The organism is Georgenia sunbinii (assembly GCF_036421875.1).
GTDB classification, from domain to species: Bacteria; Actinomycetota; Actinomycetes; order Actinomycetales; family Actinomycetaceae; genus Georgenia_B; species Georgenia_B sunbinii.
On sequence record NZ_JAZGOL010000003.1, the window covers coordinates 627,633 to 685,303 of the forward strand.

Here is a 57,671-nt window from a genome sequence, read left to right on the forward strand (position 1 = left end):
CCCTCCCCCGCGCCCGGTCCGCCGCCGGACCCGGAGGCGGTCCGGGCGGTCACCCGGCCGGTGATGTGGTTCTCCGGGCTGCTGCTCGCGGGCCTGTGGTTCTCGGCGACCGCGCCGCCGTGGCCGCTGCCGCTGCTCACCGGCGTGCTGGCGCTGGCCGCCATCGTGCTCGGCATCCGTGGGCTGGTCCGGATGCGGCGGGCCCGGATCGGCGGCGCCATGCTCGTGCTCGTCATCCTCGGGCTCCTGCTCGCCGCCGCGATGGTCCTCATCAGCGCGATGCAGGCGGTGATGTGGCCGGTCTACGCCGAGCTGCACGCCTGCCTCGACCGCGCCATCACGGTCCGCGCGGAACGGGCCTGCACCGCCGAGCTCGAGGGCAACGTGCAGGACTGGGTCTGGGGCCTGCTCGGGTCCTGACGCGCGAGCCGCGTCCCTCCGTCGTAGCGTGGCAGGCCCCGACACGATGGAGGAGACCCATGGCACACCTCAACGGCAAGACAGTCGCGTTCCTCGCCACCGACGGCTTCGAGGACTCCGAGTTCACCGAGCCGTGGCGGGCGGTCACCGACGCCGGCGCGACCGCGACGGTGATCGCACCGGACGAGGGCACCATCACCGGGAAGAACGGCCACGAGGCCGGGGTGGATCTCACCACCGCCGCGGCCAGCGCCGCCGACTATGACGCGCTCGTGCTGCCCGGCGGCGTCGTCAACGGTGACCACCTGCGGATGGACGACCACGCGGTGCGGTTCGTCCGCGACATCTTCGCCCAGCACAAGCCGGTGGGCGTCATCTGCCACGGCGGCTGGATCCTCACCGACGCCGACGTGCTGCACGGCCGCAAGCTCACCTCCTACCCGAGCCTCAAGACCGACCTGTCCAACGCCGGGGCCACCTGGGTGGACGAGGAAGTCGTCGTCGACGCCGGCCTGGTGAGCAGCCGCAACCCGGGCGACCTGCCGGCCTTCACCGCGAAGCTGGTCGAGGAGATCGGCGAGGGCAAGCACCGCGGCCAGACGGCCTGAGGACCGCCGTCGTCCCGTCGAGGAAGGCGTCGGTCCCGTTGCGCGCTCTGCCTTCCCGCAGCCTTGAGGGACGCCTCGCCATCAGGATTGGGCGGCAGGGGGAGCACCACGGCCAGGGAGGGACAGGTCTGGAGAGACCCTTAGCAGATCCGCTGCTCGATGGGGACTCCGCCCCGTAAACGATCCCTCACGGGACATCGCCCAAACACTTGGCTTAGCCGGCGGCGCGTCGCCGCGGTCGGTTCGGCTTACGACAGTCCAGGCACGGCCGTGGTCAGGCGCCGGGAGATGTGCTCGCAATGGTCATGCCTGTGGCCGGCCCGCCAGATTCCCCAGGCGTTCGCGGCCGTGCGAATGATTGACGGGCTCGTCGGGAGCGACGCCCGCGTTTCGATGCGTTCAGCCAGTCGACGGCATCAAGGATGCATGCCCCGGCCTGGATGTCAGTGGTATCGACGACGATGGCTCGATGACAAAAATTGCCTTCATGCGCAGGGAGACACGGGCCGACAACGCCCGCGGGATGGTGCCCAACAGCTGAGGGTCCAAACTACTGCGATCTGCAGGTCGTGGGCTTCATCAGCCCGAAGAGACGCGGGCGGCGCTCGTCAGCCTTGAAGAGCTGACCACGCTGGAGCGCGAGGCGCAGCCGCTCCGCCTCCCCCTGCTCGCTTTGCATCCGCAGCCACAGCACCTTCCCCTCCTGAGCAGACTCGTCGATGACGACAGGTTGTCGCGGCTCTTCGTGATGGTCTGGTCACATCCCGAACTGTGCCAAGCATGGCTCGAGGCCGATCAAGCGTTCGATCTTCTCACTGGCGAAGGCGCTCGCACTCCGCCGGGTGAACATTCCGCCGGCCCGCGAAGGTGCCGTGGCTGATCTGCGGTCATTGCGCTGATCGCGTGGTCGGCTGCTCGAGTGCCGCATCCCTACTCCTCCGCCTAGGCTGCGTTGTTCAACTGACGGGGCGCCGTCCAACGAACCCGATGCGGCGGCACGGAGCGGTTAGGGAAGTGCACGCGATGCCCCTTCCGCGCGAGGATCCCGTGCGAGACACTGTCGGGCGCTCCCTGAGTCGCACATCCGGGCGCCGCCGCTCGCTCAGGGCCTAAACGGCGCCGCGCGATCCGGGGCTGCCCCCGCGCCCCGGATGCGAAGCCGCCACGCCAACGCACCTCCCGCACTACACCGCCATCTGCGAAGAGCCAGCAAAGCGGTGCCATCTCATATTTTGGGACTGGCACTTCGAATCAGCGGACGAGGGAAACCGTTGACTATGCTGACGCGCGGCGGGGACCCGCCTAGACCTGACGAGGGGGAGCAATAGTGCGCAATATTCAGGTTCAGCCAGTTCAAGATGGAAAATGGAGTATACCGGTGGAGTCAGAGAGTGCCTGGCGACGTCTCCGGGCTGCCGCACTGGTCCTACTGGCTACTATGCTCGTCGGGTTCCTCCCGGCGTCGGCGTCGGCGTCGGGAGCTAATGCGGCGAATGACACCAGCGCCGCACTGGCTCTCGATCAGGTCCTCGTCAACGCGAGCTGCAGCAGCTCTAGGGGGTTGTCTGCAAACGCGTCATACATAGGAACTCCGAATCGGACTTACTCCGTTCGGTACAGAATCAACGGCGGCGCCTGGCAGTCGGCGGGTAACGTTTCGACCGGGCAACACGGTATTGGATCCACGAACACGATTCATTCCCCTAACCTACGGTCAGGGAGCCACAGCATCGAATTCAGCATCAATGGAGCAAGTGGGAGAAAGTCTGTCTCCTGCGGCGGGTGTGCCTGCCGGATAGTCGGCCCAGCAGTTGCACTGTATCGCCACGATGCGTTGCATCGACATGAGTTCTAAGCCTCGCATAATCGCCTCGCCTCCGGTGGGGTCTAGGCCTCGACGCTGGTCCGAACTTCCACCGGATATTGTCGCGATCGAATTGCCCCTCCTCATCGAGGCTGCCGACTGCGCCAGCGCTGTGGTCGCCTTAATTAGCGGCAATCATCTGTCTACTGAACAACTCGCGGCGCTGGGGCGTCTCAACTTTCAGGCCTATCTCAAGAGTTTCGACCCTCCCGTAGCCTTGCTCACCGACCAGACTATAGTGAGCCCTGAATTCGCGACGGCCTACTCGATCGTCGAGGGTATAATATAGGACGATCATAGCGTATCTAGCCGCCCCCTCGGGAAGCTGCGTTTCGGACAGTTGCGCGTGCCGCAACGGGGTGCTGCGGCCCCCGTCCAGCCTGAGGATGATCGACCGGCCCCATGGTGTCGTCCGTCCACCGCGGCACGAGATGTACGTGGAGTGCCCCACCGTCTGCGTCGCGGCCTCGCCGTTGGACTGGATGATGTTGAGTCCACCTGGCCGGAGCGCCTCACGAATCGCGTCGGCCATGAGAATCGCAGCACGAGAGAGTTGTGCCGCCTCGTCGAGATTGATTCCCCAGATGTCAGGGATATTTCGCTGGTGAGGTTGACCCCGTTTGGTGGACATCTGAGCCGGCCAGGTTTGCCTGGCGGGAGAGGATGTCGTTATGGGTGCGAAGAGTGCTCTTCGCGGTTCGTGGTGAACGACCTGTTGTGATCGGCGTTCACGCCACTGCTCTCGCGACGCTGGTCAGGAGTATACGTGCCCTGTAGTTGGCGGAGTTCGTGAAGCCGCGTCCGGTGCGTTTGATGTTCTTGATGGCGGCGTGCGTGCTCTCGACCTTCGCGGTGGTGCCACCGGTGACGATGAGCACCTCGATGGCTTCCCACCAGGTCACAACGGTGTCGTAGAGGCGGTCGGTCTCGGGCATACGGGCGACCTGGACGTAGTGGCCCAGCCGCATCCGCTCCTCCCCGGCCTGGGCCAGTGTCTCGGCGTTCAGCAGCCGGCGCAGCTGCTCCTTGACACCCCAGGCGGCGCCGAGCTCGTCGGTCGGATCATCCTCGCGGAACACCCACTGCAGGCGCGCCGAGGCCCGAGGGGAGAGCGTGTCGGCCCCGCGCAGCAGCAGGGTGCGGTGAGCCCAGGACGCGTCGCTCTTGCGGCCACGGCGCCCGTGCTGCTCACGAGCCAGGCGCTGGCGAACCGAGGTCACCATGTCGTTAGCCAGCTTGACCAGGTGAAACTTGTCCACCGACACAGCCGCACGCGGCAGGTGGTTACGCACTGCCTTGCGGAACGCGGCCGAGGGGTCGATCGCCACCACCTCCACCCCCTCGCGCCACTGCTGGCAGCGGTCGGCCAGCCACCGGCCCACCACCGCGGGGCCCCGGCCGTCCACGATGCCCAGGACCTGGCCGGTGGTGATGTCCACGAGCGTGGTCATCCACGGCTCGAACCGCCGCCACCCGCCGGCCTCGTCACGAAACCAGCGCACCGAGCGGTAGCGGTGCTCATCGATGCCCAGCCGGCGCACCACCAGCTGGTCCACGTCGGGCACGGACACCGCCGCGGCCGCTGTCAGTGCCGACTGCACCAGCCACCACGAGACCCGGTGAGCGCGGGCCACCTCTGCCGCCGCCCGGCCCGAGTCGATCACCGCCGCCACGAGGTGGTCCTTCAGCCGCCTTGTCGAGCGGGCGAACCGGGGGACCTGGTCGGTGGCCTCGGCGAACGTGCCCCGCGCGCAGAGGCCCTCCTGGCAGAACCAGCGCCGCTTGGCCCACACCACCTCCACCGCACCGGCCACGGGCACGTCCCGCACCCGCTGGAGCCGACGCGAGTGGACCCGCTGGGCCACCACCCCGCAGTCCGGGCAGCCCGGCGGAAAGGTCGACTCGATCACCACCCGGCGCCCGCCCTCGGGCACGTCCAGGGCCTCGATGACGCGGTAGTCGGGCAGGTTGAAGATCGGGCTCGCAGCATCACGCCGCGAGCCCGTAGGCTCGTTCACAGGCTCGCGGTCCTCTGTCTGGTGGATGTCTCGACAACACCCATCACAGCAGGGCCACGAGCCCTCACACATCTACGACGCGCTGGACACCTTCACCACGAACCACGGAGAGCCCGCAAACTCGTCTTCGGGCATGCTGACAACCTGCACGGACCCCGCACCACGCTGGAGCATCTTGTATCCACCGTTAGTTCCATTGCCAGTGGCGCACACATGCCATAGCCTGGCATGACACCCTCAACTTGATGAGGGCCCTCAATGACGAGCGCAGGGGCAGTACTATGCGAAACCGAAGTAGAGCCGCGTCCGCACCCCTGGCGGGAATGTTCGCGGTCGGATTGGTGACCGCAACGGCAGCACCGGCAGCAGCTGGACTCGATTCCCATTACTGCAGCGGTGGCGGCGAGGTGTGGGGAGCATCCAACACGAGCGCTGCTCAGACCAGCTCGTACCAGAACTGCGGCCAGATTGGAGTACGCAACTACTACTCACACATGGGCGGAGCCTCATGGACAAGCTGGACGACCGACACTGGCGCAAACTCCTTCGCTCTCCGACAAGCAAACAACACGACGAGAGCGCAACATTACGGAAATGGCACCGGGACCTTCACCACCTATGCCTGAGGTTCCCATTGCAACTCGGCCGCTGGCTGCGCTCGCTGCGGCGGCACTAACACTCGCTGGCTGCGCGTCGGGGGGTGACGCGGACGAAAGTGCCGATATCAAGGATATCGAACGACAGTTCACCTTCAACGTAGACCACGATCTCAACCGAACTGGCCCGGAGCAGCGTGAGGCGCTCATCGACGGTGAGGTGACCCAAGAGGAGTACAACGCCGGCTTCGAAAGGTACCGCGCCTGCTTGAGTGCTGAAGGCTACGAAATCCATAGCATCGAGCTCGTGGGGGTTGTTTGGCATTTCGGGGTACCGGCCGAGGCAGTCGACGCCGGCGTCGAGGAAGAGTGCAACTTTCGCGAGTACTGGTTCGTCGACTCTGAGTGGCAGATCATGAACCGTGATGACATGCATCGGATCTACACGGTTAACTACTGCCTGAGTGAGCGTGGCCTGGCCACCGCCACCACCGTTGCCGAGGCCGAGCAGTTGCTCTCGGAAGCCGGACTGGACTTCGCCGCGTGTGAAGCAGAGCTCGGACGCCAGTTTTGACCTCGCAGCCACGCGGCTGGGCACGGCTGTTACCGATCGTCCTTTTGTGGGCCGTACCAGTCGTTGCCGTCGTCATCGCATTCCCGCTCGCGGGCGCGAACGAGGAGCGCAGCGTCGCGCCGCCACAGCCAACGGTGGTCGAGGTCGGCAGCCGTGTCGCCGACGCCCGTACCGCTGTCGAGGTCGTCGTCGTCTACGCCGAGGCAGCCACCGTCCAGTCCCCCGTGAGTGGCATCGTCTCCTCGCTCCCCGCCCCCGGGCCGGTCGAGCTCGGCGAGGAGCTCTACGCCGTCGACGGTGTTCCAGTGCTCGTCTACCGCGGACCGCCCCTGTGGCGCGACCTCGAGGTCGGGGACCGCGGCGAGGACGTCGACGCGCTCGGCCGCTACCTCGCCGCACTGGACCTCATGGACGAGGGGCAGGTCGACGACCGCTACGGAACGGCAACCCGCAAGGCAGTCCGGAGCCTGCAGGATCGCCTCGGCGTGCCGGAGGACGGACGGTTCCGCCTCTCGTACGTTGCACGGGTCGAGGACGGCATGCGGGAGGTGACCGAGTACCTCGTCGGTCTGGGTGGGCGGGTGGAGCTGGACATGCCGGTGGCACGTGGCGAGCAGCCCGCCGAGACGCTGACCATGGACTCGATCAGCGCCAACGGCAGTCTCCAGGCGTTGGCCCAGCAGCCCGTCGCCCTACACCTGGGTAGTTCCGCGGTACCGCTGTCGAGCACGGCGCCGAGCGATCATGAGCTGCCCACCCTCGCCGCCGCCCTCGAGGACGGGGCCGCCGCGGGATCGCTCGAGCGCGTTGCGGATGAGGGGGCCGGCGTCACTCGTTACCGCGGTGCGATCCTTGCCCTCCAGGAGCCGCTGCCACGCGGCATCGTGCCGTCAACGGCCGTACAGGTCGACGACGACGGCACGACGTGTGTGCTCCTCAGCGACGGCGCCAACGATGACGTCGAACCACGGCGCCTCGACGTCGTCCAGCCGAGCAACGAGGTCGCTACCGTGTTCGTCGACGCGGACCTCGTCGGGCAGGAGGTCTTGCGCGACGTCGCGCAGGCGCCGTCGGGCACTCGGTGCGGGTGATCGACCGTGCGAGTGAGAGTGGTCGACGCAGCCATCGCCTTCGGTGGCATCACCGTGTTCTCCGGGCTCTCGGCCACCTTCGAGCCTGCCCAGGTCACCGCACTCGTCGGTCCCTCGGGGAGCGGCAAGTCATCGCTGCTCGCCGCGATCGCGGGCCATCAACCGCTGGCCGCCGGCCGCGTCGAGCACCACCCAGCCGGAGCGACCACACCGCAGCCGCCCTCCGCGCAGTTCGTCGCCTGGGTGCCACAGGGCTCCAACGCCCTGGGCCGGCGCACGGTGCTCGACAACGTCCGGCTCGCCTCACTGGCTGCCGGACACTCGATGCCGGCGGCGACCGCCCGCGCACGCGCAGCCCTGGCGCAGGTGAGGCTCTCCGACCGTGTCGACCACCAGGCGCGGCGGCTGTCCGGCGGCGAGCTGCAGCGTCTCGCCCTGGCCCGGGCGCTCACCTCCGGCAAGGCGCTGATCCTCGCCGACGAGCCGTCGGCCAACCTCGACGGGGCCAACACCGAGCTCGTGGCGCAGATCCTCGCTGGGCTGGTCTCCGAGGCCACGATCATCGTCGCAACGCATGATCCCGTCCTGGTGGACGCCGCCGACGCCATCGTCCCGCTACGCGGCGAGGTAGCCCGCCATGCGTGACGGCTGGCGGCTGAGCGACCTCGCGCGCGAAGCCTTCCACAACGTACTCGGGCGCTCGGCGCGGCTGCTGCCCGTCGTCCTGCTCGCCGTCGTGCTCGGTTCCGGCTACGTCGCTTTCCTCGCTGTCGAGACCAGCTCGATGCGGGCCGAGCTCGATGACCTCGCCCAACAAGGGCGAGGCGTGGTGAGCTACCTGTCCGGCGGCGACGCCCCCGCGCTGATCACGCGTGCCTCCTGCGAACGCCTCGCCGATCAGCCCGGCGTGCTGGCAGCAGGGGCGATCATCCCCACCGCGAACCAGTCAGGGATCCCGATCGGCGCGGACGTCATCACCCAGCGTGCCTCGAGCACGCTCTTTCCCCAGCTCAGCGAGACCGACGTGCTGGTCGGTTCCGGACTGCTCGATCGACCGCCATCGGCACACTCTCGAGTGATCATCGGCGGCGAGGTGCTCGACGCGCTCCCGGCCGCGCCCCAGCGCGAGGGCATGAGCAGCGCGCACGCGCTGACCGTGCCACTGCGCCCCGACGACGCACAGGTCGAACGCTGCACCGTCGTGCTCGACCCGTTAGTCACCCTCGAGGACGTCGCCAGGACGCACGTCGGCACCCTGCACATCACCGGCGGCCAGGTCACCGGAGGCGAAATGCTCCGCGCGACGCATGACCCGGTGCAGACCTTCCTGGACCGACCCAGCAGATTTCTCCCCGTCCTGCTCGGCGTCCTCGGAGCGGTGGCCACGTCGATCACCTACCGACTACGGGCGAGTGAGCTGGCCGTCTACCGCCTGTCCGGCACGTCCTCACGCTCGCTGCTCGCACTCATCGCCCTTGAGAGCCTGCTGGTCACCGGCATCGCCGCGACCTCGGCGACCCTCGCGGGGATCGCCCTGCACGAACACGTCCTCGCGCCCGCTACCCCCGCCCTGTGGGGCGCCGTGCTGGCGGGGACGTGGGCCACCGTCACCCTGATCGCTACCGCTGACCTTGCTTTGCGCCGTCCGACGGAGCTCGCCAAGGATCGCTAGTCCGGGCACCTTCATGGTCGGTGCGTCAGTCAGCCGAGGGGGCGACGCGACGCTCGGCGTCGTGGTCGTCCTCGTCGGCCGAGGCGTCCCCGCGGCGTAGCCCCGTGGCCTGGCGGCGCAGCGCCCGGTAGCCGGCCGCGACACCGGCATGCACCTGCGGGTGGGCAGCGAGCAGCACGACGACGGCACCCAGTGCCAGCTGCCAGGCCACCGCACCAGCGACCGCCGGCGGGGACGCGCCGACCACCGCCATCCGGCCCGGGCCGATCGACCCGGCGGCGGCCTGCGTGAGCAGCGCGACGACGACGGCGGCCACCGCGGCGGCCACCACCCCGCTGAGCGCGGCGCGCCACCAGACCGCCTCGAACCGCTGCCGGTGCAACCAGCCGCCCAGGCCCGCGCCGACGGCGATCCCGACGAGGATCCACCAGCCGAGGTCCGGGGAGCCGGGCGCGGGCAGCGCACCGAGCATCGGCACCGCCGGCAGCGGGCCGGCGACGACCTCGGTCGGGCTGAACACCGTGCCGGCCCCCACGGCGAAGCCGGGGCCGACCAGCCAGGCGAGCACCCACACGATGGCGGTCGGCAGGTACGCCAGCTGCCCGAGCACGAGCGCGACCGTCCCGAGACGCCCGACCTCCAGTGCCTCGTGCAGTTCGAGGACCGTCACCACCCCCTGGACGAGGGCGGTGACCGTCAGCACGGTCGCGACGATCAGCAGCGCCACCACGGCGCCGATGCCCGCCCGCACCCCGGACGCGACGAGGTCCGGCAGCCGGCTGCGCAGCCGCACCCACCAGGACGGTGGCAGGGCGCGCGAGCGCCACAGCGCCAGCTGCAGCGCCACGGCCGCCATCACCACTGCGGTGGCGGCGATCCCGACCCGGCCGGCGGGGCCGGGGACGATCGCGGAGATGCCGAGGACGCACACGAGGTAGCCGCCCAGGGTGAATGCGGCGGTGGCGTGGCTGCGCAGCCGTGCGCGGCGGGCGGCGCCGTAGATCAGGCCCACGCTCACCAGCGACAGGCCCAGCGGGGCCAGCGACACCACCCCGCTGCCGACCATGACGACGGTGGCGCCGTGGCCGAGCAACCAGATGCCGGTGCCGACGACGGCGGCGTCGACCCAGCTCGCCTCCCCGAGCACCGGGGCGGCCGCGGTCGCGACGTAGGCGGCGACGGTGGGGACGACGACGAGCAGCCAGCCGATGAGGGCGGCCTCGACTCCCGCCAGGGTGGCCCGCAGCCAGGCCTCGGGCACGCGGGGTGCGCGCCGGGTGGGGCCGATCACCCGGGCGGTGGCTGACGTGGACATCGCTCCCATCGTCCGTGCCCGGCAGTGCGATCCCCCGCTACCCACCCGGCGTGTCGCCCGCCCCGCGCCGCCCCTTCCCCGCCGACAGCGGGATTGTCGCCGACAGCAGACTTGTCACCCACAGCAGACTTGTCACCGACAGCGGGATTGTCGACACCGTCGTCGGGAAATGACACGGCCGCCGTCCTTGCCCGGTGGGCGAGGACGGCGGCCGGTCGTGCGAGGGCGTCAGCCCTGGAGGATCTCCCGGGCCAGACGCGCGGTCTCGCTCGGAGTCTTGCCAACCTTGACGCCGGCCGCCTCGAGGGCGACATGCTTGGCCTCGGCGGTGCCCGAGGACCCGGAGACGATGGCGCCGGCGTGGCCCATGGTCTTGCCCTCGGGTGCGGTGAAGCCGGCGACGTATCCGACGACCGGCTTGGTCACGTTGGTCTTGATGAACTCCGCGGCCCGCTCCTCGGCGTCGCCACCGATCTCACCGATCATCACGATGATCTCGGTGTCGGGGTCGGCCTCGAAGGCTTCGAGCGCGTCGATGTGCGTGGTCCCGATGACCGGGTCCCCGCCGATACCGATGGCGGTGGTGAAGCCGATGTCACGCAGCTCGTACATCATCTGGTAGGTGAGCGTGCCCGACTTGGACACCAGCCCGATCTTGCCCGGCCCGGTGATGTCGGCCGGCGTGATGCCGACGTTCGACTTGCCGGGGCTGATGATGCCGGGGCAGTTCGGACCGATGAGGCGCACGCCCTTGCTCTGCGCGTAGGCGAAGAACTCGGCGGTGTCGGCGACCGGGACACCCTCGGTGATGATGACGACGAGCGGGATCCCGGCGTCGACGGCCTCGACGACCGCGGCCTTGGTGAAGGCCGGCGGCACGAAGATGACCGAGACGTCGGCGCCGGTGGCCTCCTTGGCCTCGGCGACGGTCCCGTAGACAGCGACGCTGACCGTGCCGGCCTCGCGCGACTCCGCGCCGGGCCCGATGGGCTCGACGTCGAAGTCGACGGTGGTGCCGGCCTTGCGGGGGTTGACGCCCCCGACGATCTGGGTACCCGAGCCGAGCATCCGGCGGGTGTGCTTCTGGCCCTCGGCCCCCGTCATGCCCTGGACGATGACGCGCGAGTCGGCATTGAGAAAGATCGACATTATGGTCCGGTCCCCTTACTTCGCGAGCTCGGCGGCCTTGGCCGCGGCGTCGTCCATCGTGTCCACCATGGTCACCAACGGGTGCGCGGCCTCGGTGAGGATGCGCCGCCCCTCGACGACGTTGTTGCCGTCCAGCCGCACGACGAGCGGCTTGGTGGCCGCGTCGCCGAGGATCCCCAGTGCCTGCACGATGCCGTTGGCGACCTCGTCGCAGGCGGTGATACCGCCGAAGACGTTGACGAACACGCTCTTGACCTGCGCGTCGCCGAGGATGACGTCGAGGCCGTTGGCCATCACCTCGGCGTTGGCGCCACCACCGATGTCGAGGAAGTTCGCCGGGCCGACGCCGTGCTTCTCGCCGGCGTAGGCGACGACGTCGAGCGTGCTCATCACGAGGCCCGCGCCGTTGCCGATGATGCCGACCTGGCCGTCGAGCTTGACGTAGTTGAGGTCGAGCGCCTTAGCCTTGGCCTCCAGCGGGTCCGCGGCGTCCTTGTCCTCGAGCGCGGCGTGGTCGGGCTGGCGGAACGAGGCGTTCTCGTCGAGCGAGACCTTGCCGTCGAGTGCGACGATCGCGCCGTCCTCGGTGCGCACGAGGGGGTTGACCTCGACGAGGGTGGCGTCCTCCTCGGCGTAGACCGTCCACAGCTTCTGGATGGTGCTCGCGACCTCGTCGGCGATGTCGGCGGCAAAGCCGGCCGCGGCGACGATCTCCTGCGCCTTGGCGGCGTCGATGCCCACGATCGGGTCGACGGCGATCCGGGCGAGAGCTTCCGGCCGCTCGACCGCGAGCTCTTCGATCTCCATGCCACCCTCGACGCTCGCCATCGCCAGGTAGCGGCGCTCGGCGCGGTCGAGGAGCACCGAGAAGTAGAACTCCTCAGCGATCTTCGCACCCTCGGCGATCATCACGCGGTGCACGGTGTGGCCCTTGATGTCCATGCCGAGGATCGCCGTGGCGTGGGCCTCGGCCTCCTCGGGGCTGTGGGCGAGCTTGACGCCGCCCGCCTTCCCCCGGCCCCCGGTCTTCACCTGGGCCTTGACGACGACCGTGCCGCCGCCGAGCTGCTCCGCGGCTACCCGTGCCTCGGCCGGCGTCGTCGCAACGATGCCGCCAAGGACAGGGACGCCGTGCTTCTCGAACACGTCACGTGCCTGATACTCGAAAAGGTCCACCCGGTGAGTCCTCTCGTTTACGTCCGGCGAATGCCTCGACTTCGAGACATCTTCGAACACCATACCGCCCGACCCGGCCGTTCGCGGACCGGGCGCCGAGCGTGGGGTTGGGCCCACAACCGGCACAACCGCGCGGCTCGGCGCCCGGCCCGCAGCCGGTCGACTACACGAAGGTGACCGATGCCTCGTCGAGGGCGGCAACCTCCTCGGGAGCCAGCGTCAGCGCGGCGGCGGCGAACAGCTGGTCGAGCTGCTCGGTGCTCGTCGCGGCGGCCAGCGGCGCGGTGATCTTGCCGTCGGCCGACGCCCAGGCGAGCGCCACCGAGGCGGCGTCAGTGCCGTGCTCCGCCGCGACCTTGTCCAGCGCGCTGACGACGCCGAGCCCCTCGGGGGTGAGGTAGCCCTCGACCGCGCCGGCGCGGGCACGGCCCTCGAGGTCGGCCTCGGTGCGGTACTTGCCGGTAAGGAAGCCGCCGGCGAGCACCTGGTACGGGAAGACCGACATCTCGTGGCGCTTGGCGCTCGCCAGCAGCTCCGTCTCGTAGCCGCGGGCGACGAGCGAGTAGCGGGGCTGGAGCGCCACGGGCAGAGCGAAGCCGTTCTCGCGAGAGACCCGGAACCACTCGTCGATGGCCTGCGGGCTGAAGTTCGACAGCGCGACGGCACGGACCTTGCCCGCCGTGACGAGCGCGTCGAAAGCTGCGGCGCTCTCGACGATCGGCGTCTCGTCGTCCTGGTAGTGCGCGTAGTAAAGGTCGATGTAGTCGGTCTGCAGGCGCCGCAGCGAGTCCTCGGCGCCGCGGGTGACGGTCGCGGGGGCGAGCCCGAGCATGTCCGGCTTGCCCGACACCTTGGTCGCGATGACGACGTCGTCCCGGTTCCGGCGGCTGGCGACCCACTGGCCGATGACGCTCTCCGACTCGCCGCCGGTGTTGCCCGGCACCCAGTAGGAGTACATGTCCGCGGTGTCGATGAAGTTCCCGCCCCGCTCGACGAAGCCGTCGAGCACGGTGTGGAACTCGCCGGGCGCGTCGGGGCGGTTGAAGGTGTTGGTCCCCAGGCCCAGCGGGTAGACGCTGAGCTCGGAGGTTCCGACGGGCACTGCGGAAACGGTCGTCTGGGGCACAGATGTTCCTTCCAGGGGTTGCGGGTGGGGACGCGCGTCCCCTGTGAGCGACAAGTCGGCGGGGCCAGGTGCTATTCCACCGTGCGGCTCGTCCGGATCAGCCGTCGGTGGCGTCGACCGGCTGCTCGGTGACGTCCTCCACCGGCAGCAGCTCCCCGCCGAGCCGCTCTGTCAGTTCCTCGAACGCCCCCGCGACGACGTCGGTGTACAGGTGCCCGCCGTCGATGTCGGGGTGGATGCCGTCGGACTGCAGCTGGCCCGGGTCGGCGTCGATCGCGCTGTACCAGTCGGCGATGATCGCGTTCGGGTAGTCCGCGACGATCTCCTCGAGCGCCGCGTTGGCCTCCGGGATCCAGTGGCTGCCGCCGTAGAGGTTGACGACGACCACCATCCGGCCGGGCCCGAGGGCGTCGAGGGTGGCGCGGACGACGTCCGGCTCGCCCACCCCCGCGTTGGTCCCGAAGTCGAGGACGACGGCGCGGCGCACGGTGTCGGCCGCCACCGCCTGCCGGACGGCAGCGAGCGCGTCGGGCCACTGCCGGTTGGACTGGGCGTCCAGCGCGATCTCCGGCCACCGGAAGGTGAGCCCGTGGGCGCTGGTGACCATGATCGAGTCTCCGAAGCCGGTGATCTCGCTGCCGGTCGGCTCGTCCCAGCTGACGTCGGCGGGCGTGGCGTCGGGCACGTCGGCCGCTGAGTCGGCGGCCGCGACGAGCTGCTCGTTCGCCTCGAGCTGCTGCTGGGTGCTGGAGGTCGACGGCGCGGTGCTGACCGCGACCGCGGTGGTCGCGACCAGCACGAGCACCGCGCCGGCCACGGCGAGCGGCAGCCACGGCCGCACGCTGCGCATCGAGGCGCCCCAGTGCCGCCACGCACCGACGAACCCACGTTCGCGCACCGGCTGCTCGAGCCAGCGGTAGGACACCGCCGCCACCACCAGGGTGAGAACGAGCGCGGCGCCGCGGGTCACCCAGCGCAGTGCCGAGTCGTAGGTGGTCGCCGGCAGCGCCTCGGTGACGATGAGGATGACCGGCCAGTGCCACAGGTAGATGCCGTAGGACCGCTGCCCAAGCCACTCGAGCGGCCGCAGCTGCATCGCGCGCACCAGCACCGAGCCCGGCCCCAGCAGCGAGGCGAGCACCACTGCGGTGAGCACGCTCGCCGCCAGGATCCCGCCGCGGAACGTCACCGCCGACTCCGCGGTCAGCACCGTCATCAGCCAGCCTAGCCCGGCCAGCGCCACCACCCCTGCGGGCAGCCGCCACCGCAGCCAGCCGGGGGCGTGCAGCCAGCTGCGCGGCGCCGCCCAGGTGAACGCCAGCGCCACCCCGACGAGCAGCCCGAACAGGTGGGTGTCGGTGCCGTAGTACACCCGCGTGGCGTCCTCGCCGGGGCTGAACAGCACCGCCATGAGGATCGCCGAGGCTGCCGCGACGATGACCGCGAACCGGATCCGCTGACGCGCCGTCGTCGTCATCGCCAGCACGACGACGAGCACGATCGGCCAGAGCAGGTAGAACTGCTCCTCGATGGCCAGCGACCAGAAGTTGACGAACAGCAGCGGCGAGGTGCGGGCGAAGTAGCTGGAGTCGGCGCCGATCTCCAGCCAGTTGTTGGAGAAGGTCAGCGCCCCGAGCGCCTGGCGCCCGATGTCGACGAGGAGGTCGCCGCCGACCAGCCAGGCGACGCTGATGCTGAGCACGACGACGCTGACCAGCGCGGGCAGCAGCCGGCGGGCACGGCGCAGCCAGAACCGCGGCAGGTCGATCCGGCCCTTGCGGCCGATCTCCCGCAGCAGCAGCGTGGTGATGAGGAAGCCGGAGAGCACGAAGAAGACGTCGACGCCGAGGAACCCGCCGGGCAGCGCCGTCGGGCGCAGGTGGTAGACGAGGACGGCGACGATGGCGATCGCCCGCAGCCCGTCCAGGCCGTGGATGTGCCCTGACCGGGGGTCGCTGCCGGCTGCTGCGCCGGTCCGGCCCGTCGGCCGGCTGCCGGTGCGAGCGGGCCGCGGCGGGGCGACGGTGGCCATGCGCCCTCCTCGACAGTCGCGTTGCCGCGAAATCTAGGACGGCAGCACCGGCGGTGGTGGGAGGCGCGCCGCGTCGTCGGCCGTGGTGGCCGGCCAGACGCGGGGACGGCGTCAGCCCATGTGGTCCGGCGCCCGGTCCTTCTTGCCGTCGTCCCGGGCCGACTGCACCCCGGCTTTCACCAGGGCGAACGGCAGCAGGAGGGTCGCGACCGCGGTCACCAGCCACACGATGAGCGCCGCGAGCACCCACGTCCCCGGGCCGCCAGTGATGGTGAGCGCACTGCCCAGCAGGCTCGCGACGAGCAGCGCCACGAAGGTCGACACGATGCCGATCCCGCCGAGGAATGCCCGGGCGTTGGCGAAGGTGAGCTTGTACAGGAACGGCGAGAGCACGCTCTGCGCCACCGCGTAGATCACCGCGGTGACGATGAAGCCGGACGCCGTGACGTTCACGCCGTCGAGGATGAGGGAGGCGGCGAGCAGGCCGAGCGCCGCCGACCCGAAGAACACCAACGCGCGCACAAGTATCCGGACCATGTCGAGACCTTCACCTTCGCAGGGGACGCTTGGCGAGATCCTACGTCCTCAGAGCTTGGTCACCGGGGAGTACCGCAGCAGCAGCCGCTTGAGCTGTCCGCCGCCGAAGTCGATCTTGGCGACCGCGCTCGCGCCGGCACCCTCCATCGCGACGACGGTGCCGACGCCGTAGGAGTCGTGCGTGACCTTGTCGCCCACGTCGAGCCCGGCGGTGTCGCCGGCCGGGCGCGCCTTGCCCTTGCCAAAGCTCGGCGCCGTCTCGGCCGGCTCCGCGCGACGCGTCGTTCGCACCACCGGCCCGTTGCGGGAGCCGGAGCGGTCCTCGCCGCCGCTGCGCGCGCCGCCGCCGCCCCAGCCGCCGAAGCCGCCGGTCCGCAGCGAGTCCATCGACGCCTCGGCGCGACGCCAGTCGAGCAGCTCCTCGGGGATGTCACCGAGGAAACGGCTGGGCGGCAGCTGCTGGGGCATCCCCCACGCCGTGCGCACCGCGGCGCGCGAGAGGTAGAGCCGCTCGCGGGCGCGGGTGAGCGCGACGTACGCCAGCCGGCGCTCCTCCGCCAGCTCGGCCTCCGCCGACAGCGACCGCTGGTGCGGGAAGGTGCCGTCCTCCAGGCCGGTGACGAACACGACCGGGAACTCCAGGCCCTTGGCGGTGTGCACGGTCATGAGGGTGACCTGGCCCTGGTCGGCGGCGTCGTCGTCGGGGATCTGGTCGGAGTCCGCGACGAGCGCGACCCGCTCGAGGAAGTCACCGAGGTCGCCGTCCGGGTCGAGCTCGCTGAACTCGGCCGCGACGGCGTGCAGCTCGGCGAGGTTCTCCACCCGGGAGGCGTCCTGCGGGTCCTCACTCGCGCGCAGCTCGGCGAGGTAGCCGGAACGGTCGAGCGCGGCGTCGAGCACCTCGGCCGGGGACGCACCGGACGCGAGCATGTCCCGCAGCCCGGTCATCAGCTCGTGGAAGACGCGCACCTGGCCCCGGCCGCGGGAGGCGAGGCCGAGCACCTCAGGTGCCTCACCGTCGGCCGCCGAGGCGTGCTCGATGGCGCCCCCGAAGGAGATCCGCTCCCGCTCGGCGTGCGCGGCGAGCATCGCCTCGGCCCGCTCCCCCAGCCCACGCTTGGGCACGTTGAGGATCCGGCGGAGGTTGACGGCGTCGTCGGGGTTGGCCACCGCCCGCATGTAGGCCAGCGCGTCCTTGATCTCGCGGCGCTCGTAGAAGCGCGTGCCGCCGACCACCTTGTAGGGGATGCCGACCCGGACGAGCACCTCCTCCAGGGCGCGGGACTGGGCGTTAGCGCGGTAGAAGACGGCGACGTCGCCCGGCCGGACGCCGTCGGTGTCGCCGAGCCGGTCGACCTCCTCGGCGATGAACCGCGCCTCCTGGTGCTCGGAGTCCGCGACGTACCCCACGACCTGCGGCCCGTCGCCGCTGTCGGTCCACAGGTTCTTCGCCCGCCGGTCCGGGTTGCGGGAGATGACCGCGTTGGCCGCGGTGAGGATGGTCTGGGTGGAGCGGTAGTTCTGCTCGAGCAGGATGGTGGTCGCCCGCGGGTAGTCCGCCTCGAACTCGAGGATGTTGCGGATGGTGGCGCCGCGGAAGGCGTAGATCGACTGGTCGGCGTCACCGACGACGGTCAGCTCGGCCGGCTCGATCGCCGAGGCCGTGCCCGGCGCGGCGTCGGCGGGGTCCACCGGCACGCCGGCGAGCTCACGGATGAGCACGTACTGGGCGTGGTTGGTGTCCTGGTACTCGTCGACGAGCACGTGACGGAACCGGCGCCGGTAGTGCTCGGCGACGTGCGGGAACGCCTGCAGCAGGTTGACCGTCTGCATGATGATGTCGTCGAAGTCGAGCGCGTGAGCCTGCCGCAGCCGGGCGTCGTACTCCCGGTAGGCCTGCGCCAGCGCGGAGTCGAACGGGTTCGCGTCATTGACCGTGGCGGCGTAGGCATCGGGATCGACCAGCTCGTTCTTCAGGTCCGACACCTTGCGCGAGAACGCCTTGGGCGGGAACCGCTTGGGGTCCAGGTCGAGCTGGCGCATGACGAGGGTCATCAGCCGCTGGGAGTCGGCGGCGTCGTAGATCGAGAAGCTCGACCGCAGCCCAAGGGCGGCGTGCTCGCGCCGCAGGATGCGCACGCACGCCGAGTGGAAGGTGGAGACCCACATCCGGCTCGCGCCGGGGCCGACGAGGTCCACGACCCGCTCCCGCATCTCGGCGGCGGCCTTGTTGGTGAAGGTGATCGCGAGGATCTCCCCGGTACGTGCGCGGCCGGTGGCCAGCAGGTAGGCGATCCGGTTGGTCAGCACCCGGGTCTTGCCCGACCCGGCGCCGGCGACGATGAGCAACGGGCCGCCCTCGTGCGCCACCGCGGCGCGCTGCTGGGGGTTGAGGCCCTCGAGCAGGTCCTCGGGTCGTGGCCCGGGTGCCTGGGCGCGCTGCTCCTGCGGCGGCTCCTGCAACGCCCAGGAGGAGTCGTCGTCACGGGGCGGCACCGCCGCGGGCAGCGGCGCCAGCCGGTCGAGCCCGGGCAGCGGGAGATTGTCGAACAGTGAGGTCATATCACCGTCCAGCCTAAGCGCTGCCTCCGACACCGGGGCACCGGGTCCACAGCCACCGGCCGCCGTGGGCGCGGCGCCGGCCAACTAGGCTGGTGACCATGACAATCCTCTACAACGTCCTGCTCGTGCTGCACCTCGTGGGATGGGCGATCGTGCTCGGTGGCACCGTCACCAACATCCGCAAGCCGCGCATCGCCCCCGGTGTCCTCCACGGCGCGCTCACCGCACTCGTCACCGGCATCCTCATGGTCGGGGTCGCCGAGGCGGCGCTGGACACCGACATCAACCACATGAAGATCGGCATCAAGCTCGTCATCGCCGCCATCGTCACGGTGCTGGTCATCCTGGCCGGCCGCCGCAAGGACGGCCCCACGAGCGGTGCGGTCGGCGCCATCGCCGGCCTCACCGTGGTGAACATCGCCATCGCGGTGCTCTGGTCCTGAGGGGCCACCACGACGATGGGCGCCCTGGGCGAGGTACTGGTTGTCGCCGTCGTCATCATCGGGATCATCGGGACGGTGGTCCAGGTGGTGCCCGGCGGCGGGCTGCTCGTGCTCGCCGCCGTCCTGGTCTGGTCCTTCGTCACCGGTGGTGACGTCGGACTGACGGTCGGCATCGTCGCCGCGGTCGCGGTCATCGGCGCGGAGGTCGGCAAGTACCTCCTCGCCGGGCGCTACCTCGGCCGCGGCGGCGTCCCGGCCCGCACCCTGGTCATCGGCGCGGTGGTCGGGGTCGTCGGCTTCTTCGTCATCCCGGTCATCGGCCTGCCGATCGGCTTCGTCGCCGGTGTCTACGCCGCGGAGAGCGTCCGGCTGCGCGACCAGCGCAAGGCCCGGGCCGCGACCTGGCTCGCCATGAAGGCCACCGGGCTGGCGATCCTCGTCGAGCTCAGCGGCGCCCTCATCGCCACGGGCGCTCTCCTCATCGGCATGTGGCAGACCTGACCGGCGTCCACTGATTTCCGGCTAGCCTGACCCCGTAACCACGGGGGAAGACGGGCCGCCGCCCGGGACGCTGCACCGCGCCGTCGTCGTCGGTGGCCCACTGGAGGCGCGACACGTCCTGGCCGGCCACCCCATCGATGACGCCGACATCCTCGACGAGCTCGCTCGGCTGGCGGCGACCGACGGCGAGGGGTCCGCGCTCGCCGTCGAGCTGCTCGTCGAGCGGCTCGACGCCTCCGGGGTGGTGCGCCGCTTCGCGCGGGCCGCGCTCCTCGACGAGGCGGCCGTGGACGACGTCGCGCAGGACGCGCTCATCTCCGTCGCCGCATCCATCGGCTCGTTCCGCGGCTCCTCGAAGATCACGACCTGGGTCCACCGCATCGTGCGCCACCGCGTGGTCGACCACCTGCGCCGGCAGCGCGCCACGTCCCCGCTGCCGCCGGACGACCTCGGCCCGGCCGAACGGATGAGCTCGATGATCGCCACCCGCGCCACGGTGCGCGCCGCCCTGGCGTCGCTGCCGGAGCTCTACCGCGACCCGGTGACGATGCGCGACCTCGGCGGCCTGACCTACGACGAGATCGCCCAGCGGCTCGACCGCAGCATCGGCACCGTGAAGTCGCAGGTCTCCCGCGGCCGTGCCCTCGTCGCCGCGACGCTGCGCGGCTCCGGGTCCGGGCTCGGCCTCGACAGCACTCTCGAGCGCGCCGATGACTGAGCGGATGGGGCGGTACCGGCTCGACGGCGTCATCGGGGTCGGCTCCTTCGCCACCGTCCACCGCGCGGTCGACGAGCGGCTCGACGACGTCGTCGTCGTCAAGGTGCTCGCCGAGAACCACAGTCTCAACCCCGAGGTGCGCGAGCGATTCATCGCCGAGGGCCGCAGCATCCGGCGGGTGACCAGCCCGCACGTCGTCACGGTGCACGACATCGGCGAGTCGGACCGGCAGCAGCCGTACCTCGTCCTCGAGCACGCCGACCGCGGGACGCTGGCCGGCAGGGTCGCCGCGCTGCGCGCCCGGGGGTGGACCCCGAGCCGTGCCGACGTGCTCGTCACCGCGCGATCGCTGGCCGCCGCTCTCGAGGCGGTGCACCGCGCCGGGCTCGTCCACCGGGACCTCAGCCCCGGCAACGTGCTGCTCACTTCGGTACCGGCGACGCCGGCTGACACCGTCCTCGACGCCGGGCCCCGGGCCGACGTCGTCGCACCCGGCGAGCGGCTGGTCGTCGCGGACCTCGGCATGTGCAAGGACCTCGCACTGAACTCCGGCCTGACCGTCGCCGGCGGCACCTCGGGCTTCCGCCCGCCCGAGCAGGACGGCCCCGGCGTGGTCGACACCCGCGCCGACCTGTGGGCGATGTCCACCCTGCTGCGGTGGATGTGCGGCGAGCCGTCGCGGACCGGGCTGCCGGGGGAGCTCTTCACCGCCCTCGACCGCAGCACCGCGCAACAGCCGGCCGACCGGCACCCCGACGTCGCGGCCTGGCTCGCCGACGTCGAGGGCGCGCTTGCCTCGCCCGAGCCGGTCCCGGCGGGCGTTGCCGAGCCGGACCCGACGGTCGACCACTCGCCGTCGACGTCGCCCCCTGCTGACGCTGCGGCCGCCGACCGCAGCGCCGCCCGGCCACGACGACGGCGGACCGTGGTCGGCGCGCTGGCCACCCTGCTGCTCGGCGTCATCGTCGGCGTCGTCGTCGGTCTCCAGCTCGCCGCCGGCCCGCCGGCCTCCGCCGGAGCAGCCGCGGTGGCGGTCGACGGACCCGCCGAGGTCACGGTCGCCACCCCGGCTACCTTCACCGCGGTCACCAGCGGGGTCGAGAGCTGGGTGTGGACGCTGCCGACCGGCGAGCACGTCCTCGACGAGCCCACGGTCACGGTGACCGCGCGCTCCCCCGGCGACGCCGTCGTCGTCCTGCGGGCCCGCGCCCCGGACGGCACCGAGCTCGAGACCGCCCACCACCTCACCGTCCAGGAGTGACGCAGGTCACACCGCCTGGGTGCAACTCCGTGCCCGCCACGGCCGACTCATGTACGACCCGATACCCCACGCTGGAGAGCGAGAACCATGAAGACCCCCACCCGCCGCTCGATCACCGCGATCGTGCTGTCGGCCCTGGCCGTCGGCTCCCTAACCGCCTGCGGCGACGACGCGACCGCTGAGTTCGAGCCGGCCGCATCGTCGTCGCCGTCCTCGTCGCCGGTGACGGCGCCGTCTGCCCCGGAACCGGCAGGCCCCGAGGAGAAGCCGACCGAGGACGCAGGTGACGACGACAGCGAGCAGCCAGCGGCCCAGGGGCCGGTCGGCCCCGCGGACGCCATCGACACCATCACGTACGCCCTCCCGGGCGCCGACGAGCGGGCGGAGGCGACCGCGACCGTCGGCCTGCACTCGCTGCGGGTGGACGGCGAGACGATGCTGCTCGAGCTGTCCTTCACCCCGGAGTTCAACGGTGACGACACGTACGGGATCTACGAGATGAACGGGGGAAGCAAGCTCATGCCGGTGCTCAATGACCGCCAGAACCTCAAGCAGTACACCGTGCTGAGCGTCAACGGGAGCACCGAGTGGGCCACCGGCACCGTCAACGCCGACCCGAAGGTCAGCAGCGGCCAGACCCTGCACTACTGGGGATACTTCGCCGCTCCGGAGGACGACATCGACACCATCAGCGTCGGCGTCGGGACGGTCGAGTTCGACGACGTCACCATCGAGCGGTGAGCCCGATGACCAGCCCTGCGCACCGTCACCCATGCGCCCGCCGCGACCGGCGCACGCGCGCCGCCGGGGCGATCGCCACCGGCGCGCTCGCCGTCGCGGCGGTCATCGGCGCCGCCCCGGCGACGGCCGCTGCCGTCGGCGACCAGGGACCGCCGCCGGAGATCCAGGGCGGGGTGACCGAGCAGATGCTCCACGACTCGGTCCGTGCCTTCGCCGTCGACGGCCACATCCTGCGCTTCGCCCCAGACGACCACGTCGTCTCGCTCGGGGACGACACGTCCAGCGAGGACGGCGAGACCACCATCTCGCTGTCCACCGACCTGCTGTTCCGGGAGAACACCTGGGAGCTGCCGTCGAACGCCGCCGGCCGGATCGCGAGCCTGGTGGCGGACGTGCCCGACGGCGCGAGCGTCCAGGTGGTCGGCCACACCGACACCCAGCAGCCGGTCGGCCACGACTTCGACAACCAGGAGCTCTCGGAGAACCGTGCCGAGGCGGTGGCGCAGGCTCTGCGCGCCGAGCGTCCCGACCTCGGGCTGGACGTCTCGGGGCGCGGTGACACCGCGCCCGCCGAGACCGGCGAGCCTGACGAGCCGGCGGTCCACGCCGCCAACCGCCGCGTGGAGATCGTCTACGCCGGCTGACTCCAGCCCCCTCCTTCCCCAACCCCCCCCAACCGCGAGAGCGGGATTGTCCACACGAATCCGTGTGGACAATCCCGCTCTCGCGGACAATCCCGCTCTCGCGGACAAGTCTGCTCTCGGGGACAAGTCTGCTCTCGAGGACAAGTCGGCTGTCGGGGACAAGTCTGCTGTCGCGGACAATCCCGCTCTCGCGGAGAAGGGGGCTGGCTGGGTCAGATGAGGCGGCGGACGGCGGCCCATCGGGTGAGCTCGTAGCGGGAGCTCAGCTGGAGCTTGCGGAGCACCGCGGACACGTGGGTCTCCACCGTCTTGATCGAGATGAACAGCTCGGCGGCGACCTCCTTGTAGGAGTAGCCGCGCGCGATGAGCCGCATGACCTCTTGCTCCCGGGCCGAGAGCCGGTCGAGCTCGTCGTCGCCGGTGGCGACGTCACCCGCCGCAGTGCCGAAGGAGTCGAGCACGAAACCGGCGAGCCGCGGGGAGAACACCGCATCACCGTCGGCCACCCGGCGGACCGCGTCGGCCAGGTCCCGCGGGCTGATCGCCTTGGTGACGTAGCCGCGGGCGCCGGCCCGGATCACCCCGACGACGTCCTCGCTCGCGTCGGACACCGACAGCGCGAGGAACCGCGTCTCCACCCCCTGGCAGCCGGCGATGACGTCGATCCCGCCGCCGCCGCGCCCACCGGGCAGGTGGACGTCGAGGAGCACGACGTCGGGCACGTGCTGCCGCACCGCGGCGATCCCGCTCTCGACGTCGACCGCCTCGGCGACGACGACGACGTCCGGCGCCACCGCGGCGAGCTCGGTGCGGACGCCGGTGCGGACCATCGAGTGGTCGTCGACGAGCACCACGCGGTATGTCCGGTCGGGCTGAGCTGCTGCGGTCATGGTCGCTCCTCGGTGGTGGTGGTCGGCATCGCGAGGACGACCTCGGTGCCCTCGATGCCGGCGGCCGGGCCGGACCGGATGGTGGCCCGCCCGCCGTGACGGCGGAGCCGGCCGATGATCGACTCGCGGACCCCGTGGCGGTGCTCGGGGACCTCCTCCGGGTCGAAGCCGGCACCGCGGTCACGGACGAACACGGTGACCTCACCGCCACCGACCTCCACGTAGAGGGACACCGGTGGCCGGCCGTGGACGACGGCGTTGCGCAGCGCCTCCCGGGTCGCTGAGCTCAGCGCCTCGGTCGACGCGTCGGGCGGGTGGTCGCCGGCGGTGACGACGTCGACCGCGATGCCGTGCTGGTCCTCGACCTCGGCGGCCACCTGCCGGATCGCCGCCGCCGTCGAGGTCCCGGCGGCGGGCCGGTCCTCGTACAGCCACTCGCGCAGCTCGCGCTCCTGGGCGCGGGCGAGCCTGGCGACCGCCTCGGCGTCGTCGGCGCGGCTGCGGATGAGGGAAAGGGTCTGCAGCACGGAGTCGTGCAGGTGCGCGGCGATGTCGGCGCGTTCGGCCTCCCGGGCGCGCGCGGCGCGCTCCTGGCCGAGGTCCCGCACTAGCCGCAGCCACAGCGGGGCGAGCACGACCGCGGCGCCGATGAGGATCGCGGCAGCGGCGACGAGGCTGGAGACCAGCTGGCCGGCGCCGTCGCCGCGGCCGAGCAGCAGCACCATCCCGAGCGTGGCGAGCAGCAGACCGCCGGCCACCCGGGACAGCGCCACCCACCGCATGGTCGATGACCGCCCGCCCAGGTTGGCGTCGAGCTGGCTCCACACCAGCGCGGCGCCGGCGAGGACCACGAGCACCGGCATGAGCCACGGGCTGGGCACCGTCACCCCTGCCCGCCACAGCACGAGGGTGATCGCCGCCATCAGCAGCAGGAGGGCGACGACGAGGTCGGTCAGCGAGACCTCGCTGGTCACCTTGCGCAGCCGCGGGGCGAGCCGGGCAGCGGCGACCGGCCGGTCGTCCGCCGCCGCCAGGGCGGGGTCACCGGCGGGCACGAGGAGCCAGAGCCACAGGTAGAGCAGCACGCCCGCACCCAGGGCCGGGACGGTGAGCACGAAGCCCCACCGCAGCCAGGTGAGCGGCAGGTCGAGGTGCGCGGCGAGCCCGGTGCACACGCCGCCCACCCGCCGTCCGGCGCTGGGCCGTCGCAGCGGCAACCGTGCCGGCGGCGCCGGCACGGTTGCTCCTGGTTCGGTGGCCGCGCTCACTGCTAGATCGTCACACGGCGCGGGCGCCATGAGTAGCCCGACGGCCACCTTCCGGGGCTACCCCCGAGCGCCCCAGGCTGCGGTCCAGGGTCGGATCAGGGTGGTCCCCGATACCGCCGGGACGTCCCGACCGGTTGGCTGGAGCCATGAACGAGACACCTGGCCCCCCACCGCCGGCTCCGGCACCGCCGACCGGCTTCTTCGCCTCGGTCCGGCGCATCGGGATCTGGCGCACCGACGACCGCTGGATCGGCGGCGTCGCGGCCGGTATCGCCCACCGGATGCGGATCGACCCGGTCATCGTGCGCGGTCTGTTCGTCGTCACCGGCTTCTTCGGTGGCCTCGGACTGCTGCTGTACGGCCTGGCCTGGGCGCTGCTGCCGGAGTCGTCCGACGGCCGCATCCACCTGGAGTCCGCGGTCCGTGGGCATTTCGACGTCGCCCTCGCCGGCGCCGGCGCCTTCTTCATCGTCGGCGTCAGCAACCCGGTCTTCTGGTGGGACGCCTCGTTCGGCTGGGGGCTGTCGTGGCTCCTCGTCGTCGGGGTCGTCGCCGGCATCGTCTTCCTCGTCCACAGCCAGCGCCAGTCAGCACCCGCGCCGCCCTACGTCCCACCCAGCACCCCAGCTACGGAGACCACCATGCCCTTCACCGGTGAGACCGGACCGTCCGCCACCGCTGTCCACCCCGCACGCCGCGACGACGCCGAGGTCACCACCCGGCTCGACGACGCTGCACCAGCGGGCACCACCACGGTCAGCCACGACGGCCCGGGGCTCGACGAGACCACCCGTCTCGACGACGCCGACCGGGCCGCGGCCCAGACATCCGGCGGGTACGACGCCGGCGGCCCCGACCCGGCGACCGGCGCCACCGGCCCCAGCGACCACGGCAGCTACGGCGGCTACGGTGCCGGCGACCACGGCGGCTCCGGCGGCTACGGCGCCGGTGGCCCCGGCGGCTGGAGCGGCGCGGGCGGTCCACCGTCCCCTGGCACCCCTGCCCCGGCCGACCCGCCCACGCCGGTCCGGGTGGTGCCGGGCCCGGGTTCGCGGATCACCAGCGCTGTGCTCGCGGTCAGCCTGCTCACCGCGGCCGGCCTCGCGCTGGCGGACCACGTCGACGTGCTCGACGGCAACGTGTGGCTGCTCGTCGGCGGCGCCGTGCTGACCGTCCTCGGTCTCGGCGTCGTCCTCAGCGGCGCGCTCGGCCGCCGGCAGGGTGGCCTCGGCGGGCTGGCCGTCGTCGTCGCGGTCGTCGTCGTGCCGGCCGCGCTGATCGTCGCGACCGTCCCCGGCCTCACCCGGATCGGCCCGGACGGCTGGCGCAACTTGGGCAACCAGGGCTTCACGCCCACCACGATCGAGGCGGCGGACGCCGGCAGGTCGCTCGGGGCGGGGAAGCTCGTCGTCGACCTCACCGAGCTCGACATCGACGAGGACGTCACCATCCCCATCGAGGTGGGCTTCGGCAACGCCTCGATCATCGTCCCGGACGGCGTCGGCGTCACGGTCGACGCCGAGATCGGCGCCGGCGAGGTCGTCGGTCCGCTCGACGACGACTGGACGGTCCGGTTCGCCGACGGCGGGCTCGCCACCGACCGTGGCGGCCGCGACACCATCTCCGGCGGCGTGGGGATCGACGTCGAGGTCTCCCGGCCCGGCACCCCCCACATCACCGTCACCACCGACGTCGGCTTCGGCCAGATCACCATCGAGGAGCAGCGATGAGCACCAGCGGACCCGACAAGTACACCGTCATCACCGAAACGTCCGGTCCCCGTACCGGGACCATCGTCTGGGGAGCGGTGCTCGCCATGCTCGGCCTCGGCTGCCTCGCCGTCGGGCTGGGCCTCAGCCTCGACCTGCAACTGTCACTGATCGTGCTGCTCGTCGTCGCGGGCGTCGGGCTGCTCGTCAAGGCGCTGCTGCCGCGGAACGACACACCCTCGCCCTGAGCCGGACCGGTCACGGACCACGGACGGCGGCGCCCCGGACCACCCGGGGCGCCNCCGCCGTCCGTCGTCGTCGATCAGTCGATCAGTCGATCAGTCGATCGCGGGGACCGGCTCACGCACCGGCCCGGCGACGGCCGGCGCCGGCTTGGCGAGCTGGTTCATGCCCAGGCCGATGACGATGAGCAGCGCACCCAGGCCGATGACGAGGGCGGCGACGCCGTAGGAGACCACCGAGGTGAACAGCGAGGCCCGCAGGAACGAGGCGTTCATCACCGAGTTCCGCTGCGCCTGCAGCTCCTCGTGCTCCGGGCTACCGGGCTCCACCTCGCTCATCGCCGCGCCGAGCTCGGCGTAGGTCCGCCCCTCGGTGCCGGCGAGCGCGTGGGTGTTGATGATGTCGGCCTGCGCGAAGGCGGAGAACGGGCCCTTGACCTCGGCGCCGGCGAGGAACGCGGCGTCGGCCGGCACGGTGATCTCCTCGGCCTTGAGCTGGCTGGTGACCATCCCCCAGGTGACGCCCCCGGCGAGGACGAAGATGATCCCGGCGACGAGGGCGAGGATCCCGGCGAGCTTCGCGATTCCCGTGCTGCGCGTTGCGGTGGTCATGGTGTTCCTTTCGGCGTCGGCAGCTGGCCTGCCGTGTCAGTGAGCCCCGCTGGGCTCCTGTGGACAATTCTGGCAAACCGGTGGCCCGCGACCTGGGCCGATGGTCCCGAGCAGCGCCGGGAGTGCCGTTCGGCGGGTGTTACCTGTGACACACCGCCACGCAGCGGTTCGCCACCCTGCGGAAACCTGGAACTATCAGTAGATGCGCGTGCTCCACGTCTCCGACTCCTACCGACCGTCGCTCGGTGGGATCCAGACCCAGGTCCACCGGCTGGCCTGGCACCAGCGCAACGCCGGCGACGAGTCCTTCGTCCTCACCTCCACCGCCGCGCACCCGGGGCAGCACGGTCGCAGCCTCGACGTCGACGACGGCGTACCGGTCTTCCGCCTCACCGCACGCGTCCCGGGCAACCTCCCGATCCACGGCTGGCCGCTGCCGCACGCCCGCGAGCTGCTGGACCGGCTACGACCCGACGTCGTCCATTTCCATGTCGGTGGCGTGACGCCGACGACGCAGGCGATCATCCCGCTCGCCGTCGCACGCGGCATCGCCGGGATCGTCACGGTGCACAGCGTGTGGCGGCCGCGCACCGCGATCCCGCTGTACGCCGCGCTCGACCGCGCCGTCGGCTGGTCCCGGTGGCCGATCGTGCTCACCGCGGTCTCCGAGCTCGCCGCCCGGCCGGTGCGGCGCGCCTCGGGCGGGCGGGCCGAGGTCGGGGTGCTGCGCAACGGCGTCGACATCCCGCTGTGGCGCACCCGGCAGGCCCTCGGCCCCGAGTCGGTCGACCGGCCGCTGCACGCCGTCTCCGCCGGCCGGTTCGCGCCGCGCAAGCGGATGCTCGAGCTGGTCCGCGCGCTGCTGCGCGCACACCGGGCCGACGGCGTCGCCGGGCGGCTGCAGGTGACGCTGGCGGGCGTCGGCCCCCAGCTCGAGGCCGCCCGCACCCTGGTCCGGGCCGCCGGCGCCGAGTCGTGGCTACGGCTGCCCGGCCGCTTCGAGCTGCCCGCCCTCATCGAGCTCTACCGGACCGCCGACGTGTACCTCGCCCCCGGGGTGGACGACGCGTTCTCGGTTGCCGTCCAGGAGGCGCGTGCGGCCGGCCTGGCGATCGTGTCGCGGTCGCAGTCCGGCGCTGCCGAGCTCCTCGTCGACGAGGTCGACGGGCTGCTGGCCCACGACGACGACGCGCTCAGCGCGGCGGTCGTCCAGCTCGTGCGCGACCGCGCCCTGCTCCACCGGATCCTCGCGCACAACTACGCCGTGCCGCCGCCCACCCAGTGGCCGGCGGTGCTCGCCGAGGCGACCGGGCTCTACCGCAGTGCCCGGTCGCTCATCGGCTGAGCGGCGACTACTCCCACTCGATGGTGCCCGGCGGCTTGCTGGTGACGTCGAGGACCACCCGGTTGACGTCGGGGACCTCGTTGGTGATGCGCGCCGAGATCTGGGCCAGCACCTCGTAGGGCACCCGGGACCAGTCGGCGGTCATCGCGTCCTCGGAGGACACCGGTCGCAGCACGATCGGGTGGCCGTAGGTGCGGGCGTCGCCCTGCACCCCGACCGAGCGGACGTCGGCGAGCAGCACCACCGGGCACTGCCAGATGTCACGGTCCAGGCCGGCGGCGCTGAGCTCGGCACGGGCGATGGCGTCGGCGTCGCGCAGGATCGCCAGCCGCTCGGCGGTCACCTCGCCGACGATCCGGATGCCGAGGCCCGGGCCCGGGAAGGGCTGGCGCCACACGATGTCCTCGGGGACGTCGAGCTCGAGGCCGACGGCGCGGACCTCGTCCTTGAACAGCGCGCGCAGCGGCTCGACGAGCTCGAACTGCAGATCGTCCGGCAGCCCGCCGACGTTGTGGTGGGACTTGATGTTGGCCGCGCCCTCACCACCGCCGGACTCGACGACGTCGGGGTAGAGGGTGCCCTGGACGAGGAACTTGACGTCCTCGTGGGCCGAGTCGGCGGCGGCCTCGGCGACGACCTCGCGGGCCGCCTGCTCGAAGGTCCGGATGAACTCGCGGCCGATGATCTTGCGCTTGGTCTCCGGGTCGGTGACGCCGGCGAGCGCGTCGAGGAACTGCGCGGAGGCGTCGACCACCTTGAGGTTGACGCCGGTGGCGGCGACGAAGTCCTTCTCGACCTGCTCGGCCTCACCGGCCCGCAGCAGACCGTGGTCGACGAAGACGCAGGTGAGCTGGTCGCCGACGGCGCGCTGCACGAGCGCGGCCGCCACCGAGGAGTCCACCCCGCCGGAGAGGCCGCAGATGACCTTGGCGTCCCCGACCTGCTCGCGGATGAGCGCGACCTGCTCGGCCACGACACTGCCAGCGGTCCACGTGGGGGCCAGGCCCGCGCCGTCGTACAGGAACCGCTCGAGCGAGGACTGGCCGAAGTCGGAGTGCCGGACCTCGGGGTGCCACTGCATCCCGTAGAGGCGGCGGGCGTTGTCCTCGAAGGCAGCGACCGGCGAGCCGGCGGAGGTGGCGAGCACCTCGAAGCCGTCGGGCGCCCGGTGGACGGCGTCGCCGTGGCTCATCCACACCTGCTGGTGGCGCGGGCTGCCGGCGAGCAGCGTGCCGTTGTCGGCGACGTCGACGGCGGTCGCGCCGTACTCCCGGGTGCCGGTCTGGGCGACCGTGCCGCCGAGTGCGTCTGCCATCAGCTGGAACCCGTAGCAGATGCCGAGCACCGGGACACCGGCGTCGAACAGCGCGGGGTCGACCGCCGGGGCGCCCTCGGCGTAGACCGAGGACGGTCCGCCGGAGAGGATGATCGCGGCGGGGTCCTTGGCGAGGATGCTGGCGACCGAAGCGGTGTGGGGCACCACCTCGGAGTACACCCGCGCCTCACGCACCCGCCGGGCGATGAGCTGGGCGTACTGGGCGCCGTAGTCGATGACGAGCACCGGGCGGTGCCCGGCGGAGGGAACGGTCGGCTGCTCCGCGTCGGGCGCGGTGGGGTGCTGGGTCACGGCGCCAGCGTAGTCCGCTCGCGGTCGAGCACGTGCGGCAGGTCCGCCTCGAACCACCCGTGGGCCCGGTGCTCCATGACGAACGACAGCACCGGGACGACGCCGGCGACGACGAGCAAGGCCATCCGGCCCAGCGACCAGCGCATCCGCGACCAGAGGTTGAAGACGCTCACCAGGTAGACGACGTAGATCCAGCCGTGCGCGAACGGGATCCACGCGATCCACCGCTCGACGTCCGGGCCCACCTGCACCAGGTAGACGAGCACCATCTCCACCACCAGGAGCAGGAGCATGACGCCGGTGACCATCGCCATCGCCCGGTAGAAGCGCCAGCCGCCGCGGGCCTTGCGCTCCAGCTCGGCGCGGGCCTGGCCGCCTGTCGTCTCGTTGCCGCTCACCGTGGGTCCTCCACCTCGGCCCGGACGTCCGGGCCCGTCGATTGATCGAGCGGCCATTCTCGCAGGCGCGCGGACGTGACGAGGAGCACGCCGCGAGCCACCGAGAATCAAGGTGACCAGGGGCGACGGCGCACCTAGTGTCAGATCTCGTGCTCGACGTGCCCACCGGCCATCCCGGCCATCCCCCGCTCAGCTCCCCGCTGGCGCTGCTGCGCTGGACCATCCGGGGCGGCCGACGAGTGCTCGCCGGCGCCATCGTGCTGGGCATCATCTCCTCGCTCTGCGGTGCGCTGGTGCCGCTGGTGCTGGGGCAGGCGCTCGACGCCGGACTCACCGACGGGCTGTCCACCCGGCTGCTGTGGCTGGCGCTGGCACTGCTGGGCATCGGCCTGGTCGACGCCGCCGCGATCAGCCTCGGCCACGCCGGGGAGGTCGGCGGCTGGCTGCACGGCTCGTTCTCCAGCTCGCGGCTCATCGGTCACCACGTCACCCGCACCGGAGCGGCGATCGGGGACGAGCTGCCCACCGGCGAGGTCGTCAACACCGTCGCCAGCGACTCCTTCCACATCGGCAACATGCTCGAGCTGCTGCCCGCGCTCATCGGCGGGCTCGTCGCGTACGTCGTCGTTGCGGTCTACATGCTGCAGCAGTCGGTCACGCTTGGTCTCGTCGTCGCGCTCGGGCTGCCGCTCGTCACGGTGGTCGTGTCCTTCCTCATCAAGCCGCTGCACGCCCGGCAGAAGGCGCAGCGCGACGCCGCCGGCCGGCTCGCCACGCTCGCCACCGACACCGTCTCGGGCCTGCGGATCCTGCGCGGCATCGGCGGCGAGGACGTGTTCGCCGAGCGGTACCGCGTACAGTCCCAGCAGGTCCGCGCCCAGGGGGTGCGGGTCGCCGCACTGTCCTCGGTGCTCGAAGGGCTGCAGATCCTGCTGCCGGGGCTGTTCGTCGCTTGCGTGGTGTGGCTCGGCGCCAACCTCGCGATGGCCGGCGAGATCACTCCCGGCCAGCTGGTGACCTTCTACGGTTTCACCGCCTTCCTCAGCCAGCCGCTGCGGTGGATCACCCACTTCATCAACTTCGCGACCCGGGCCCGCGTGGCGGCCCGCAAGCTCATCGCGGTCCTCGAGGTGACCCCCGACGCCGGCACGGTCGCCGAGTCGGAAGCCGCCGACGCCCGACCCGCGGTGGTCCCCGCCGCCACCGCCGCCACGCTCGTCGACGAGGCCTCCGGGCTGACCGTCGCACCCGGCCTGCTCACCGCCGTCGTCACCACCGGCGGAGACGGCGAGGCGCTGGCCGGCCGGCTGGGCCGCTTCGACGACCGCTCCCCCGACGTCGTGCTGCTCGACAGCGTGCCGCTGCGCGACCTGCCGCTGGCCGAGGTCCGCGAGCGGGTCGTGGGGGGGGGGGGCACACCGCAACAATTTCCCCACACCCCCCGCACCGCGCTCACCACCNGTGGTGGCGGCCGCCACCCCGCAGCTGTTCACCGGCACGCTGCGCACCGAGCTCGACGTCCGCGGCGACTCCGCGGGGTCCAGGCACGAGCGGGACGCTGTCGACGGCGACGCCCGCCTGCTCGCCGCGCTGGAGGTCGCCGACGCCCACGACGTCCTTGAGTCGATCCCGGGCCGGCTCGACGGCGAGATCACCGAGAAGGGCCGGTCACTGTCCGGCGGGCAGCGCCAGCGGGTCGCGCTGGCTCGGGCGCTGCTCACCGAGCCGCAGGTGCTCGTGCTCGTCGAGCCGACCAGCGCCGTCGACGCCCACACCGAGGCGCGGATCGCCGAACGGCTGGCGCACTACCGCCGAGGCCGGACGACCGTGGTCGTCACCGGGTCACCGCTGGTCCTCGAGCATGCCGACGACGTCGTCTTCCTCGACGGCGGGCGGGTCCGGGCGCGCGGCCGTCACCACGACCTCCTCGACCGCGCCGCGCAGCACGATCCCGACGCCGTCGCCTATCACCACGCCATCACCCGAGCCACCACCCCGGACAACCCCGCTGTCGCGGATCAGTCTGGTGTCACGCGCGGAGGGAGTCGCTGATGCAGCTGCCAGTCGCCGAGGCACGCGTGGTGCGGTCGTTCGCGGCCCGCCTGCTGTCCTCCTACCGCGGACCGCTGGTGAGGGTCGTCGCGCTCCAGGGCCTCGCCGCGGTCTCCGCGCTCGCCGTGCCGTGGCTGCTCGGTGGTCTCGTCGACGACGTCACCGCGGGCACCACGTCCGCCGAGATCAACCGGGTGGCGCTGTGGCTCGTCGGCCTCGTCCTCGCCCAGGCGGTCCTCACCCGGTACGCCCAGCGCGGCGCCATGGTGCTCGGCGAGGAGATCTTCGCCGAGCTGCGCGAACGGTTCGTCGGAGCGGTCACCCGGCTGCCGCTGTCGACCGTCGAGCGCGCCGGCACCGGTGACCTGCTCGGCCGCACCACCAACGACATCGACCGGGTGCAGTGGGCGGTGCGCTTCGGCGTGCCGCGGGTCCTCGTCACCTCGACGACGATCGCACTGACCTTCGGTGCCGCACTGCTCGCCGCCCCCGCGGTCGCCGTCGCGATGGTCGTCGGGCTACCGATACTCGCCCTCGCCACCCGCCGCTACCTCCGTCTCTCCGCGCCGGCCTACCGGGAGAACGCGGCGGCCTATGCCGACCTCAACGGCGTACTCAGCGAGTCCGTCGAGCACGCCGCGACGGTCGACGCACTCGCGCTGGGGCGCCGTCGTCGCCGCCGGACCGACGCCGTCGTCGCCCACGCCTGGCACACCGAGCGGGTGACGCTGGCGCTGCGGGTGCGGCTGTTCTTCTGGCTCAGCGTGTCCTTCGCGCTGCCGATCTCCGCGGTGCTCGTGTGGGGCGGGTACCTCGCCGGCACCGGCGCGGTGACCATCGGCGCAGTAGCGACCGTGTCGCTGTACGCCATGCAGATCCGCGGCCCGCTGTTCGAGCTGCTCATGTGGGTCGACGAGATCCAGGTCGCCACCGCCAGCCTCGCCCGGATCGTCGGGGTCGAGCTCGTCGAGCCGGACCGGCAGCCCCGCGCCGACCGGCCCGCCGGTGAGGCGATCTCGGCCCGCGCGGTGCGCTACGCCTACCGCGAGGGTCAGGACGTGCTCCACGGCATGGACCTCGACCTCGTCCCCGGTGAACGGCTGGCGATCGTCGGACCGTCCGGGGCCGGCAAGTCCACCCTCGGCCGGATGCTCGCGGGCATCCACCCGCCCACCGGCGGGTCGGTCACCGTCGACGGCGTGCCGCTCGTCGAGCTGCCCGAGGACGAGCTGCGCCGCCACGTCGCGCTCGTCACCCAGGAGCACCACGTGTTCGTCGGCTCGATCGCCGACAACCTGCGGCTCGCGAAGTCCGACGCCGACGCCGAGGAGCTCGCCCGCGCGCTCGACGCGGTCGACGCCGCCGGCTGGGTGAGGACGCTGCCGGACGGGATCGACACCGCGGTGGGCTCCGGTGGCCGCACACTCACCCCGGCGCAGGCCCAGCAGCTCGCGCTGGCACGGCTCGTGCTCCTCGACCCGCACACCCTCGTGCTCGACGAGGCGACCTCGCTGCTCGACCCGCGCGCCGCCCGCCAGCTCGAGACGTCGCTGTCCGCGGTGCTCACCGGCCGCACCGTGGTCGCGATCGCCCACCGGCTGCACACCGCCCACGACGCCGACCGGGTCGCCGTCATCGACGACGGCCGGATCGTCGAGCTCGGCCCCCACGACGAGCTCGTCGCCGCCGGCGGCGAGTACGCGGCGCTGTGGGAGTCCTGGCAGCAGGAGTGACGCAGGCCGGCGGGGCCGTGACAGCCGGCCACCGCCGGACGTAGCGTGGTCGGGTGCGCAGGATCCCGCGGCACCTCGCCCGCGCCCCGATCTGGCTCTACCGCGCCGGACTCGGTGGTCTGCTCGGCCGGCGGATGGTCATGCTCGACCACCGTGGGCGACGGTCGGGACAGGTCCGTCACGTGGTCCTGGAGACAGTCGCCGAACGGGGCGACGGCGTCGTCGTGGTGTCCGGCTACGGCTGGGACTCGCAGTGGCTGCGCAACGTCCAGGCCGACCCGCGGGTCCGGCTCTGGCGCGGCTGGCAACGGCCACGCCCGGCGACAGCGCACATCCTCGACCCGGCCCAGACAGTGGACGTCCTCGAGGACTATCGACGCAGGCACCCGGCGGCAGCATGCCTGCTGGTTGCCACCCTCGGCCTGCCGGCACTGGCCGATGACGCACCGGTCCCACCGGACGTCGCGGACTCACTGCCCGCCGTGCTCGTGCGGGCGCGCCGTCTGCAAGGATCTTCCCCGAAGTCCCACCAATGCCCGTAGCAACGCTGTCTCGCACATCCAGGCACGGGGCTACGTGGCAGGTGACGCGCCACCAGCTGGACCCCTGCCAGGGCAGGAGTCCAGCTGGCGGCGCTAGTGGAAAGGGGTCAGCTCGCCTTGGCGGCGCTTCCCGCCTCTTTGGTAACGGTGCGCCCGGCACCGGGGCCGGCTGTGGCAGCAGCCAGGCCGACCGGGCGGCGGATGCCCAGGGTGTCGGTGCCGTCTGCGTTCCAGTCACCCACGTGCACCTCATCACCGGCGCGACCGAAGGTCACCACCGTGTCCGCCTCTCCACCACGCAGAGAGTTGTTCACGTGGTAAATCCGGCCCCGCTGGATCGCGAAGGTATCGGTCCCGTTGCCGTCCCAGTCGCCCGCCAAGGTGACGTCCCCGGCGCGGCCGTAGGTGAAGGTCACATCAGCATCCCCACCTCGCAGCGAGTTCTTCACGTGGTAGGTCGCCGTACGACGCACCGCCAAGGTGTCGGTGTCGTCACCGTCCCAGTCACCGACCAGCACCTGGTCGTCGTCCCGGCCGTAACGGAACACCACGTCCGCCTCCCCACCACGCAGGGAGTTCTTCACGTGGTAGGTCGCCCCGCGCCGGACGGCGAAGGTGTCCTTACCATCCCCGTCCCAGTCCCCCACCAGGATCACGTCCCCGGGCCGACCATAGGTCAGCACGACGTCCGCGTCCCCACCGCGCTGGGCGTTGGACACGTGGAAGTCGTTACCGCGACGGACCGCGATGGTGTCGGTGCCGTTACCGTCCCAGTCACCGATGAACACCTCATCGGCCCACCGGCCGTACATGAACGACAGGTCCGTGGAACCCCGCCAGGTGTTGGACAGGTGGAACTGCGCCGTACGGTCGTCCGGACCGGGCTCGCCAGGCTCCCCACCCTCGGTGGAGAAGGCGTGGACCCACTCGGTCTGAGCACCCTCGGCCAGCACGAACCCGTCCAGCGCCCGCGCCGTGACGGTCACCGTGCCGGCACCCGGGTAGGTCCCGGTCGCCACGACCTCACCGTCGACGACGTACTCCACGCCGGCGACTGCCGGGACCGTGAACGTGTCGTCCTCGGTGCCGTCCTCGTCGGTGAAGGTCACCGCCGCGGGCGTCACCTCCACCGGTGCGGCCGCGATCGTGAAGCTCACGCTCGCCGCCTCGGACACGTTGCCCGCGACGTCGGTCGCGCGGTAGGACACGTTGTGCTCCCCGGGCTCGCTGACCTCGACCGGCCCGTCGTAGGCGGTCCACTCTCCGCCGTCGACCGACACCTCGACCAGCTCGACGCCGGACTGCTCGTCCTGCGCCGTCACCGTCACGGTCACCGGTCCGACGTAAAGCTCGCCGTCCCGCTCACCGACCGCCTCGGCCGAGGCGGTCGGGGGCGTGGTGTCGGCGGGGCAGTCGACCGCGAGCGCGAAGCTCTCGAAGGCCGCCTCAGTGCTGTGCTGGGCACCGCCGCCGCTCACCGCGATCATCCCGAGCCCTGCGTTCTCCAGGAACGTCAGGTCCGCCGGCCGCCCGAAGGGCCGGAAGGTCTCGCCGTCGGCGGAGTACGCCGCGGTCACGGTCTCGCCGTCGCTCGTCAGCCGCACCGAGTAGGTGTCCGGAAAGTCGGACGGCACGGTGAACCAGTCGTCGTTGCTGTAGCGCGCGGAGCCGTTCTCCTCGCGGACGAACTGGAAGCGGCGCTCGGAGTCGCTCCGAGCGTTGAGGTTGACGGCGATGTAGTCCCCCCGGCCCTGGTAGATCACCAGGCCGGCCTGCTGGAACCCGGCGTTGAGGTCCGCCGTGATCTGGGTCGTGGCCTGCCACATTCCCTCGGGCATGTCCTGCAGCACGATGTTGTCCGCCGCGCCCCCGGCGTAGAGATCCCCGGCGCGGGTGTCGATGCGCAGCGCGCCGTCCTCGACCCGCAGGTCCTCGCCGACCTCGTTGACGACCTCCCACCGGTCTCCGTCGAGCTGGTCGCCGGTGAAGTCGTCGGAGGCCTCCTCCGAGAGGCACATCGAGTCGCTCGCGGGCTCGACCCACACGGAGACCGGACCCGAGTACCCGACGTTGCCCTCGTCGTCGAACGCGGCGGCGACCACGGTGTGGCGGCCGACGGACGGTGCCGTCCAGCTCGCCGTGAAGGGCTCGGTGCCCGTCGTGGCGACGGCCTCGCCGTCAACCAGGAAGTCGACCCTGAGCACCTCGCCGTCCACGTCGTCAGCCTCGGCCGACAGCGTGATCTCACCGTCGGTAGGGAACACCCCGTTGGCAGTCGGGGCGGTGAGGATCACCTGGGGCGCAAGCTCGAGGTTCGCGAGCTCAGCCGCCTCCTCGGGCGTCGCGGGCCGCAGGCTCACGGCCAACCCGCCGTTCTCGCCGAGGCCGAGGGGAAGGACGGTCCCGGCGGTCACCAGACCGCTGGTGGCCACGATCGCCGCCGCGCCGTCGTTCTCGTCCAGGCCGTCGCGGTAGACGTCGGCCACGTAGGGGCCTTCCCCGAGCATGTCGAGCGCGACCTCCCCGCGCATCGCGTCGGTGCCGCTGATGACGCCGAGGTACCAGTCCTCACCGGAACGGCGGGCGACGGCGGCGTACTCACCGGGGTGGCCGCCGACCAGCTCAGTCTCGTCCCACGTCGTCGGCAGGGCGGAGAGCAGGGGCAGCGCCGCCGCGTGCTCGCGGTAGCTCTCGGGCGAGTCAGCCAGGTGCTGCAGTGCTGACTCGAAGACGATGCCGGTCGCCAGCTCGTGGGCCAGGGTCGTCTGCCGGTTCCCGGTGGAGAACACCACCGGGGTGTAGTCCATCGAGCCGGTGACGTTCCGGGTGAAGACAAGGTCCACGTTGTGACTGGCGGGCCAGGAGCCCCAGTACTGCTCGGCTCCCCACACACCCTCCATCGTCATGAGGTGGGGCCACGTCCGCGACCAGCCCTGCTGCGCGGTGGAGCCGTGATAGTTGAGGAGCAGCTCCTGCTCGGCGGTCTCCGCCAGGACGTCCTGGTAGAAGCCCATGCGCTCCTGGGTGTCGGCGTCCATGAAGTCGATCTTCACGCCGGCCACGCCCCAGGACTTCCACAGCGCCAGCTTCTCGAGCTCGACCTCGGTGTCCAGGCCGGTCCAGTGGCTCCACAGCAAGATCTCGACGTCGCGCTCGGCGGCGTACTCGACGAGGCGGGGCACCCACTCGGCGCTCCAGCCCTCGTCCACGAGGACATATTCCCAGCCGAGCTCGGCGGCGAAGTCGACAAACTCCCGCTGGCGCGCCTCGTCGCGCGGACTCCCGGCGTTCGACCACCACGACCACGCCACCCGGCCGGGCTTGATCCAGCTGGTGTCCTCGATCTGCGACGGCGGGTTGAGGTCAAAGATTCGGGTGGACTCCACGACGTCCGCAACGTCGTCACCGAACATCGCCAGCCGCCACGGGGTCTGCCACGGCAGCGTCGAGCTCACCGAGTCCTCCGGGAGCGTGAGCACGAAGCGACCGTCGCCCGCAGCGGTGGCCCGGCTGACGGCGAAGCTGTCATCCACCGCCGCCTCGGACAGCATCATCCAGCCGCCGGACGCCTGCTCGACGAGGATCGGGAAGCCGAACTCGCGGCCCGCCGCGACATCGGAGACCGCGAGCTCGTCGTAGAACCCTTCGTAGTTGTTCCGCCAGGACTGGAACCAGCCGGTCGCGCCCTCGGGCACCCGGAACTCGCTCGCCTCCCCGGTGAGCTCCGCCGCCCCCTCTCCGGGAAGCACGTAGCGGTATGCCGCCGCGTCGTCGTAGGCGCGCACGACGAGTTCGAGCTCCTCGCCGTCCGCCCCCGCGAAGGTCAGCGTTGACTCGGTCGCATGGTCGCGGGAGGTCGACGCCTTGCCGGTGAGCAGCTCGTAGGTCTCGTTGACCACGGTGTCCTCGCGGCCGACGAGCTCCAGGCCGGTGCTGAGGTCCGCGTCCGTGAGCGTGACGCCGAGGGGTGACGACGCCAGCACCTGCTCGCCGTTGCGGTCCGTGTGGTAGCTCAGTGCGCCCGCGTCGTCCAGGTCCACGGTGACGACCACGTCACCGCCCGGCGACACCACGGTCCACGACTCCTGCACCGCCGCGGCCTCGACGCCCGGTGGGGCATCGTCCGCGAGCTGGCCGGCTGAGGCGGCCGGGGCCACGGTGCTCACCGCGACCGCCGCTGCGGCAACCACGGTGGTCGCGGTCCAGGCCCGGACCCGCCCTGTTCTCGTCCCGATCATCCTTGATCTCCAATCGACAGTGAAAGCTGCTGACGGCCCGAACGTCGTCGGACGGCACCGCGGCACAACGATCCGCAACCTATCCATAAAGTTCGATTGTGACAAGGTATGATCGGGTGTGAGCGATGGATCTGGACAACGTCGGAGCGCGCGCGCCAGCAGCACCAACGGCGGCTCGACCGTCTCCGGGACGACCGGCCGCGCCCCCTCCGCCACCGCGCCGAACCACCTCGGCGCCAACCGGGCGGGCAACATCTGGCGTGCGAACGTGGCGTGTTGTGTTCGAGTGCGTTGGGCTGTACCTTAACCATCCTGCAGCGGTGGCCCGCTCGCTCAACTGCATCGCTGCAGCAGCGAGCCGCCGAAGTACTCGCGACCATGGAGGTGCTCACGACGGCCCCGAGGCGCAGCCTACGACCTAGGGCGCAATGCCGACCGTTGGCCGGGTCCACGGTGTTAGCGTAAACATCTCGTGTCAAGCCGTGGCGTAGCCGCTTCGCCCCAGGACTCGCACCACCCCGGTCGAGTCCCCCTCATGAGCCGTCAGACGACGGCTCGGAACACTCTGCTCTCAAGGAGGAGAATTGCGTACACGTAAGTTCGCAGCAGTTGCCGCCGGCCTCACCCTCACCTTTGCCCTGGCCGCGTGCGGCGGGGGCGGCGCGGGTAGTGACGACAGCGCCACCGAGCCGGCCGAGGGCGGGGACACCCCCGCCGCCGCCGGTGACCAGACCATCGGCGTCGCCATGCCGACCCAGACGTCCGAGCGCTGGATCGCCGACGGCGCGGCCGTCCAGAGCCAGCTCGAGGAGGCGGGCTACACCGTCGACCTGCAGTTCGCCAACGACGACATCCCGACGCAGACGCAGCAGATCGACCAGATGATCACCCAGGGCGTCGACCTGCTCATCATCGCCTCGATCGACGGCACCGCCCTCACCAGCCAGCTCGACGCCGCCGGCGCCGCAGACATCCCCGTCATCGCCTACGACCGCCTCATCAACGGCAGCGAGAACGTCGACTTCTACGTCACCTTCGACAACTACAACGTCGGCGTCCAGCAGGCCACCTCGCTGCTCGTGGGCCTCGGCATCCTGGCCGAGGACGGCTCCGCCAACCCCGACGCTCCGGAGGGTCCGTTCAACATCGAGCTGTTCGCCGGCTCGCCGGACGACAACAACGCCGGGTTCTTCTTCGGTGGCGCGATGGACACCCTGGAGCCCTACCTCGAGGACGGCACCCTCGTCGTAACCTCGGACCAGACCGAGTTCGACACCGTCGCCACGCTGCGCTGGAGCCAGGAGGCCGCCCAGCGCCGCATGGAGGACCTGCTCACCTCCACCTACAGCGGTGGCGAGGAACTGCACGGCGTGCTGTCCCCGTTCGACGGCATCTCGCGGGGCATCATCACCGCGCTGCAGGGCGCGGGTTACGGCCCGGGCCTCGAGGACGGCCTGCCGGTCGTCTCCGGGCAGGACGCCGAGATCGCCTCGGTGGCCCTCATCGACCAGGGCGTGCAGTTCGCGACGATCTTCAAGGACACCCGCAAGCTCGCCACCGAGTCGGTGCGCGCGGCCCAGTCCTTCCTTGAGGGCGAGGAGCCCGAGGCGAACGACACCGACACATACGACAACGGCGTGAAGGTCGTGCCGTCCTTCCTCCTCGAGTCCGACATCGTCTACGCGGGCAACATCCAGGAGCTCCTCGTGGACTCCGACTACTACACCGCCGAGCAGGTCGAGCAGGGTTCGTGACCTGGCGGCGCGGGGCCGGGCGGCCGCACCGTCCGGCCCCGCGCCACTCCACCCGCACAACCACGAGGAGTGAGGCGGCATGACCGACAACATCTTGGAGATGCGCTCCATCACCAAGACGTTCCCCGGCGTCAAGGCTCTGCAGGACGTGACGCTCGAGGTACGGCGCGGTGAGATCCACGCGATCTGCGGGGAGAACGGCGCCGGCAAGTCGACGCTGATGAAGGTCCTCTCCGGCGTCTACCCGCACGGCACCTACGAGGGCGAGATCCACTACGACGGCGCAGAGGTGCGGTTCGGGTCCATCAACGACTCCGAGGCGCACGGCGTCGTCATCATCCACCAGGAGCTGGCGCTGGTCCCTCACCTGTCCGTTGCCGAGAACATCTTCCTCGGCAACGAGCAGCGTGGCAGGGCCGGCCTCGTCGACTGGCACGAGACGAACTCGCGGGCCGCCGAGCTCCTCGCCCGGGTCGGCCTCGCCGAGCAGCCCACCACGCCGGTCGGCCAGCTCGGCGTCGGCAAGCAGCAGCTGGTCGAGATCGCCAAGGCGCTGTCCAAGGACGTGCACCTGCTCATCCTCGACGAGCCCACGGCGGCGCTGAACGACACCGACTCCGAGCACCTGCTCGGGCTCCTGCGCCAGCTCAACGCGCAGGGCATCACCTGCATCATGATCTCCCACAAGCTCAACGAGATCGCCGACATCGCCGACCGCACCACCATCATCCGCGACGGCCAGACCATCGAGACGCTCGACATGGCCACCCCCGAGGCCACCCAGGACCGCATCATCCGCAGCATGGTGGGCCGGGACCTCGAGCACCGCTTCCCCGAGCGCACGCCGGACATCGGCGAGGAGGTGCTGCGGGTGGAAGACTGGACCGTCTACCACCCCACGCAGGCGGGTCGCGTCGTCGTCGACGGGGCGAGCTTCAGCGTGCGGGCCGGTGAGGTCGTCGGTATCGCCGGGCTGATGGGCGCGGGACGCACCGAACTGGCGATGAGCCTGTTCGGCCGCAGCTACGGCCGGGACATCTCCGGGCGGGTGTTCCTCCACGGCAAGGAGGTACGCATGCGGACGGTGAGCGAGGCGATCGACAACGGCATCGCCTACGTCAGCGAGGACCGTAAGCGCTTCGGGCTCAACCTCATCGAGAACGTCCGCCGCAACATCTCCGCCGCAGGGCTGCGCAAGCTGGCTCCCCGTGGCTGGGTGGACGACAACGAGGAGCTCAAGGTCGCTGAGGAGTACCGCACCAGCCTCAACATCAAGACTCCGACCGTGCTGTCCGTCGTCGGGAACCTCTCCGGCGGCAACCAGCAGAAGGTCGCGCTGTCCAAGTGGCTGTACACCGAGCCCGAGGTACTCATCCTCGACGAGCCGACGCGAGGGATCGACGTCGGGGCCAAGTACGAGATCTACACCATCATCAACCGCATGGTCGCGGCCGGGAAGGCGGTCGTCGTCATATCGTCCGAGCTGCCCGAGCTGCTCGGCATCTGCGACCGCATCTACACCCTGGCGTTCGGACGCATCACCGGGCAGCTGCCCGTCCCGCAGGCCACCCAGGAACAGCTCATGGCACTCATGACCATCGAGAAGGAAACCGCGAAATGACCGGCATCACGAACATCCGGGAGCTCCTGTCCCGGAACCTTCGACAGAGCGGCATCCTCATCGCCCTGGTGGCGCTCGTGGCGCTGTTCTCGATCCTCAACCCGAGCTTCCTCAGCCCGGGCAACCTGACGAACATCGTCCTGCAGTACTCCTACATCCTCATCCTCGCGATCGGGATGGTCATCGTCATCATCGGTGGACACATCGACCTGTCGGTGGGGTCGGTCGTCGCTCTCACCGGCGCGGTCGCGGCCGTGCTCGTCGTCAAGGGCGGCCAGCCGTGGTGGGTCGGGGTGCTCGGCGCCGTCGTCGTCGGCTTGCTGGTGGGCGTGTGGCAGGGCTTCTGGGTCGCCGTCATCGGGATCCCGGCGTTCATCGTCACGCTGGCCGGCATGCTGCTGTTCCGCGGCATGACCTACCAGGTCCTCGAGAACGTCTCCCTCTCCCCCTTCGGTGGCACGTACTACGAGATCGCCAACGGCTTCCAGAACGGGCTGCTCGGCGGGTACGGCTACGACGCGCTCACGCTCATCGTGTTCGGGCTCGCGGTCGCCGGGTTCGCCTTCACCCAGGTCCGTACCCGCCGCGCCGCGCTGCGCTACAAGCAGGCCGTCGCGGCCTTCCCGCTGTTCATCCTCAAGATCGCGGTCATCGGCGCCGTGGTCATGTGGTTCGGCTACCAACTCGCGGTCAGCCGAGGTCTGCCGAACGTCCTCATCATCCTGGCGGTGCTCATCATCGTCTACTCGGTGGTCACCCAGCGCTCGGTCTTCGGCCGCCACGTGTACGCGATCGGCGGCAACCTGCCGGCGGCACAGCTGTCGGGCGTCAAGGTCAAGCGCGTCAACTTCATGATCTTCGTCAACATGGGCCTGCTCTCCGGCATCGCCGGCGTCGTCTACTCCTCGCGGATGAACAGCGCCCAGCCCGCTGCGGGCAACATGTTCGAGCTCGACGCGATCGCCGCCTGCTTCATCGGTGGCGCCGCCGTCACCGGCGGCGTGGGCCGGGTGACGGGCGCGATGATCGGTGCGCTGATCATGGCTGTGATGACCAACGGCATGCAACTCATGGGCGTGCCGACGTCGACCCAGCAGATCGTCAAGGGCCTCGTGCTGCTCCTGGCCGTGGCGTTCGACGTCTACAACAAGCGCCGCGCCGGGGCTCGCTGACCCCTGCGGCGCACGAGGGGCCGGCCCGGTCGGGGCCGGCCCCTCGTCGTACCCGGGGCCGGCTCGAGCGACGTCAGCCGACCGGCGCCGTACCCACCGTCGCTGCCGCGGCCACCCGCGACCTCCGCAGGTCGCGGACGTCGTCGCGCAGCACCTTCAGCCAGAACGCCACCGCGAACAGCGCGAACGCCCACCACTCGACGGCGTACATCAGGCTCTGCAGGTTCGGGTCGGCGTCCAGCTGCTCGACCGGCGACGGCGCGGGGCGCAGCCCGCTCGGCTGGTCCGGCGTCTCGAGCACGAGGTAGCCGCCGTACATCGGGGTGCCCCAGACATTGACGAGCTGGGCGGTGCTGATACCGCCGACGAGGCCGGGCGGCAGGTCTCGAGGATCGGCCGCCTCGGAGTCGCTGAGCATCCCCACGATGGTCGTCTCGCCCGGTGACGGGGGCGGCGCCGCCAGCGCCACCTGCGGAGCGTCGCCGGCCTCGAGCCGGTCGGCGAGCACCGCCGCCTCGGGCAGCCAGCCGCGCAGCACCGGCATGATCGCGCCGTCGTGCGGCCCGCCGGCGACGTGGAAGGCGGTGACGACGAGCACCGCGGCTTCGCCGTCGATGCCGCGGTCAGGCACGAGCAGCTGCTGCTCGGGGTCGAAGGAGCCCTGCAGGCTCACCCGCCGGCCGAAGTGCTCGGTATCGAACGCCGTCTGGGGCGCGAGGACATCCTCGACCGGGACGGCCGCCGCGGCCAGCAGCTCCTCGCGCTCGATCGCCGCGGACTCCTCACCGCGGATGCCCGAGCGGTCGTACTGCCAGATGCCCAGCTGCACGAAGACGGTGACGAGCAGCGCGACGGCGACCAGCAGCACGATCATCCGTCGGGCGGTCGCCGCCCGCAGCCAGTCGCGGCCGGCAGCCCGGCGGGAGGTCGAGGACACCCCACCAGACTAATCTCGCCGGATCACCGGGCGGCACCGGGCCCCGAGGCCGCGGCCGCTCCGGTGGCCGGCAGCGGCGCCAGCCACCAGGCTGGTGAGTGACCACCGACACGTTGGGAGTCCGCCGTGACCACGACCGCCTCACCCACGCCCTGGCGCAAACGCTCCGACCAGCACGCCGCCGAGGACGACCTCACCGCGGTGCACGCCTGGTGGCGGGCCGCCAACTACCTGTCGGTGGGCCAGATCTACCTGCTCGACAACCCGCTGCTGCGCGAGCCGCTGCGCCCAGAGCACATCAAGCCACGGCTGCTGGGCCACTGGGGCACCACGCCGGGCCTCAACTTCATCTACGCCCACGCCAACCGGGTCATCCGCGAGCGCGCGCAGCCCACGATGTACATCACCGGCCCCGGCCACGGTGGCCCGGGCCTGGTGGCCAACACCTACCTCGAGGGCACCTACAGCGAGATCTACTCCGACATCACGCCGGACGCCGAAGGCCTGCGCAAGCTCTTCCGCCAGTTCTCCTTCCCCGGCGGCATCCCGTCGCACGTCGCCCCCGAGACCCCCGGCTCGATCCACGAGGGCGGCGAGCTCGGCTACGCCCTCTCCCACGCCTACGGCGCGGTCTTCGACAACCCCGACCTCCTCGCGCTCGCCGTCGTCGGCGACGGCGAGGCGGAGACCGGCCCGCTGGCGACCAGCTGGCACTCCACCAAGTTCGTCAACCCCCGCGACGACGGCGTCGTGCTGCCGATCCTCCACCTCAACGGGTACAAGATCGCCAACCCGACGGTGCTGGCCCGGATCGAGGAGGACGAGCTCACCGACCTCATGCGCGGCTACGGCCACCGTCCCTACGTCTTCACCGCCGGCTTCGACGACGAGGACGCGGCCGGCTTCCACGCCCGGTTCGCCGCGGTGCTCGACGAGGTGCTCGACGAGATCGCGGACATCAAGCAGCGGGCCGCCGGCGCCGCGGACGAGGACCTCGAGCGGCCCCGGTGGCCGATGATCGTGCTGCGCACCCCCAAGGGCTGGACCGGCCCGGCGACCATCGACGGCGAGCAGACCGAGGGCTCGTGGCGCTCCCACCAGGTACCGCTCACCAGCGCCCGCGACACCCCCGAGCACCTCGAGGTGCTCGTCGACTGGCTGCGCAGCTACCGCCCCGAGGACCTGTTCGACGACGACGGCGCCCTGGTGGCCGACGTCGCCGCCCTCGCGCCGCGCGGCCAGCTGCGGATGAGCGACAACCCGAGCACCAACGGCGGGCTCGTGCTGCGCGACCTGCGGCTGCCCGACGTCCACGACCACGCCGTCGACGTCCCCGAGCCGGGCGGCGCGATCAACGAGTCGACGTCGGTGCTGGGCCAGTGGCTCACCGACGTCATCCGCCGCAACCCGGACAACTTCCGGCTGTTCGGGCCGGACGAGGTGGCGTCCAACCGGCTGCAGGCGGTCTACGACGTCACGGCCAAGCAGTGGAACGCCGAGCTGCACGAGCACGACCTCGCCGAGCACCTCGCCCGCGCCGGCCGGGTGATGGAGGTGCTCTCGGAGCACCAGTGCCAGGGCTGGCTCGAGGGCTACCTCCTCACCGGCCGCCACGGGCTGTTCACCTCCTACGAGGCGTTCATCCACATCGTCGACTCGATGGTCAACCAGCACGCCAAGTGGCTCAAGGTCACCGACGAGCTGCCGTGGCGCCGGCCGATCGCCTCGCTCAACTACCTGCTGAGCTCGCACGTGTGGCGCCAGGACCACAACGGCTTCTCCCACCAGGACCCGGGGTTCATCGACCACGTCGTCAACAAGGGCGCCGACCTCGTGCGTGTCTACCTGCCGCCGGACACCAACACGCTGCTGGCGACCTACGACCACGTGATGCGCACCCGCCAACTCATCAACGTCGTCGTCGCGGGCAAGCAGCCCGCGCCGGACTTCCTCACCATGGAGCAGGCGCTGGACCACTGCGCGCGCGGCCTGGGGATCTGGGAGTGGGCCGGCACCGAGGAGGCCGGCAGCGAGCCCGACGTCGTCCTCGTCTGCGCCGGTGACATCCCCACCATCGAGGTGCTCGCCGCCGCCGACCTCCTGCGCCAGCACGTCCCGGACCTGCGGGTGCGGCTGGTCAACGTCGTCGACCTCATGCGGCTGCAGGACCCCAAGGAGCACCCGCACGGGCTCAGCGACCGCGAGTACGACACCGTCTTCACCACCGACAAACCGGTGATCTTCGCCTACCACGGCTACCCGTGGCTCATCCACCGCCTCACCTACCGCCGCACCGGGCACGACCACCTGCACGTGCGCGGCTACAAGGAGAAGGGCACGACGACGACGCCGTTCGACATGGTCATGCTCAACGACCTCGATCGCTACCACCTGGTGATGGACGTCATCGACCGGGTGCCGTCCCTCGGTGCGAGGTACGCCGGCCTGCGCCAGCAGATGTCCGACGCCCGGATGGCCGCGCGCCGCTACACCCGCGAGCACGGCACCGACATCCCCGAGATCGCCGAGTGGCAGTGGCCCGACGTCGGTGAGACCGCGACCGAGACCGGTGGGCCGGCGCTGCACGACACCGGCGGTGACAACGGCTGATCCCCCACTGAGGGTTGGCTTTCCTGCCTATCGCCGGCCTCGCAACGCTCCTACGATGACTGGCATGAAGATCAGCGACGCACTCTCCCAGGCATTCGACAACCAGATCACCCTCGAGCTGCAGGCGGCAGTCGTCTACCGCCAGCTCGCCATCGAGATGAACGTGCGCGACCTGCCCGGCATGGCCACGTGGTTCGCCGCCCAGTCCGCCGAGGAGCTCGAGCACGCCGACAAGTTCGCCGGCCACGTCGTCGACCGCGGCAACCACCCGCGGATCGGTGACATCTCCGCCCCCGCGCTGAGCATCGAGTCCCCACTCGCGGCGTTCCGCGCGGCCCTCGCCCACGAGCAGAAGGTGTCAGCGGCGATCCGCGCGCTGTTCCGCCAGGCTCGTGACGAGGACGACATCGACTCCGTCCCGCTGCTCCACTGGTTCCTCGACGAGCAGGTCGAGGAGGAGGCCACCGTCGGCGAGATCGTCGGACGCCTCGAGCTGGTCAAGGACGACGGCCCCGGCCTGCTGCGCCTCGACACAGAGCTCAGCATCCGCACCGCGGCCGAGTGACGCCGTCGGGCTGTGGTGCGACCCACAGCCCGACGGGGGTACGAAGTCCCAGGTCACGACCCGACCGGTGCGAGACAATGCTCCGGTATGTCCGGAAACTCGAGATGACGGGGGAAGTGACGTGGCGCGCAGCATCTACATCGCCTCACCGGAGGGCCACACCGGCAAGTCGACGATCGCCCTCGGGCTCGTCGACCTGTTCGTGCGGCGGGTGGAGCGGGTCGGGATCTTCCGGCCCGTGGTCATGGGCGGTGACGAGCACGACAAGGTGCTCGAGCTGCTGCTGTCCCACGACGGCATCGACCTCGACCACGACGACTGCGTCGGGGTCACCTACGAGGAGGTCCACGCCGACGAGGCCGCGGCGCTGAGCCGGATCGTCGAGCGCTTCCGCGCCGTCGAGGCCCGCAGCGACGTCGTCGTCGTCGTCGGCTCGGACTACACCGACGTCGCGGGCCCGGCCGAGCTGGCCTTCAACGGCCGCGTCGCGGCCAACCTCGGTTCGCCGGTGCTGCTCGTGGCGCGCGCGCTCGACCGCTCGGTCGAGGAGATCCGTCAGCTCGTCGACATCGCCACCGCCGAGCTGCACTCCGATCACGCCGTCGTCGCCGCGGTGGCCGTCAACCGCTGCGAGCCGAAGCGGATCGACGACGTCCGGGCCGCGCTCGCCGACCTGCCGGTCCCGGTGTGGGCCTTCCCCGACATCCCCATCCTCTCCGCGGCCACCGTCGGTGACCTGCTGACCGCGCTCGACGGCGACCTCATCGCCGGCGACCCCGCGCTGCTCATCCGCGAGGCGGAGTCGATCCTCGTCTGCGGCATGAACGTCGAGCACATCCTCGAGCGGCTCAAGGGCGGGCAGGTCGCCATCGCCGCGGCCGACCGCTCGGAGGTGCTCGTCGCGCTGGTCGCCGCGCACGCCTCGGACAACTTCCCGTCGCTCGCCGGGATCGTGCTCAACGGCGGCTTCGAGCCCAACCCGCAGGTCCGCACGCTGGTCGCCGGGCTGGGCCAGTCGCTGCCGATCATCGCCACCGACCACAACACCTACGAGAGCGCCCGGATCGCCTCGACCACCCGCGGCCTCATCTCCGAGGGCACCCAGCGCAAGCGCGACCTGGCGCTGAGCTCCTTCGAGCAGCACGTCGACGCCGAGGCGGTGCTCGCCGCCCTCGACGTCCCCCGCAGTAACGTCGTCACCCCGCTGATGTTCGAGTCCGAGCTGCTCGAGCGGGCCCGCGGGGACCGCAAGCACATCGTGCTGCCCGAGGGCACCGACGACCGCATCCTGCGCGCCGCCAGCACGCTGCTCTCCCGCGGCGTCGCCGACCTCACGCTGCTCGGCGCGCCCGGCGCGGTCCGCTCCCGCGCCGAGGAGCTGGGCCTCGACATCGCGGCGGCCGACGTCGTCGACCCGCGCACCAGCGAGCTGCTCCACCCGTTCGCCGAGGAGTACACCCGGCTGCGCGCGCACCGCGGGATGACCCTCGAGCGGGCGCTGGAGATCATCCCCAGCGTCTCCTACTTCGGCACCATGATGGTCCACACCGGGACCGCCGACGGCATGGTCTCGGGCGCGCTGCACACCACCGCCCACACCATCAAGCCGTCCTTCGAGATCATCAAGACGCGTCCCGGCACGTCGATCGTCTCCTCGGTGTTCCTCATGGGCCTGGCCGACCGGGTGCTGGTCTACGGCGACTGCGCCGTCAACCCCGACCCGGACGCCGAGCAGCTCGCCGACATCGCCATCTCGTCCGCGGAGACGTCCGCCCAGTTCGGCATCGAGCCACGGATCGCGATGCTCTCCTACTCGACGGGCGCCTCAGGCACCGGGGCGGACGTCGAGAAGGTCCGAGCCGCGACCGAGATCGTCCGTGAGCGCCGCCCGGACCTGTCGGTGGAGGGGCCGATCCAGTACGACGCCGCGGTCGACGCCTCCGTCGCGCGGACCAAGATGCCCGAGTCCGACGTCGCCGGCCGGGCCACGGTGTTCATCTTCCCGGACCTCAACACCGGCAACAACACCTACAAGGCGGTGCAGCGGTCGGCCGGCGCGGTCGCCATCGGCCCGGTGCTGCAGGGCCTGAACAAGCCGGTGAACGACCTGTCGCGCGGCGCGCTCGTGCAGGACATCGTCAACACCGTCGCCATCACCGCGATCCAGGCGCAGGGCGACGCCGCCAACCCCAAGGAGCAGCACGCATGACCACCGGCACCGTCCTCGTCATCAACTCGGGATCGTCGTCGATCAAGTACCAGCTGCTCGTCCCGGGAACTGGTGAGGTGCTCGCCGTCGGGCTGGTCGAGCGCATCGGTGAGGCAACCGGCCGGATCCGGCACGAGCACGCCGGGGAGCAGACCGAGCTGACCGAGCCGGTGCCCGACCACGCCGTCGGGCTGCGCCGGGTGATCGACCTCTTCGCGACCGAGGGCCCGGACCTCGCCGAGGCTCGGGTCGTGGCCGTGGGTCACCGGGTGGTCCAGGGCGGCAAGACCTACGGCGAGGCGGTGCTCATCGACGACTCGGTCATCACCCGGATCGAGGAGCTCATCCCGCTCGCGCCGCTGCACAACGCACCCAACCTGCGGGGCATCGAGGTCGCTCGCGAGCTCATGCCCGACGTCCCGCACGTCGCGGTGTTCGACACCGCCTTCTTCCACAACCTGCCCGACGCCGCCGCGACCTACGCCCTCAACCGCGAGGTCGCCGAGCGCTACTCGGTGCGCCGGTACGGCGCCCACGGCACCTCCCACCAATACGTGTCACGTACCGCCGCGGACGTCGTCGGGCGCCCGCTGGCCGAGCTCAAGCAGATCGTCCTGCACATCGGCAACGGCGCGTCGGCCTCGGCCGTCGACGGCGGACGCGCCGTGGACACCTCGATGGGCATGACCCCGCTCGAGGGGCTCGTCATGGGCACCCGCACCGGTGACATCGACCCGGCGATCATCTTCCACCTGCGACGGGTCGCCGGCTTCAACGTCGACGAGATCGACGACCTGTTCAACCGGCGATCGGGCCTCAAGGGGCTGGCTGGGGAGAGTGACCTGCGCGAGATCCACCGGCTCATCGCGGCCGGCGACCCGAACGCCCGGCTGGCGCTGGACGTCTACACCCACCGGCTCCGCAAGTACGTCGGCTCCTACGCCGCCGTCCTCGGCGGGCTCGACGTCCTCACCTTCACCGCGGGCGTCGGTGAGAATGACGCCGTCGTCCGCGCGGAGGCGTGCGCCGGCCTGGAGTTCCTCGGCGTCGAGATCGACCCGGCACGCAACGCCGTGCGCAGCAAGGAGGCCCGCGTCATCTCCACCGACGGCTCGCGGGTCACCGTGCTCGTCGTCCCCACCGACGAGGAGCGAGAGATCTCCCGCCAAGCCATCGCCCTCCTCTAACGGGCTTGTCCCCCACAGCAGACTTGTCCGCGAGAGCGGGATTGTCACCGACAGCGGGATTGTCCCCACAGCGGACTCGTCCCCGACAGCAGGATTGTCCCCCACAGCAGACTTATCGCCCACAGCAGACTTGTCGCCCACAGCAGACTTGTCACCGACAGCGGGATTGTCCACCACGCGATAGAGCCCTGGTCGGCTGCTCACAGCCGAATAACGGCGGCCCGCTTGGCGCGGGTCGCCGCGGACGGCCACGCTGCTTGGCGGCGAGGCCGTGCCCGCTACCGCCCATCCCCCCGCGCCGACACCGAGCGGCGGGATCTCACCGACCCGAACGTGAGCGACTGCGGCCCGGGCTCGTCACGTGCACCCGAAGGCGGCAGCCGACGGGTGCGCGTGACGCCGCCCTCGCAGACAATCCCGCTCTCGCAGACAAGTCTGCTGTCGGCGACAAGTCTGCTGTCGGTGACAATCCCGCTGTCGGCGACAAGTCTGCTGTCAGCGGGTGGGGGCGTCCTCGAGCTCGGCGTCCTCGGTCACTGCGGCGTCGGCAGGTGAGTCGGCGAGATCGCTAGGGGCGGCATCGGCGGTCGGCGCGATGACGAGCGGGTCCTCGCGGTAGAACGTGCCGCGGTACCGGGGACGCATGAGGTTCTCGGTGGACAGCACGTCGTCGACCTCCTCGGCCGTCATCAGTCCCCACTCGAGGACGACGTCGCGCACGTTGCGCCCGGTCTCTGCGCATTCCTTGCCGACGAGGTCACCGTTGTGGTGGCCGATGATCGGGTTGAGGAACGTGACGATGCCGATCGAGCTCATCACGTTGGCCCGGCACACCTCCTCGTTCGCGGTGATCCCGCCGACGCAGTGCTCGCGCAGCGTGTCGCAGGCGTTGGCGAGCAGCGAGACGGACTCGAACATCGACTCGGCGATGACCGGCTCCATGACGTTGAGCTGCAGCTGGCTGGCCTCGGCCGCCATCGTCACTGTGACGTCGTTGCCGATCACCTTGAAGCACACCTGGTTGACGACCTCGGGGATGACCGGGTTGACCTTCGCCGGCATGATCGAGGAGCCGGCCTGGCGCTCCGGCAGGTTGATCTCACCGAGACCGGCGCGCGGTCCCGAGGAGAGCAGCCGCAGGTCGTTGCAAATCTTGCTGAGCTTGACCGCCACCCGCTTGAGCGAGGCGTGCATCGACACGTACGCGCCGGTGTCGGAGGTGGCCTCGATGAGGTTGGTGGACCGCAGCACCGGCAGCCCGCTGACCTCGGCGAGGTGCGCGACCGCCCGCACCGAGTAGCCGGGCGGGGTGTTGAGCCCGGTGCCGATCGCCGTCGCCCCGAGGTTGACCTCGAGGAGCAGCGCCTGGTTGCGGGCGAGGTTGGTGATCTCCTCGGTGAGCAGCGCGGCGAACGCAGCGAACTCCTGGCCGAGGGTCATCGGCACCGCGTCCTGCATCTGGGTGCGGCCCATCTTCAGCACGTGGGAGAACTCGTGCCCCTTGTCCTCCAGCACCGCCACGATCGCGCTGAGCGAGGCCTTGAGGTTGTCGACCGCGCGGTAGATCGCCAGCCGCAGGCCGGTCGGGTAGGCGTCGTTGGTCGACTGGCTCTTGTTGACGTGGTCGTTGGGGTGGACGACGTCGTAGCGCCCCTTGGGCTGCCCGAGCCGTTCGAGCGCGAGGTTGGCGATGACCTCGTTGGTGTTCATGTTCACCGACGTGCCGGCACCGCCCTGGTAGACGTCCGCCGGGAACTGGTCGAGGCAGCGGCCGGTCTCCAGCATGTCGTCGCAGGCGCCGATGATCGCGTCGGCGATCTTCGCCGGCAGCGTGTACAGCTCCCGGTTGGCCAGCGCCGACGCCTTCTTGACGAGCACCATGCCCTCGACCAGCTCGGGCAGGTCGCTGATGCGCTGCCCCGAGAGGCGGAAGTTCTCCACCGCCCGCAGCGTGTGGATCCCCCAGTACGCGTCATCAGGGATCTCCCGCTGCCCCAGCAGGTCCTCCTCGGTCCTCGTCATCTGTGCATGCTCCTTGTCAGTTCTTGCTTCCGGTCATTGTCGTCACGTCGAGCGCGGCGTCGAGCTGCTCGGCGGACACCTCACCACGTGCCACGTACCCGAGCTCCTCGACGGCGGCGCGGATCGTCGTCCCGTTCACCACCGCGTGCTTGGCGATCGCGGCGGCGGCCTCGTAGCCGATGATGCGGTTGAGGGGCGTGACGATCGACGGCGAAGACTCGGCCAGCTCGCGGGCCCGCTCGACGTTGGCGGTGATGCCGTCGACGGTGCGCGTCGCCAGCGCGGTGCTGGCTCGTGCGAGCAGCGTGATCGACTCCAACAGGTTGCGGGCGATCACTGGCAGCATGACGTTGAGCTCGAAGGAGCCGGATGCGCCGGCGAAGGCGATCGTGGCGTCGTTGCCGATGACCTGGGCGCTGACCATGGCCACCGCCTCGGGGATGACCGGGTTGACCTTGCCGGGCATGATCGAGGAGCCCGGCTGCAGGTCGGGCAGTGCGATCTCGCCCAGCCCGGCGCGCGGGCCCGAGCCCATCCAGCGCAGGTCGTTGCAGATCTTCACCAGCGAGACCGCGATGGTGCGCAGCGCGCCGGAGGCCTCCACCGCGCTGTCCTGGGCGCTCTGCGCCTCGAAGTGGTTGGTCGCCTCGGTGAAGGGCAGCCCGGTGTGCTCGGCGACCCGTGCGATGACGCTCGGCGCGAACCCGTCGGGGGTGTTGATACCGGTGCCGACCGCGGTGCCGCCCAGCGCCAGCTGCGCGAGCCTCGGAAGCGCGGTCTCGATGCGCTCGATGCCGAACCGGACCTGGGTGGCGTAGCCACCGAACTCCTGGCCCAGCGTCACCGGGGTGGCGTCCATCAGGTGGGTGCGGCCGGCCTTGACGACGTCGGCGAACTCCACCTCCTTCGCCTCGAGCGAGCGCGCCAGGGTCTCGAGCGCGGGGACCAGCTCGCGGACGACGGCAGCCGTCGCGGCGACGTGGATCGAGGACGGGAACACGTCGTTGGAGGACTGCGAGGCGTTGACGTGGTCGTTGGGGTGCACCGGCCGGCCCAGCAGAGTGCCGGCGAGGTTGGCGATGACCTCGTTGGTGTTCATGTTCGACGACGTCCCCGAGCCGGTCTGGAAGACGTCGATCGGGAAGTGCTCGTCGTGCTGGCCGTCGATCACCTGGTCGGCGGCCTCGGCGATCGCCTCGGCCATGTCCGCATCGATGACGTCGAGCTCGGCGTTGGTGAGCGCGGCGGCGCGCTTGATCTGGGCAAGAGCCGCGATGTGGTGGCTCGACAGGCCGACGCCGGAGATGTCGAAGTTCTCCACGGCCCGCTGGGTCTGCGCGCTGTAGAGCGCGCCGCGAGGCACGCGTACCTCGCCCATCGTGTCGTGCTCGATACGAAAGTCGGCGTCGTCGTGCGTCACTGCTGCTCCGTTGCTCGTGGGTGGCTGCTCGGAAGTTCGGTGCTACTCGGCGTCGAGGTCCTTGGCCAGCAGCTCGGCGAGCCGGTCGAGCACCGCGTCGGCGCCGTCGCCGTCGGCCGCGATGGTCACCGACTCCTGGTACTTGGCGCCCAGCGCCATCACCGCGAGGATGCTCGCGGCGTTGACCGGGGTGCCGCCGTCCTTGCGGACGGTCACCGGGATCGCGGCCTGCGCGGCCGCCTTGACGAAGATGGCTGCGGGGCGGGCGTGCAGGCCCACCTTCGAGCCGATCGTGACAGTGCGTTCTGCCATCGGGTGCTCCTTGTCGTCGTCAGTGGTCGGGCTACCGGGGCGTGCCCGGTGCGTAGGGAGAGACGACGACCTCCACGCGCTGGAACTCCTTGAGGTCGGAGTATCCGGTGGTGGCCATCGCCCGGCGCAGCGCGCCGATGAGGTTGACCGAGCCGTCGGGCTGGTCGCTGGGACCGTGGATGATCCGCTCGAGGCTGCCGACGGTACCCACGCGGACCCGCTCGCCGCGCGGCAGCTGCGGGTGGTGCGCCTCGGAGCCCCAGTGCCAGCCGCGGCCGGGCGCCTCGTCGGCGCGGGCCAGCGAGGAGCCGAGCATGACGGCGTCGGCCCCGCAGGCGACGGCCTTGACGAGGTCGCCGGAGCGGCCCACCCCGCCGTCGGCGATGACATGGACGTAGCGACCGCCAGACTCGTCGAGGTAGTCGCGGCGGGCCGCGGCGACGTCGGCGACGGCGGTGGCCATCGGGGTGTGGATGCCCAGCGAGGTGCGGGTGGTGTGCGCCGCGCCGCCGCCGAAGCCGACGAGCACGCCGGCCGCACCGGTGCGCATGAGGTGCAGCGCCGCGGTGTAGGTACCGGCGCCGCCGACGATGACCGGCACGTCGAGCTCGTAGATGAAGCGCTTGAGGTTGAGCGGCTCGGCGGTGGAGGAGACGTGCTCGGCGGAGACGGTGGTCCCGCGGATGACGAAGAGGTCGACGCCCGCCTCGACGACGGTGCGCCAGTGCTGCTGGGTGCTCTGCGGGGAGAGCTTGCCGGCCACAGTGACGCCCGCGGTGCGGATCTCACGCAGCCGCTCGGTGATGAGCTCGGGCACGATCGGCTTGGCGTAGATCTCCTGCATCCGCGACGTGACCGCGTCCCCCTCGAGCGCTGCGATCTCCTCGAAGATCGGCTCGGGGTCCTCGTACCGCGTCCACAGGCCCTCGAGGTCGAGGACGCCGATCCCGCCGAGCCGTCCCAGCTCGACGGCGGTCGCCGGGCTCATCACGGAGTCCATCGGCGCGGCCATCACCGGGATGTCGACGTAGTACGCGTCGATCTGCCAGCCGACGGACACGTCCTGCGGGTCGCGGGTCCGTCGGGACGGGACGACGGCGACGTCGTCGAAGGAGTAGGCGCGGCGCCCCCGCTTGCCTCGGCCGATCTCGATCTCGTTGCTCACCCCGCCAGGTTACCCGTCCCGGGGCGCGGAGTAGATTTGCTGCATGAGTGAGACCGCTCCCACACGCCCCTGCCCGGCCGCGGCCGGCGTGGCCGACGCGGGCCCCGCCTGCTGCGGCTCGTCCGCGGCCGGCCCGAGCCGCCGCCAGGTGCTCGGGTGGGCCGGCGCCGGCGCGGCGACCTTGGTGCTGGCCGCGTGCGGCGGGGAAGCCGAGCCGCCCCCGCCGCCCGACGCCGGCGAGCGGCTCGTCGGCCTGTCGGAGATCGACGTCGGCGCCTCGCGGGCGGTGCGCACCGCCGACGGCGCGGAGGTCATCGTCACCCGGACCGCCGAGGCCGCGGTCGTCGCGTTCAGCGCGGTCTGCATCCACCAGGGCTGCACGGTGGTGCCGGAGGCCGAGCGGCTCGCCTGCCCGTGCCACGGGTCGGTGTTCGACCCCGCGACCGGCGAGGTGCGCGACGGCCCCGCGCCCGAGCCGCTGCCGCAGGTCGCGGTGCGCATCGACGGCGACGACGTCGTCACTGCCTGAGCAGGCTGCGCGGGCCTACTCGTGCTCGACGGCGTGGGCCTCGAGAAAGGTGAACACCTCGGTGTCGTCCACGCCCGGGAAGGTGCCCGACGGCAGCGGACTGAGCACGTGCGCGTGCATCTTGGCGCTCGGCCACGAGTAGTCGCGCCAGCGTGCGCGAAGGGCCGCGTCCGGCTCCTGGCAGCATGACTCGGCCGGGCACGTGGACAGGGCCCGGCGGGTGGTCTCCCGGCCGCGGAACCACTTGGCGTGGGCGAACGGCACGCCGAGCGAGATGGAGAACTCAGCCTCTCGGCTGGTGCCGGTCTGGGTGCTGCACCAGTACGTCCCCGCCGGAGTGTCGGTGTACTGGGCGAACTCGCGAGTCCGGTTGCGCTGGGCGAACGCCGCCCGCGCGCCCCAGCTGCGGCACAGCGGCTGGCCCTCGATCGCGCCGGACGCGTCGGTGGGCAGCGGCACGTCGT

48 protein-coding genes and 1 pseudogene (2 of these 49 cut by a window edge) are annotated in these 57,671 nt (G+C 71.1%); 29 read left to right on the plus strand and 20 right to left on the minus strand.

The window, feature by feature from the left end:
- Both V2J52_RS10740 and V2J52_RS10745 read left to right on the plus strand, forming a co-directional pair.
- Window positions 1-420: the 3' portion of a hypothetical protein gene (locus tag V2J52_RS10740; RefSeq protein WP_331227678.1), read on the plus strand. The gene continues 18 nt to the left of window position 1, outside the view; 420 of the gene's 438 nt are visible here — the last part of the coding sequence; its start codon lies beyond the left edge, outside the window; its stop codon occupies window positions 418-420.
- A gap of 59 nt (window positions 421-479) precedes the next feature.
- The gene (locus V2J52_RS10745; protein WP_331227679.1) at window positions 480-1,028 is read left to right on the plus strand and encodes a type 1 glutamine amidotransferase domain-containing protein; all 549 of its coding nucleotides are present in this window, start codon (window positions 480-482) and stop codon (window positions 1,026-1,028) included.
- 2,592 nt (window positions 1,029-3,620) lie between these two features.
- Here V2J52_RS10745 and V2J52_RS10750 read toward each other — a convergent pair.
- A complete protein-coding gene (locus V2J52_RS10750) occupies window positions 3,621-4,910 on the minus strand; it encodes an ISL3 family transposase (protein WP_331227680.1) in 1,290 nt (429 codons plus the stop codon).
- 618 nt (window positions 4,911-5,528) lie between these two features.
- Between V2J52_RS10750 and V2J52_RS10755 the strand changes: the two genes are divergently transcribed.
- From V2J52_RS10755 to V2J52_RS10770, 4 genes are read left to right on the plus strand one after another with little or no spacing between them, the layout of a single operon-like run.
- Window positions 5,529-6,080: a hypothetical protein gene (locus tag V2J52_RS10755; protein WP_331227681.1), complete on the plus strand. Its 552-nt coding sequence runs from the start codon at window positions 5,529-5,531 to the stop codon at window positions 6,078-6,080.
- A gap of 44 nt (window positions 6,081-6,124) precedes the next feature.
- Entirely contained in the window at window positions 6,125-7,171 is a 1,047-nt protein-coding gene (locus tag V2J52_RS10760) for a peptidoglycan-binding domain-containing protein (RefSeq protein ID WP_331227682.1), read from the plus strand.
- An 18-nt stretch (window positions 7,172-7,189) separates the two neighbouring features.
- Complete coding sequence (locus V2J52_RS10765) at window positions 7,190-7,816, plus strand: ATP-binding cassette domain-containing protein (protein ID WP_331227683.1); 627 nt, start codon at window positions 7,190-7,192, stop codon at window positions 7,814-7,816.
- Window positions 7,809-8,843 carry a hypothetical protein gene (locus V2J52_RS10770; protein WP_331227684.1) on the plus strand — a complete coding sequence of 345 codons (1,035 nt, stop codon included), beginning with the start codon at window positions 7,809-7,811 and terminating at the stop codon, window positions 8,841-8,843. Before V2J52_RS10765 ends, V2J52_RS10770 begins: the two co-directional genes overlap by 8 nt.
- A gap of 25 nt (window positions 8,844-8,868) precedes the next feature.
- Here V2J52_RS10770 and V2J52_RS10775 read toward each other — a convergent pair whose 3' ends face one another.
- Entirely contained in the window at window positions 8,869-10,158 is a 1,290-nt protein-coding gene (locus V2J52_RS10775; protein ID WP_331227685.1) for a cell division protein PerM, read from the minus strand.
- Between the two features lie 50 nt (window positions 10,159-10,208).
- On the opposite strand from V2J52_RS10775, the gene V2J52_RS10780 reads away from it, so the two are divergent.
- Window positions 10,209-10,331, plus strand: a complete 123-nt coding sequence (locus V2J52_RS10780; protein WP_331227686.1) for a hypothetical protein — start codon at window positions 10,209-10,211, stop codon at window positions 10,329-10,331.
- A 55-nt stretch (window positions 10,332-10,386) separates the two neighbouring features.
- On the opposite strand, the gene sucD is transcribed toward V2J52_RS10780, so the two are convergent.
- The 6 genes from sucD to pcrA all read right to left on the minus strand — a co-directional run bounded on the left by sucD (window position 10,387) and on the right by pcrA (window position 18,740).
- The gene (gene sucD / locus V2J52_RS10785) at window positions 10,387-11,307 is read right to left on the minus strand and encodes a succinate--CoA ligase subunit alpha (protein ID WP_331227687.1); all 921 of its coding nucleotides are present in this window, start codon (window positions 11,305-11,307) and stop codon (window positions 10,387-10,389) included.
- 15 nt (window positions 11,308-11,322) lie between these two features.
- Window positions 11,323-12,483 carry an ADP-forming succinate--CoA ligase subunit beta gene (gene sucC / locus V2J52_RS10790; protein WP_331227688.1) on the minus strand — a complete coding sequence of 387 codons (1,161 nt, stop codon included), beginning with the start codon at window positions 12,481-12,483 and terminating at the stop codon, window positions 11,323-11,325.
- Window positions 12,484-12,646: 163 nt separating this feature from the next.
- Complete coding sequence (locus V2J52_RS10795) at window positions 12,647-13,585, minus strand: aldo/keto reductase (protein WP_331227689.1); 939 nt, start codon at window positions 13,583-13,585, stop codon at window positions 12,647-12,649.
- 121 nt (window positions 13,586-13,706) lie between these two features.
- The gene (locus tag V2J52_RS10800; RefSeq protein WP_331227690.1) at window positions 13,707-15,641 is read right to left on the minus strand and encodes an acyltransferase family protein; all 1,935 of its coding nucleotides are present in this window, start codon (window positions 15,639-15,641) and stop codon (window positions 13,707-13,709) included.
- A 111-nt stretch (window positions 15,642-15,752) separates the two neighbouring features.
- Window positions 15,753-16,178, minus strand: coding sequence for a hypothetical protein (locus V2J52_RS10805; RefSeq protein ID WP_331227691.1), 426 nt, complete (start codon window positions 16,176-16,178; stop codon window positions 15,753-15,755).
- 48 nt (window positions 16,179-16,226) lie between these two features.
- Window positions 16,227-18,740, minus strand: a complete 2,514-nt coding sequence (gene pcrA, locus V2J52_RS10810; protein WP_331227692.1) for a DNA helicase PcrA — start codon at window positions 18,738-18,740, stop codon at window positions 16,227-16,229.
- 98 nt (window positions 18,741-18,838) lie between these two features.
- On the opposite strand from pcrA, the gene V2J52_RS10815 reads away from it, so the two are divergent.
- From V2J52_RS10815 to V2J52_RS10845, 7 genes are all read left to right on the plus strand, one after another.
- Window positions 18,839-19,183: a hypothetical protein gene (locus tag V2J52_RS10815; RefSeq protein ID WP_331227693.1), complete on the plus strand. Its 345-nt coding sequence runs from the start codon at window positions 18,839-18,841 to the stop codon at window positions 19,181-19,183.
- Between the two features lie 15 nt (window positions 19,184-19,198).
- Complete coding sequence (locus V2J52_RS10820; RefSeq protein WP_331227694.1) at window positions 19,199-19,684, plus strand: DUF456 domain-containing protein; 486 nt, start codon at window positions 19,199-19,201, stop codon at window positions 19,682-19,684.
- A gap of 241 nt (window positions 19,685-19,925) precedes the next feature.
- Window positions 19,926-20,402 (plus strand): RNA polymerase sigma factor, encoded by a 477-nt coding sequence (locus V2J52_RS10825; protein WP_331227695.1) that lies wholly within the window; start codon window positions 19,926-19,928, stop codon window positions 20,400-20,402.
- The gene (locus V2J52_RS10830; protein WP_331227696.1) at window positions 20,395-21,663 is read left to right on the plus strand and encodes a serine/threonine-protein kinase; all 1,269 of its coding nucleotides are present in this window, start codon (window positions 20,395-20,397) and stop codon (window positions 21,661-21,663) included. Before V2J52_RS10825 ends, V2J52_RS10830 begins: the two co-directional genes overlap by 8 nt.
- 87 nt (window positions 21,664-21,750) lie before the next feature.
- Window positions 21,751-22,404 (plus strand): hypothetical protein, encoded by a 654-nt coding sequence (locus V2J52_RS10835; protein WP_331227697.1) that lies wholly within the window; start codon window positions 21,751-21,753, stop codon window positions 22,402-22,404.
- A 5-nt stretch (window positions 22,405-22,409) separates the two neighbouring features.
- Window positions 22,410-23,048 carry an OmpA family protein gene (locus V2J52_RS10840; RefSeq protein ID WP_331227698.1) on the plus strand — a complete coding sequence of 213 codons (639 nt, stop codon included), beginning with the start codon at window positions 22,410-22,412 and terminating at the stop codon, window positions 23,046-23,048.
- Window positions 23,049-23,112: 64 nt separating this feature from the next.
- A complete protein-coding gene (locus tag V2J52_RS10845) occupies window positions 23,113-23,268 on the plus strand; it encodes a hypothetical protein (protein ID WP_331227699.1) in 156 nt (51 codons plus the stop codon).
- On the opposite strand, the gene V2J52_RS10850 is transcribed toward V2J52_RS10845, so the two are convergent.
- Both V2J52_RS10850 and V2J52_RS10855 read right to left on the minus strand, forming a co-directional pair.
- Window positions 23,261-23,938 (minus strand): response regulator transcription factor, encoded by a 678-nt coding sequence (locus V2J52_RS10850; RefSeq protein ID WP_331227700.1) that lies wholly within the window; start codon window positions 23,936-23,938, stop codon window positions 23,261-23,263. The two genes, V2J52_RS10845 and V2J52_RS10850, sit on opposite strands and share 8 nt — an antisense overlap.
- Window positions 23,935-25,206 (minus strand): ATP-binding protein, encoded by a 1,272-nt coding sequence (locus tag V2J52_RS10855; protein ID WP_331227701.1) that lies wholly within the window; start codon window positions 25,204-25,206, stop codon window positions 23,935-23,937. The genes V2J52_RS10850 and V2J52_RS10855 overlap by 4 nt, the downstream gene beginning before the upstream one ends.
- A 146-nt stretch (window positions 25,207-25,352) precedes the next feature.
- Here V2J52_RS10855 and V2J52_RS10860 point away from each other — a divergent pair, with 146 nt between their 5' ends.
- Window positions 25,353-26,936 (plus strand): PspC domain-containing protein, encoded by a 1,584-nt coding sequence (locus V2J52_RS10860; protein ID WP_331227702.1) that lies wholly within the window; start codon window positions 25,353-25,355, stop codon window positions 26,934-26,936.
- Complete coding sequence (locus V2J52_RS10865; RefSeq protein WP_331227703.1) at window positions 26,933-27,163, plus strand: hypothetical protein; 231 nt, start codon at window positions 26,933-26,935, stop codon at window positions 27,161-27,163. The genes V2J52_RS10860 and V2J52_RS10865 overlap by 4 nt, the downstream gene beginning before the upstream one ends.
- A 90-nt stretch (window positions 27,164-27,253) precedes the next feature.
- Here the strand turns inward: V2J52_RS10865 and V2J52_RS10870 are convergent, their stop codons facing one another.
- Window positions 27,254-27,769 carry an aromatic ring-opening dioxygenase LigA gene (locus V2J52_RS10870; RefSeq protein ID WP_331227704.1) on the minus strand — a complete coding sequence of 172 codons (516 nt, stop codon included), beginning with the start codon at window positions 27,767-27,769 and terminating at the stop codon, window positions 27,254-27,256.
- Window positions 27,770-27,971: 202 nt separating this feature from the next.
- Here V2J52_RS10870 and V2J52_RS10875 point away from each other — a divergent pair, with 202 nt between their 5' ends.
- On the plus strand, window positions 27,972-29,114 hold the full coding sequence (locus V2J52_RS10875; protein WP_331227705.1) for a glycosyltransferase family 4 protein: 1,143 nt from the start codon (window positions 27,972-27,974) through the stop codon (window positions 29,112-29,114).
- 7 nt (window positions 29,115-29,121) lie between these two features.
- Here the strand turns inward: V2J52_RS10875 and guaA are convergent, their stop codons facing one another.
- Both guaA and V2J52_RS10885 read right to left on the minus strand, forming a co-directional pair.
- Window positions 29,122-30,741 carry a glutamine-hydrolyzing GMP synthase gene (gene guaA, locus V2J52_RS10880; protein ID WP_331227706.1) on the minus strand — a complete coding sequence of 540 codons (1,620 nt, stop codon included), beginning with the start codon at window positions 30,739-30,741 and terminating at the stop codon, window positions 29,122-29,124.
- Complete coding sequence (locus V2J52_RS10885) at window positions 30,738-31,139, minus strand: DUF3817 domain-containing protein (RefSeq protein WP_331227707.1); 402 nt, start codon at window positions 31,137-31,139, stop codon at window positions 30,738-30,740. Before V2J52_RS10885 ends, guaA begins: the two co-directional genes overlap by 4 nt.
- Before the next feature lie 302 nt (window positions 31,140-31,441).
- On the opposite strand from V2J52_RS10885, the pseudogene V2J52_RS17040 reads away from it, so the two are divergent.
- The 4 genes and pseudogenes from V2J52_RS17040 to V2J52_RS10905 all read left to right on the plus strand — a co-directional run.
- Window positions 31,442-32,134: pseudogene (locus V2J52_RS17040) on the plus strand (ABC transporter transmembrane domain-containing protein); the annotation flags it as partial.
- A gap of 469 nt (window positions 32,135-32,603) precedes the next feature.
- Window positions 32,604-33,191 (plus strand): ATP-binding cassette domain-containing protein, encoded by a 588-nt coding sequence (locus tag V2J52_RS10895; RefSeq protein ID WP_434056411.1) that lies wholly within the window; start codon window positions 32,604-32,606, stop codon window positions 33,189-33,191.
- Window positions 33,191-34,924 (plus strand): ABC transporter ATP-binding protein, encoded by a 1,734-nt coding sequence (locus V2J52_RS10900; RefSeq protein ID WP_331227709.1) that lies wholly within the window; start codon window positions 33,191-33,193, stop codon window positions 34,922-34,924. Before V2J52_RS10895 ends, V2J52_RS10900 begins: the two co-directional genes overlap by 1 nt.
- Before the next feature lie 53 nt (window positions 34,925-34,977).
- The gene (locus V2J52_RS10905) at window positions 34,978-35,466 is read left to right on the plus strand and encodes a nitroreductase family deazaflavin-dependent oxidoreductase (protein ID WP_331227710.1); all 489 of its coding nucleotides are present in this window, start codon (window positions 34,978-34,980) and stop codon (window positions 35,464-35,466) included.
- 107 nt (window positions 35,467-35,573) lie between these two features.
- Here V2J52_RS10905 and V2J52_RS10910 read toward each other — a convergent pair whose 3' ends face one another.
- Complete coding sequence (locus tag V2J52_RS10910) at window positions 35,574-39,704, minus strand: glycoside hydrolase family 97 N-terminal domain-containing protein (RefSeq protein WP_331227711.1); 4,131 nt, start codon at window positions 39,702-39,704, stop codon at window positions 35,574-35,576.
- 584 nt (window positions 39,705-40,288) lie between these two features.
- On the opposite strand from V2J52_RS10910, the gene chvE reads away from it, so the two are divergent.
- The 3 genes from chvE (at window position 40,289) to mmsB (ending at window position 44,251) form a co-directional block, all read left to right on the plus strand.
- Window positions 40,289-41,458: a multiple monosaccharide ABC transporter substrate-binding protein gene (chvE, locus tag V2J52_RS10915; protein WP_331227712.1), complete on the plus strand. Its 1,170-nt coding sequence runs from the start codon at window positions 40,289-40,291 to the stop codon at window positions 41,456-41,458.
- Window positions 41,459-41,537: 79 nt separating this feature from the next.
- Window positions 41,538-43,079, plus strand: a complete 1,542-nt coding sequence (mmsA, locus tag V2J52_RS10920) for a multiple monosaccharide ABC transporter ATP-binding protein (protein ID WP_331227713.1) — start codon at window positions 41,538-41,540, stop codon at window positions 43,077-43,079.
- Window positions 43,076-44,251, plus strand: coding sequence for a multiple monosaccharide ABC transporter permease (mmsB, locus tag V2J52_RS10925; RefSeq protein ID WP_331227714.1), 1,176 nt, complete (start codon window positions 43,076-43,078; stop codon window positions 44,249-44,251). The genes mmsA and mmsB overlap by 4 nt, the downstream gene beginning before the upstream one ends.
- Before the next feature lie 73 nt (window positions 44,252-44,324).
- On the opposite strand, the gene V2J52_RS10930 is transcribed toward mmsB, so the two are convergent.
- On the minus strand, window positions 44,325-45,188 hold the full coding sequence (locus V2J52_RS10930; protein WP_331227715.1) for an SURF1 family protein: 864 nt from the start codon (window positions 45,186-45,188) through the stop codon (window positions 44,325-44,327).
- A gap of 126 nt (window positions 45,189-45,314) precedes the next feature.
- On the opposite strand from V2J52_RS10930, the gene V2J52_RS10935 reads away from it, so the two are divergent.
- The 4 genes from V2J52_RS10935 to V2J52_RS10950 all read left to right on the plus strand — a co-directional run bounded on the left by V2J52_RS10935 (window position 45,315) and on the right by V2J52_RS10950 (window position 51,759).
- A complete protein-coding gene (locus V2J52_RS10935) occupies window positions 45,315-47,798 on the plus strand; it encodes a phosphoketolase family protein (protein ID WP_331227716.1) in 2,484 nt (827 codons plus the stop codon).
- A gap of 64 nt (window positions 47,799-47,862) precedes the next feature.
- Window positions 47,863-48,363 (plus strand): ferritin, encoded by a 501-nt coding sequence (locus V2J52_RS10940; protein ID WP_331227717.1) that lies wholly within the window; start codon window positions 47,863-47,865, stop codon window positions 48,361-48,363.
- A gap of 121 nt (window positions 48,364-48,484) precedes the next feature.
- A complete protein-coding gene (gene pta, locus V2J52_RS10945) occupies window positions 48,485-50,572 on the plus strand; it encodes a phosphate acetyltransferase (protein ID WP_331227718.1) in 2,088 nt (695 codons plus the stop codon).
- The gene (locus V2J52_RS10950; protein ID WP_331227719.1) at window positions 50,569-51,759 is read left to right on the plus strand and encodes an acetate/propionate family kinase; all 1,191 of its coding nucleotides are present in this window, start codon (window positions 50,569-50,571) and stop codon (window positions 51,757-51,759) included. Before pta ends, V2J52_RS10950 begins: the two co-directional genes overlap by 4 nt.
- Window positions 51,760-52,254: 495 nt before the next feature.
- On the opposite strand, the gene aspA is transcribed toward V2J52_RS10950, so the two are convergent.
- Genes aspA through V2J52_RS10970 form a run of 4 tightly spaced genes read right to left on the minus strand, consistent with a single transcriptional unit; the run spans window position 52,255 to window position 56,678 of the window.
- On the minus strand, window positions 52,255-53,781 hold the full coding sequence (aspA, locus tag V2J52_RS10955) for an aspartate ammonia-lyase (protein WP_331227720.1): 1,527 nt from the start codon (window positions 53,779-53,781) through the stop codon (window positions 52,255-52,257).
- Window positions 53,782-53,797: 16 nt separating this feature from the next.
- Window positions 53,798-55,201: a class II fumarate hydratase gene (locus tag V2J52_RS10960; protein ID WP_331227721.1), complete on the minus strand. Its 1,404-nt coding sequence runs from the start codon at window positions 55,199-55,201 to the stop codon at window positions 53,798-53,800.
- A 42-nt stretch (window positions 55,202-55,243) separates the two neighbouring features.
- A complete protein-coding gene (locus V2J52_RS10965; RefSeq protein WP_331227722.1) occupies window positions 55,244-55,513 on the minus strand; it encodes an HPr family phosphocarrier protein in 270 nt (89 codons plus the stop codon).
- 31 nt (window positions 55,514-55,544) lie between these two features.
- The gene (locus V2J52_RS10970) at window positions 55,545-56,678 is read right to left on the minus strand and encodes a GuaB3 family IMP dehydrogenase-related protein (RefSeq protein WP_331227723.1); all 1,134 of its coding nucleotides are present in this window, start codon (window positions 56,676-56,678) and stop codon (window positions 55,545-55,547) included.
- A gap of 43 nt (window positions 56,679-56,721) precedes the next feature.
- Between V2J52_RS10970 and V2J52_RS10975 the strand changes: the two genes are divergently transcribed.
- Window positions 56,722-57,207: a QcrA and Rieske domain-containing protein gene (locus tag V2J52_RS10975; protein WP_331227724.1), complete on the plus strand. Its 486-nt coding sequence runs from the start codon at window positions 56,722-56,724 to the stop codon at window positions 57,205-57,207.
- Between the two features lie 15 nt (window positions 57,208-57,222).
- Here V2J52_RS10975 and V2J52_RS10980 read toward each other — a convergent pair whose 3' ends face one another.
- On the minus strand, window positions 57,223-57,671 hold the final stretch of the coding sequence (locus V2J52_RS10980) for a helix-turn-helix domain-containing protein (protein WP_331227725.1). Its footprint extends 1,018 nt past the window's final position; only the last 449 of its 1,467 coding nucleotides appear in the window; its start codon lies beyond the right edge, outside the window — the gene reads right to left on this strand; the stop codon is at window positions 57,223-57,225.

Coding starts and splice junctions, on each gene's coding strand:
- V2J52_RS10745 (WP_331227679.1), top strand. CDS start 480: ATGGCACACCTCAACGGCAAGACAGTCGCGTTCCTCGCCACCGACGGC.
- V2J52_RS10755 (WP_331227681.1), top strand. CDS start 5,529: ATGCCTGAGGTTCCCATTGCAACTCGGCCGCTGGCTGCGCTCGCTGCG.
- V2J52_RS10770 (WP_331227684.1), top strand. CDS start 7,809: ATGCGTGACGGCTGGCGGCTGAGCGACCTCGCGCGCGAAGCCTTCCAC.
- V2J52_RS10775 (WP_331227685.1), bottom strand. CDS start 10,158: ATGTCCACGTCAGCCACCGCCCGGGTGATCGGCCCCACCCGGCGCGCA.
- sucD (WP_331227687.1), bottom strand. CDS start 11,307: ATGTCGATCTTTCTCAATGCCGACTCGCGCGTCATCGTCCAGGGCATG.
- V2J52_RS10800 (WP_331227690.1), bottom strand. CDS start 15,641: ATGGCCACCGTCGCCCCGCCGCGGCCCGCTCGCACCGGCAGCCGGCCG.
- V2J52_RS10805 (WP_331227691.1), bottom strand. CDS start 16,178: ATGGTCCGGATACTTGTGCGCGCGTTGGTGTTCTTCGGGTCGGCGGCG.
- pcrA (WP_331227692.1), bottom strand. CDS start 18,740: ATGACCTCACTGTTCGACAATCTCCCGCTGCCCGGGCTCGACCGGCTG.
- V2J52_RS10815 (WP_331227693.1), top strand. CDS start 18,839: ATGACAATCCTCTACAACGTCCTGCTCGTGCTGCACCTCGTGGGATGG.
- V2J52_RS10820 (WP_331227694.1), top strand. CDS start 19,199: ATGGGCGCCCTGGGCGAGGTACTGGTTGTCGCCGTCGTCATCATCGGG.
- V2J52_RS10830 (WP_331227696.1), top strand. CDS start 20,395: ATGACTGAGCGGATGGGGCGGTACCGGCTCGACGGCGTCATCGGGGTC.
- V2J52_RS10835 (WP_331227697.1), top strand. CDS start 21,751: ATGAAGACCCCCACCCGCCGCTCGATCACCGCGATCGTGCTGTCGGCC.
- V2J52_RS10840 (WP_331227698.1), top strand. CDS start 22,410: ATGACCAGCCCTGCGCACCGTCACCCATGCGCCCGCCGCGACCGGCGC.
- V2J52_RS10850 (WP_331227700.1), bottom strand. CDS start 23,938: ATGACCGCAGCAGCTCAGCCCGACCGGACATACCGCGTGGTGCTCGTC.
- V2J52_RS10860 (WP_331227702.1), top strand. CDS start 25,353: ATGAACGAGACACCTGGCCCCCCACCGCCGGCTCCGGCACCGCCGACC.
- V2J52_RS10865 (WP_331227703.1), top strand. CDS start 26,933: ATGAGCACCAGCGGACCCGACAAGTACACCGTCATCACCGAAACGTCC.
- V2J52_RS10870 (WP_331227704.1), bottom strand. CDS start 27,769: ATGACCACCGCAACGCGCAGCACGGGAATCGCGAAGCTCGCCGGGATC.
- V2J52_RS10875 (WP_331227705.1), top strand. CDS start 27,972: ATGCGCGTGCTCCACGTCTCCGACTCCTACCGACCGTCGCTCGGTGGG.
- V2J52_RS10900 (WP_331227709.1), top strand. CDS start 33,191: ATGCAGCTGCCAGTCGCCGAGGCACGCGTGGTGCGGTCGTTCGCGGCC.
- V2J52_RS10910 (WP_331227711.1), bottom strand. CDS start 39,704: ATGATCGGGACGAGAACAGGGCGGGTCCGGGCCTGGACCGCGACCACC.
- mmsA (WP_331227713.1), top strand. CDS start 41,538: ATGACCGACAACATCTTGGAGATGCGCTCCATCACCAAGACGTTCCCC.
- mmsB (WP_331227714.1), top strand. CDS start 43,076: ATGACCGGCATCACGAACATCCGGGAGCTCCTGTCCCGGAACCTTCGA.
- V2J52_RS10940 (WP_331227717.1), top strand. CDS start 47,863: ATGAAGATCAGCGACGCACTCTCCCAGGCATTCGACAACCAGATCACC.
- V2J52_RS10950 (WP_331227719.1), top strand. CDS start 50,569: ATGACCACCGGCACCGTCCTCGTCATCAACTCGGGATCGTCGTCGATC.
- aspA (WP_331227720.1), bottom strand. CDS start 53,781: ATGACGAGGACCGAGGAGGACCTGCTGGGGCAGCGGGAGATCCCTGAT.
- V2J52_RS10965 (WP_331227722.1), bottom strand. CDS start 55,513: ATGGCAGAACGCACTGTCACGATCGGCTCGAAGGTGGGCCTGCACGCC.
- V2J52_RS10975 (WP_331227724.1), top strand. CDS start 56,722: ATGAGTGAGACCGCTCCCACACGCCCCTGCCCGGCCGCGGCCGGCGTG.